The organism is Agromyces sp. Y558 (genome assembly GCF_059445415.1).
This window is the reverse complement of the sequence record NZ_JCAIUH010000001.1, coordinates 1,204,583-1,260,984: the sequence shown is the minus strand read 5'-3', so window position 1 is coordinate 1,260,984 and position 56,402 is coordinate 1,204,583. Positions and strand designations below refer to the sequence as shown.

Below are 56,402 nucleotides of genomic sequence, written 5' to 3'. Positions count from 1 at the left end.
TCCGCATGGCTGGCCGCTGCCGTCGACTACGGCTGGAACGCGCCGCCACCTACTCTGCGCGACCGCATCGCCGTCAATGCGACGGTGCCGGCCGTCGATCCCGACAGCGTCGCCGCGGTGCTCGCACGATTCCCCGGATGCCGTACGGCGAAGGTCAAGGTCGCAGGCACCGACCAGACGCTCGAACAGGATGTCGCACGGGTTCGCGCCGTTCGCGAGGCGCTCGGCCCCGAAGGCCGCATCCGCGTCGATGCCAACGGCGGCTGGAACGTCGACGAGGCCGAGCACGCGATCCACGCCCTCGCACCGTTCGACCTCGAGTACGTCGAGCAGCCGTGCGAGAGCGTCGAGGAGCTTGTCGAGATCCGCCGCCGCACGAAGTACATGGGGGTGCCGATCGCGGCCGACGAGAGCGTGAGACGGGCCGACGACCCGCTCGCCGTCGCCGAGGCGGGCGCCGCAGACCTGCTCGTCATCAAGGCGCAACCGCTCGGCGGCATCCACCGCGCACTCGAGCTCATCGGGCGCACGGGCCTGCCCATCGTCGTCTCGAGCGCCCTCGACACGAGCGTGGGCCTTGCGATGGGCGCGCAGCTCGCAGCATCCGTGCCCGTGCTCGACTTCGACTGCGGACTCGGCACCGCCTCATTGCTGGCGGCGGATGTCACGCGGGCGCCGTTGATTCCCGAGAACGGGTCGATCCCGGTGGGCCGCGTGCTGCCCGACCCGGCGTTGCTCGAGCGATACTCCGCGTCGCCCGAGCGCACGGAGTGGTGGCTCGAGCGCATCGTCCGGTGTCACGCGGTGCTCGCCGACGCCGGGGCCGGGGCCGGCACACCGTCCACCGCCTGAGCCGGCGGGCTCAGCCGCCGACCGACCGCACGGGTTCGCGAACCGTCACGCCGAGCGGACGTCGCGCGTCAGGCCGCCAAGCGAAGTAGAGACCCGCAGCCAACAGGCACGTGATCAGCAGCTGCACCACGGCGACCGGCACGGATGCATCGGGGAAGAAGCTGCCGATCGCATTGCCCGAGAAATGGATCAGGATCGCCGCCCACACCCGGCCGCCGAGACGTTCGCTGACGAACAGGTAGATCAGCGAGAGCGGGATGAAGGAGAGGCCGAAGAGCAGCCCGTCGACGGTGAAGAGGCCCATGGCGGCCTGCCCGGTTCCCGGCAGGAAGAACAAGGGGATGTGCCAGATCGCCCACGCGAGTCCGAGCACGACGGAAGTGGCGATGAGGCCGAGCGAGCGGCGGAGGCGCGGCTGGGCGTAGCCGCGCCACCCGAACTCCTCGGCGATGGGGCCCGTGATCATGAACAGCAGGATGAAGAGCAGCGGGCCTCCGAAGTCGGCAACGACGGCGGGTGCTTCCGCGAGGCGCGCACTGAACTCCTGCGGTGCGAGCAACAGGTTCGCGATCACGGTCGGGGCGGCGCCGAGTACCAGTGCGGCAGGCAGCCACAGCCACGGGGGCGCGACCCGAGAGCTGCCGCCGCGATCCGGCGCGCGACGGGTGCGGGTCAGGTAGAGGATCAGCGCCGCGAGCGACGGACCCGACGTCGCGATGCCGAAGATCCAGAGCGCGCCGCCCTCGCGCACATTCCCGCCCTGCCAGGCCAGGAGAAGCCACAGCGACCCGCTGATGAGCACGGTGATGAGGGCGAACAGGAGCAGGTCGGTGCGAACCCGGGTGTGCGGCGTCGTTGTGGTGGTCACGCGTTCACCCTGCCAAACGGTTCGCATCGCCGCCATCGGGCTAACCCCCGCACCGGATCTCGATACGCCTCCTTCGTCGGCTACTCGATCAACAGGGTCACCAGAGGATCAGCGGCACCGGGAACGAGCGCGAGTCGGCGAACCCTTCGCCGCCGTCGAACTCGGCCCGCACCAGGTGCAGGCCGCGCGTCAGCTTCGGCAGCTTGACGTCGATGCGGCCTCGATCGGCGACCGTGAGCTCGACCTCGGCGATGACCCTGCCGCCGTCGAGCACCCGTACGGTGCCGACCGCAGCACTGCCGTCGAGGGCGAACACCTTGCCCTGCAGCTTCACGGCCGAGCCGGCCTTCGCGAGCAGCTTGTTCGGTGCCGCGATGGTGAACGTCGCGACGGCGGGCGGCGCCTGCTCGTCGACGAGCACGGCGACGCTGCGGGCCGGCACGGTGACCGCGCCGGTCGCTGCATCCCAGGTGGTCGTCTTCACGACGGCGTCGGCACCGTTCGCCTGCGCCTCGGCGAGCGCGAAGTCGCGCCCGGCGAGTCCGCCGATCGTCTCCGTGACCGGCTCGGTTGACGCATTGAAGATGACGAGCGCCCCGTCGAGCTCTGGGTCGGCGTCGTCGCCCACGAGGTCGTCGATCTGCATCGCGATGACGCCGGGCGTGGCATCCGGTCCACTGTTCGGGAACGACACCTTCTCATCGATGAGCTCGGCCGACCCGAGCTGCAGCAGGTCGACCTGACCCCGCACCCGCAGCAGGTCGAGGGCGGATGCCTCGGCCACCGCGATGTCCGCCGCAGCAGGCTTCAGCGCGGGGTCCGCGAGCAGCGGCGCCATGATCGGCCACTTGTCCTCGTTGTCGGCCGCGGGCGGCAGGCCGGAGCCGAACGTCGACTCCTGGCCGGTCCAGTCGATGCGGTTGAACCAGTCGCCCGAGTTGTAGCTGTTCCGGTCGAGCGACTTCGACCGCAGCAGCTCCGTACCGGCGTGCCAGAACGAGGGCGACTGCGAGAGGGTCACGGTCGCGAGCGACAGCGTGTTCATGCGCACGCGGTCGGCCATCGCGGTGCCGGCCGGGAGCTTGAACACCGAGAGGTCGTAGAGCGTCTCGTTGTCGTGAGCGTCGACGTAGTTGATGACCTCGTCGGGCTGGTCGGCGTAGCCGGCCGGCGACCCGTTGTAGTCGAACTGGTCGCCGCGCTTCACGACGCCGTCGGACCCGGTGAACTCGAATTCGCGCAGGTTGCCCGCGAGTCCGAGCTTGACGAGGTCGGTCTGCTGCCCGAGGGTGCGGTCCGCCGGGTCGACGGCCGATCCGTTCGGGTCGGTGCCGAGGCCGGTGCCGAAGCCCTGCTCGAACGTCGACGCCCCGTCGACCGGGCTGCCGCCGTGCACGCCGTCACGCAGCCGGTCGTTGAACGTTCCGATGCCCGTGCCGCCGAGCTGGCCCTGCGTGGCCTGCTCGAAGAGGGCGTTGTTCGCGACCTCGCCGAAGTTCCAGCCCTCGCCGTAGAGGTACACCGCCGAGCCGTCGACGCCGTCCTCCTCCAGGGTGAGCTCGTCGAGGGCGGCGCGCACCGCCAGCATGTTCGCCTTCGAGTGGTGACCCATGAGGTCGAAGCGGAAGCCGTCGACCTTGTACTCCTCGGCCCACAGCACCACTGAGTCGACCATGAGCTTCTGGGCGACGTCGTGCTCGGTGGCGATGTTCTGGCAGCACGTCGAGGTCTCGACGTTGCCGACGGCGTTCAGACGCTGGTAATAGCCGGGCACGATCCGATCGAGCACCGACTTCTCCCCCTGTCCGGATGCCGCGGTGTGGTTGTACACCTCGTCGAGCACGACCTGCAGGCCCGTCGCGTGCAGCGCGCCGACCATCTCGCGGAACTCGCTCACGCGTGCGCCGCCGTCGGGGTCGACCGCGTAGGAGCCCTCTGGCGCCTGGAAGTGGAACGGGTCGTACCCCCAGTTGAAGCCGTCGAGGTCGCGGATCGACTCGAGGCACGCCTGCTGCTCGGCGGATGCCGGGCCGAAGCTCGTCAGGTCGCACGCGGGAGTCGCCTGTGCGGCGCGGTTCTCCTCGATCGTGGCGATGTCGAATGTCGGCAGCAGGTGCACGGTGTTGATGCCCGCCTCGGCGAGCTGCTTCAGCTGTGCTGTGCCGGCCGAGTCGCGAGTGAAGGCGCGGTACGTGCCGCGCTCTTCGGCCGGGACCGTCTCGTCGCCGATCGAGAAGTCGCGCACGTGCAACTCGTAGATGGCACGGTCGACCGGGCGCTCGACGACGGGAGCGGCCGTCTGCTCCCACTGCGACGGGCGAAGCGACTCGTCGTCGAGGTCGACGACGACCGAGCGCACCGAGTTCGTCGTGAGGGCCACGGAGTACGGGTCGGTGACCGAGTTCGTCTCGATCGCGCCCGTCGTCGGGGCGTACACCTCGACCGACCAGCGGTACTCGTCGCCCGACGCGACGTCGCCCGAGACCGCCCACGTGCCGTCGGCGTCGTCGAATTCGGCGGCGATCACCTCGGCATCACCGGATGCCCCGGCATCCCACCGCTCGAGCGAGACCGATCGCGCGGTCGGCGCCCAGAGGGAGAGCGTCGCCTGGCCTGCCTGCCAGCTGGCACCGAGCGGCACGGATGCCACGGCGTCGCCGTAGAGCTCGTCGAGCACGCCGGGCAGCTGCACGCCGGTGAAGGCGCTCAGCTCCTGTTCGTTCGTTGAGCCTGTCGAAACGCGCTGCGCGACCGTGAGCTGCTCGGTGAGGAGCCCTTGCACATCGTCGCGGTCGAGCCCGACCGGACGCAGGGCGAGGTAGCCCTCGAGCGCCGGGAACGCAGCGAGCTGCTCGTCCGAGAGGCCGGCCGGGTCGAGCTCGAGCTCGACCGGGTCGCCGCCGCCCGTGACGCCGCCGTCAGCCACCGCGAGCGACGCGTCGGGCGAGTGCTCGAGCGTCCACGCGGCATCCGTCGCCTCTGCGCCGCCGAGCAGTTCGGCCGGCCAGGCGAGCGTGTCTTCGCTCACCCAGTGCGCGCGCGACTCGCCAGTGCCCGCGAGCGGCGGGTCGGTCACGATGATCTCGAGCACGTGGGTCGCGAGCGTGTAGCGGAACTCGACGAGCTTGCCCGTGGTCGCGGTGAACGTGTAGTTCGCACCGCCCGGTGCCCCACCGACGCCGTAGTTCTCGTCCCAGCCTTGCCCGTGCGCGACCTTCGTCTCGTGTGCACCCTCGGGGATGGACGAGGTCGACCACGTGTAGACGCCGTCCTTGTCGCCGTCCTGCATGAGCGAGGCGAGGCATTCGGGCTGCCAGTCGCCGGGGCATCCCACCTCCGACTGGAAGCTGCCGGGCAACGTCACGACGGGGCCCTCCGCGGTCGATGAGACGACCTTCGTGTTCGGGTTCCAGAAGAACGTGATCGGCCCGCCCGCGTGCGAGTAGGTGACGTTGCCGCCGTTCAGCTCGCCGTTGGCGCCGTAGTTGACGTCCCAGCTGCCGTTGATCGCGACCTTGTACTCGTAGTCGCCAGCTGGCACATCGAAGGTACCGGCGTAGATGCCGTCGGCGCGCAGCGTGAGCTTCGCGGCCTCGCAGCCGGGCGCCCAGTCGCCGGCGCAACCCATCGCGGCGTTGTGCGAGCCGGGCACTGTGACGAGGTCGATCGGCTGCTCTGGCTCCTCCTCCTCGACGAGGTTCACGGCGTTGCCGACGCTCGCGTAGGTGCTCGCCGCCGAGCGGTGCCCAGCGGCATCCGTCGACACCGCGCGGTACTCGAGGAGCGTGCCACCGGCGAGGCCGGCCGTGTCGTGGAAGACCCGGGGGCTCGTGTCTTCGGCAGTGCCGAGCTCGTGCCAGGCATCGTCGCCCGTCGCGCCGGCAACCCGCCAGGCGAAGCTCGTCTCCTGCCAGGTGGCGTCGTCGACGTCGGCCGCGACCGGGGTGATTCCGGTGACGCCGGCGCCCGCGGCGGGCGTCGAGACGCTGATGGCGGATGCCGCGTCGGGCGCGCTCACCGCACGGTCGGCCTGGAGCACTACGGTGCCGAGCGCCGGCACGGTGACGGATGCCACGCCTTCGGCGTTCGCCACGATCGGCGCGCCGTCGGTGCCGTAGAGCGGCGAGAACACGCCGCCTTTCGTGAGCGTGGGCACTTCGACGGTCTTCGGCGCGTTCGAGTTGTTCGCGGCAACGAGGTACTCGGTCTTCTCCGCCCGATCGACGCGTGAGAATGCGTAGACGCCGGCGCCGTTGTCGACGTAGCGCTCGATCTGGGCGCCGGTCGAAAGGGCGGGGTGCCCAGCGCGCAGCGCCGAGAGCGCGGCGATGTGCTCGTAGAGCGGGGCATCCGTGCCGAAGTGCTCACCGGTGCCGAACGTCTCGCCCGTGACGAGCGGTTGGTTCTGGAACTCGGCCACCTGGCTCGGGAACAGGGTCTGCCGGGCGCTCTGGTCACCGCCCGTGCCCGCGAAGCCCTGCTCGTCGCCGTAGTAGACGACGGGCTGGCCTCGGGTGAGGAACAGCAGCTCGTGGGCGAGCTCGTCACGCTCGAGCGGAGCCTCCGTCGACTGCAGGAAGTAGCCGACGCGACCCATGTCGTGGTTGCCGAGGAAGGTCGGCAACGCAGTGGCCGACGAGTCGGGCGTCGTGTAGTAGTCGTCGCCCGCGAAGAGGGCCTGCAGGTTCTTCGCCGAATTGCCGGCCGAGAATGCCACGGCCTGCGACTGGAACGTGAAGTCGAGCACCGAGTTCATGTCGGTCTTGCGCACGTAGGGCGAGAGCTTCACGGGGTCGGCGTCGTAGACCTCGCCGAACATGAAGAAGTCGGGCTTGCCGGCGGCGTGCGCGTAGTCGAGCACCTGCGTCGACCACTGCTCCCAGAACTCGAAGTTCACGTGCTTGGCGGTATCGATTCGGAAGCCGTCGATGCCGAGGTCGATCCAGTCCTCGTAGACGTCGACGAAGCCGTTGACGACAGTGGGGTGCTCGGTCATGAGGTCGTCGAGGCCGACGAAATCGCCGAAGTTGACCGACTCGCCCTCCCACGTCGAGTCGCCGCGGTTGTGGTACAGCGTCGAATCGTTGAGCCAGGCGGGCACCTTGAGCTCTGCATCTTCGGGCGTGAGGGTCGGTGTGTAGGGGAAGCTCGTCGCCGCGTCGAGGACCGGGAAGTCGGCGCCCGTGTCGGCATCGGCGAAGTCGGCCGGGTCGAAAGCGGTGCCGCCTGCGTCGAGGTACGGCGCAGTCGCCTGGTCGATGTAGGCGTGCTCGCCCTCGGCGTAGTCGATGACGTCGGCCGTGTGGTTGGTGATGATGTCGAAGTAGACCTTGATGCCCTTGGCGTGCGCCTCGCCGATGAGCGCCTCGAGCTCGGCGTTGGTGCCGAGGTGCGGGTCGATCTGGGTGAAGTCGGTGATCCAGTAGCCGTGGTAGCCGGCGCTCGCATCAGCGCCCTCGCCCTGCACTGCGCGGTTCTTGAAGCTCGGAGTGAGCCAGATCGCCGTCGTACCGAGCCCATCGATGTAGTCGAGCTGGTCGCGCAGGCCCGCGAGGTCGCCGCCGTTGTAGAAGCCCTTGTGGGTCGGGTCGTAACCGGTCGTGAGCGCGTCGCCCGTGAGCCCGCCCTCGTCGTTCGAGGTGTCGCCGTTCTCGAAGCGGTCGGTCATGACGAAGTAGAAGGTCTCGTCGCTGCCCGGCTGGCGCACGGGGTCGGCGACGAGGTCGGCATCGGATGTCTCGTCGTAGGCGCCGCGCAGCGTGGCCTCTGTCGCCTCGAGGCCCACGCGCTTCAGGGTGTCGTCGAACACCATGCGCACTGGGGTGTCGCCGGCGACCGTGAGCGGAATGTTGTCGCCGCCGCCGTTCAGGCCGTACGCCTCGTCCCACGTGTCGTTGACGGCGACCTTGTACTCCCAGGTGCCGGCGGGGATCGTGAACTCTGCCGCGAAGACGCCGGGCGTGCCGGTCGCGGTGAGCTCGGTCTCGGCGCACTCGGGCGCCCAGTCGGCGGGACATCCGAGCTCGTCTTGCAGAGAGCCGACGAGCGCGAAGGTGCGCGGCTCGTCTGCGGCCGCGGCGGCGAGGCCCGGAATCACCGAGAGAGCGGATGCCGCGAGGCCCCCCGCAACCACGAGGGCGAACCAGCTGCGTGCGCGAGCGCGTTGCGTCATCCTTGACTCCCGATTTCCGGCACGACTCCGTGCCACCAACACTGCTGGTGACCGTAGCAGCGGGCGGCGCATAAATGCAAGCGCTTGCAGACATGCGGCCCCTCATCGATGTCACACAACGAATGCCGCACGTTCACGGCGTTCACGAGAGCCCGACGTGATGGAAGCGTTCTCACGCGCCGGCCCTCGTTCGTCAGGGCTCGGCGCAGCGGAAGCGCGCCTGGATGGCAACGCGCGCCGCATCACATCAACCGGCCCAGCGTCACCTCGCGAAAGCGCTCCTCGCGGAGCCGCTCGGCTTCCAGACGCCGCTCGTGCAATTCGGCGAGCTCCTCGCGGCTGTGGCGCTGCGGGGCGCCGCGGCTCCACGCGACGAGCGCCGCACCGGCACGGCGGGCCATCCGCTCGATGAAGGTCGAATCCCGGTGATGACGAACCGTCACGCCTCCCGCTGCAGTGAATGCGGTGTTCATGATTACCCCTGTCGATCACAAGACCCGCCGATCGCGGGCTGTGGATCCATCCCATCGCTGGGCGGGCTCCGGGTCATCGGCGACGACTACCGAGATCACCGGCCGCAGCTACCGAGATCACGACGAGAGCAGGCCGAGTTCGCCGGCTGCACGCACCGCTTCCCGTCGCGACGCCACCCCGAGCTTGGCGAGCACCGCGGCGACGTGACTGTCGACCGTGCGCACCGACACCACGAGCCGCTCGGCGATCTCGGCGTTCGTCAGGTCCTCCGCCAGGAGCCGCAGCACATGGACCTGCCGGTCGGTCAGGCCCTCGGGGTTGTGCCGGGTCGGGCTCGACGGCCCGCGCGGAATGCTCCGCACGCCGCGGCCCCGGAGGCCAGCCCTGACTTGCCGGGCGAGCGGTACCGCGCCGATGCGATCGAGGATCGCGAGCGCCGCGAGCAGGTCGGCCGTGTTCGGACTCTCGGCGAGTGCGGATGCCTCGTGGTAGGGGCATCCGATCGCCCGCCAGAGCTCAGCAGCACGCTTCCAATCACCGCGCGCCTGCACGGCGAACGGGTGATCGCCCGCGGGTGCCTCGACCCGCTCTCCGGCCCGGCGGAGCAGCGACGCGAGCTCGGCCTGAAGGTTCGTGTCCTGCCGTCGCACTGCTTCGTCGTACATGGGCCGGGCGATCACGCGAGCCTCGTCGCGGTCACCGCGGAGGAGTGCTGCCTCGGCACGCGCCGCGGCGACCGGTCCCGTGCGCTGCAGCTCGCCGAGGCGTTCGGCCATGCGGCCGGCCTTCTCGAGCGTCGACTCGCCGCCGGGGTCGCCGCGGCGGATTCCGGCCAGGCCGATGACGATGAGTGCGACGCAATACAGCTGCGGCAACGATTCGCTCTGATGTCCGGCTGCCGCCACGGCCTCGTCCCACTGCGCTCGCGCGAGGTGCAGGCGCCCGCGTTCGGCCTGCTGGTAGGACCAGAGCCCGACGACCTCGGTGCGCTCGGAGAGTTCGAGCGCCGGCTCGAGGTAGCGCTCGGCAAGGTCGAGACGGTACTGGTCGAGCAGGCTCCAGACCAGGTTCACGTGGGCGCGGGCCGCGTCGTCCATGAGGTTGGCGGCGACCGCGATGTCCGCCGCCTCGAGGAGCTCTGCGATGCCCTCGTCGCGGTTCTGCAGCAAGTGCGCGGTGCCGAGGTTGTTGAGCGCGTGGGAGAGCGCCCTCGGTTCGCCCACCTCCCGTGCGAGCGCGGCGGCGCGTGTCGCGAGATCGATCGTCCGCGGCAGTTCGTGGGCGAGCATCGCGAGCTGCGCCTCATTGCTCAGCGCGAGCGCGAGGAGTCCGCGGTCATCCGATTCGGCGAGCACTGCGGATGCCTCGCGGGCCGCCGTCTCGGCGGCGGATCGGTTCCCTGCGAGCCACTGGAAGCGCGAGAGCCAGCGCAGGCTCGCACCGAGCGCGGTGATGTGGGGTTGCTCACGACGCAGGCGCACGACCTCCGTCTGGGCCTCGACCGACTCGGGCCCCTGCCCGACCGTGTACGCCTCGATCGCGTACCCCTCGAGCAGCTCGGCGCGCTCCGCCGCCTCGTACCGGTCCATGTGGGCGAGCGCCGCCCGGAAATGCGCCGCCGACTGTCGATGGGCACCGGATGCCGCGGCGTCACGGGCAGCACGCGGGGCCCACGCGACGACCGCGTCGATGTCACCGGCGGCAAGCGCGTGGTGCACGAGCGTCGACGGGTCGACGGCGCCCGATGCGAGCAACTCGGCGAGCACACGGCGCTCGAGCTCGATGCGGCGGGAGGCGGGCAGCGCGTCAACGATCGCCCGGCGCGTCAGTTCGTGACGGAACCGCACGCCCTCGGGGCCGACCTCCAGCAGTCCCGCCTCCTCCGCTGCGCGCAACGCACCGGCTGCCCCCGGAACCAACCTCGCGAGCAGGGCGGCGTCGACCGCCGACGGCACGACGGCGAGCTGTTCGACGTGAACCTGCGTCGCTTCGTCGAGGCGCCGCAGTCGACCGGTCACCGCGTCGACGACCGTCGGAGGAACTCCGGCGTCGTCCGCCGAGGCGATGAGCTCGCTGACGAAGTAGGGATTCCCGTCGGTCGTCGCATAGACGCGGCCGGCGTCGAGACCGGTCGCGGCGGTCAGCTCACCGACCGCCGCCGACGAGAGTCGATGCGGTGCGATGCGATCGACCCGATCGCCGTGACCGAGGTCCCCGAGCAGGCGGCTCAGCGGATGGTCGCGATCGAGTTCGTCGCGGTAGGTGAGGATGAGCAGGGCTGGGAGCTCATCGATACGGCGCACGAGGAACCGCAACGCATCGAGTGTGGCCTCGTCGGCCCAGTGCACATCCTCGATGATGAGCACCGTTCCCGAGGCATCCGAGAGCTCATCTCTGAGCGCAGCGAACACCTCCTCGCGGTCGCCCGCGCGCAGGGCCTCACCGAGCCGCGGCTCGACCGCCGCCGCGAGGTCGCGCAACGGCCCGAGCGGCCGCGGCGTCGACATGGCATCGCACGATCCGACGAGCACCCGTACGCCGCCGGGTGGTTCCGCCCGCAGGGCGTTCACGAGGCTCGTCTTGCCGATGCCCGCCTCGCCGTGGAGCAGCACGACGCGACCGCGACCGCCCGATGCCTCCCGCACCGCGGCGTGGAGCTCGTCGAGTTCGGAATCGCGCTCGAGCAGGGCCCTGCTCATAGACCGATGGTGCCCGCGGCGAGTCCGCGCCGCAACCGGGCGGACCCTGAGTCAGCGGCCGATCAGAGCCCGGAGTACGAGTGCAGTCCCTTGAAGAAGAGGTTCACGATGGTGAAGTTGAACAGCACCGTCGAGAAGCCGATGATCGCGAGCCACGCCGAGCGCGAGCCCCGCCATCCGCGCGTCGCGCGAGCATGGATGTAGCCGGCGAAGACCACCCAGACGATGAAGGTCCACACCTCTTTGGTGTCCCAGCCCCAGTACCGACCCCAGGCCTTCTCGGCCCAGACCGCACCGGCCATGAGCGTGAACGTCCAGAGGATGAAGCCGATGATGTTGATGCGGTACGCGAGATTCTCGAGGGTGACGGAATCAGGCAGCGTCGCGAGGAACGTGAGTTTCGCGGCCTTCGCCGTCGCGAGGAGCGACTCGCGACGCGACTGCATGAGCTGCACGACCGAGAGCGCGAAGCCGAGCGCGAAGAGGCCGACCGACGCACTCGCCACGAACACGTGGATGACGAGCCACACCGACTGCAGCGGCGGCGGCAGCGGAATCGGGCTCACGTAGAAATTCAGCGCCGCGACGCCGAGCAGCACGAGCACCAGCCCGGTGACGAAGGTGCCGAGGAACCGTAGGTCGTGCTTGGAGACCACGAGCACGATGAGGAAGACCGTGGTGATGATGAGTGTGCCGGTGAGCGCGAACTCGTACATGTTGGCCCACGGCACGCGGCCCGCGGCGAGGCCGCGCAGCACATCGGCCGTGAGGTGCAGCAGCCAGGCGAGCACGGTCATCGCCACGCCGACGCGAAGCGCGGGCGAGCGGCCATAGGCGACTCGGCTCGAGCTCGCTGAGCTTGTCGAAGCGCCCGCACGCCCCGGCGCACCGACGGCGACGGTCTCCTTCAGCTCGACTCGAGCCGAGGCATCCGCCGCAGCCGTGGCGGCGGCAGAGCGCTTGGCGAGGTCGATCGAGAACGCGATGAACGCGATCGCGTACACGACCATGGCCGAGTACACGCAGAGGATGGAGATCTCGTCGAACGTCAACTGCACTGTTCTACCTTACGTCGAAGTGTGTTGCGTGGGTTGAGGAGGGAGCGAAGCGACCGTCTCGATACCCACTGGCGCGAGGGGGTTTCGAGACGGCCTTGGCGGGCCTACTCGACCGGCGATGGTCGCGGCCCAGCGTGCTTGTCGGCGAAGGCCGTGACGGCCTCCTCGAGACCCGGATCCTCACCGCGGGCGAGGGCGGCGTACTCGAGCACGACCCGGCCGTCGGGCTTCGTAACGGCCTTGACCCACATGCGGCGCCTCGGCACGAACAGCGAGACGAGGAGTCCGCCGAGGATGAGCGACGCGAAGATGAGCACCCAGATCTGCGTCGGGTCGTGGTGGATGTCGAAGCTCGCGAAGCGCGGCACGCTCTGCGAATAGTCGCCTTCCGCGCCATCCGCAGTCTCGGCATCGGGCGACGAGTCCTCGAAGGTGACCGTGCCGAGGCCGTTCGGCAGCTCAGCGGTCTCGCCCGGCTTCAGTTCGATGGAGTCGACGCCGGTCTTGCCGCCGGTCAGCTGCTCCATGGTCGATGGGTCGAGCGTGTACACCGAGGTCGGCGTGCCGCCGTCGATGCCGAGGTCGCCCTCGTACACGTTGAGCGTGAGCACCGGCAGGATCAGGTCGGGGTAGTTCGACGTGTAGGCGCCCGAGTCGAGCCGCTCCTGCGTCGGGTAGAAGAAGCCGACCATGCCGAGCTGCTCGGGCATGCCGTCGGGCACCTTGACGACGCCGATCGAGGTGAGGTTCGCATCTTGCGGCAGGAACGGCACGGAGTCGGTGAAGACTACCTCGCCGTCGGCGTTCTTCACCGTGATCGTCGGGGCGTAGCCGTTGCCGAGCAGGTACACGTCGGTGCCGTGCGTGTAGAGCGGCTCGTTGACCTTGACGATCCGTTCCTCGGCCTCGCCGCCCTGCCCCTGCACGGTGACGTTCGCGGTGAAGTCGATGGGCTGGCCGATCGCATTCTGGTTCTGCGTCTCGTACACGGCATCGAGATCGTCGAGCGAGAGCCGGTAGGGCGTGAGCCGGGTGTCGTTGAAGAAGCGTCCGGGGTTGAACGAGTCGAACGCCGCGAGGGTGTTGACGAAGGTCTGCCCTTCGACGATCACGCGCTGGCCCGAGAATCCGAACCCGCCGCCGAACCCGACGGCGACGAGCACGCCGAGCAGGGCCGTGTGGAAGATGAGGTTGCCGGTCTCGCGCAGGTACCCGCGCTCGGCCGAGACCGAGGGCTCGCCGCGCAGCTCGTAGCGCTCGACGCGGTACCCGGCTTGGCGCAGTTGCTTCGCGGCGGCGTCGATCGCGGCATCCGCTGCCTCGTTGGTTGAGCTCGCCGAAACCGAGCTCGCCGAAACCGGGTCTGTCGCGATTTCGACAGGTTCAACCCGCAGCAAGGCGGCGTCGATCGCCTCCCTGCTGGTTGAGTTCGTCGAAACCGAGCTCGCCGAGGTTTCGGCAGGCTCAACCCGCAGCTCGCGCTCGGTGTACCCCGCGAGCCGCGACAACCGCACGGGCGTGCGCGGCGGTCGCGCCCGCAGCGCCTCGAGGTGATGCTTCGTGCGCGGGATGACGCACCCGATGAGGGAGACGAACAGCAGCAGGTAGATCGCGGAGAACCACGCCGAGGTGTACACGTCGAACATCTGCACGCTGTCGAGGATCGGCGCGAGCCTCGGGTTGTCGCTGAAGTACTGGGTGACGCCGTTCGGGTCGCTCGAGCGCTGCGGCACGAGCGAGCCGGGCACCGCGGCGATTGCGAGTAGCAGCAGGAGCAGGAGCGCGGTGCGCATGCTCGTGAGCTGCCGCCACGCGAAGCGCATCCAGCCGACGAAGCCGAGCTTCGGCTGGGTGACGGCGCCGTCCTGAGCCTGTCGAAGGGATGCGTCGGCGGCATCCTGCTCGACCGAGTCGATGTGGTCGGCGGGCCGCGAGGGCGCGCCGGGGTCAGATTGCGGGGACAAAACCCGTGATCACCGCCTGCAGTTCGTACATCCAGATGGACCAGATTCCCGACACCATGAGCACGCCGATGAGGATCAGCAGCGCACCGCCCGCGATATTGATCGTGCGGATGTGGCGGCGGAGGAAGGTGAGCGAACCCGTGACCCACCCGAAGCCCGCGGCGACGAGCAGGAACGGGATGCCGAGGCCGACGCAATACGCGAGGCCGAGCAGCACGCCGCGGCCGGCCGACGCGGAGTCGGCGCTGAGCGCGAGCACGACGGCGAGGGTCGGGCCGATGCACGGCGTCCAGCCGAGGCCGAAGACGATGCCGAGCAAAGGTGCTCCCGCGAGCCCGGTCGCCGGGCGCCACGACGGTTTGATTGTGCGCTGCAAGAACGTGAACTGGCCGATGAAGACGAGGCCCATGACGATGAGCAGCACGCCGGCGATGCGCACGATCACGTCGGAATACTGCAACAGCCACGCGCCTGCGACACCGGCCACGAGGTTGAACGACACGAAGACCACGGTGAAGCCCGCGATGAAGAGCAGCACCCCGAGCAGCAGGCGGCGACGGTTCTTGCGCTCGGTGGCGGCATCGGCCGAGGCATCCGTGAACCCGCCCAGATAGCCAAGGTATCCCGGCACGAGCGGCAGAACGCACGGCGAGAGGAACGAGACGAGACCCGCGGCGAGTGCGATCGGCATGGCTGCGAGCAACTGCCCGTTCAGCACGATCTCGCCCGCGCCCATGCGCTAGGCCTGCTCGGCGAGGAGGTCGTCGATAATCGTCTCGAGGATCGACGCGTCTTTCAGCTGGCCGAGCACGCGCGCGGCGACCTTGCCGTCTTGGTCGAGCACGATCGTGGTTGGCACTGCGGCCGGGGGCACGCGGCCGGCGAAGGCGAGCTGTGCCTCGCCGCTCTCAACGTCGAGCACCGACGGGTAGGTGATGCCGTAGTCCTTCTCGAACGCTGTCGCGTTCGCGGCCTGGTCGCGCACGTTCACGCCGGCGAAGCTCACGGAATCGGCGTCGATGCCCTCGTAGACCTCCTGCAGGATCGGCGCCTCGACGCGGCACGGCGCACAGCCCGCGTACCAGAAGTTGACGACCTGCACCTTGCCCGCGGCATCCGCCGAGTCGAAGCTCTCGCCCTCGACGGTCTCGCCGGTGAACTCGATGGGCTCGCCGCGACCGTCGGCGTCGTACACGGTGATCGTGCCGTCGCCCGCGATGTAGTTCTTGCCGCTGCCCTCGCGGAACTGGTCGGCGAGCGGGTCGCTCGTGCACCCGGTCAGCAGCAGGGCGGATGCCACGACCACCGCCGTCATCGACCAACGCTTGCGCATCACACTGCTCCTACATCCGTGGCCTCGGCGGAGAGCCCCGCCGCGGGGTCTGCGTATCCGACCTCGACGAACCGGTCGCCGCGGCGTTCGAGCGTCGTGATGCTCGAGAGCGCACAGCGTCGGCGACGGGGGTCGTGCGAGAGCGAGAGTCCGGCGAGCCGTCGGTGCACCATCCAGATCGGCAGCTGGTGGCTGACGATCACGACGTCTCCGTCGTCGGTCGCCTGCCAGGCGTCGCCGATCGCGGCGAGCATGCGGTCGGCGATCGAACGGAACGGCTCGCCCCAGCTGGGCTCCCATGGGTTCACGAGCAGCGGCCAGTTGCGGATGTCGCGGAGCGCGCCGTCTGGGCCGCGCATGCGCTTGCCCTCGAAGCGGTTCTCGGGTTCGATCACCCGCTCGTCGAGCGTCGGTTCGAGTCCGAACGCTGCGGCGACGGGTTCGGCCGACTGCTGCGTACGCTGCAGCGGGGAGGAGACGAGGGTGCTGACCGGGCGATCGCGTGCGAGGAGGTCGTCGGCGGCGGCCTGCGCCATGCGGCGACCGAGATCGGAGAGTCCGTAGCCGGGAAGTCGACCGTAGAGCACGCCCTGCGGGTTGAACACCTCGCCATGGCGCACGAGATGGATCTGCTCGGCCGGCACGGCTTCCAGTCTAGAGAGGCGTTCCCTTTGAATCCGCCGAGCGTCCTGCAGGTATCGACAAGCCGGGCACCCCGCGGGTTGAGCCTGCCGAAACCCAAACCCCCAAGACAAGCCGGGCACCCTGCGGGTTGAGCCTGCCGAAACCCAAACCCCCGAAGACAAGCCGGGCACCCCGCGGGTTGAGCCTGCCGAAACCCAAACCCCCGAAGCAGGTTTCGACAAGCTCAACCCGCAGAAGCCCCACAGGTAGGATGGTCGATCGTGAACACCCGCACCCTCGTCAAGAATCTCGCCGCCCTCCCCGACGGCCCTGTCACCGTGTCCGGATGGGTCGAGACCGTGCGAGATCAGAAGAAGGTGCAGTTCGTCATCCTTCGCGACGAATCGGGTGCGGTGCAGCTCGTGAACCCCGCGACGCGGGAGCTCGACCCCTCGCTCACTGAGCCTGTCGAAGTGTCCGCGGCATCCGCTCGCCTCGCGACGACCGAGGCCATCTCGGCGCTCTCACACGGCTCGTTCATCAGCGTGACGGGCGAGCTGAAGCACGACGAGCGCGTCAAACTCGGCGGCCTCGAGGTGAAGATCGCCGCGCTCGAGGTCATCACCGAAGCCAACCCCGAGACGCCGATCGCGCCCGATTCGAGCCTCGACAAGCGCATGGACTGGCGCTTCCTCGACCTGCGTCACCCGAAGCAGGCGCTCATCTTCCGCATCCAGACGACGTTCCTGCACGCGCTTCGCGGCGTCTGGGTCGAGAAGGGTCTCATCGAGATCCACACGCCGAAGCTCATGGCCTCGGCGTCGGAGTCACGTGCAGAGCTCTTCGAGGTCGAGTACTTCGAGACCAAGGCGTACCTCGCGCAGAGCCCCCAGTTCTTCAAGCAGATGGCGCAGGCGGCCGGCTTCGGCGGCGTCTTCGAGGTCGGGCCCGCGTTCCGCGCCGACCCGTCGTTCACCTCGCGGCACGCGACCGAGTTCACCTCGATCGACACCGAGATCAGCTGGATCGACTCGCACGAAGACGTCATGGCGCTGCATGAGGAGCTCATGGTCGCGGGCTTCGAGGCCGTCGTCGCCAAGCACGGCGCCGAGATCGCCGAGCTCTTCGGCATCGAGCTGCAGGTGCCGTCACGTCCGTTCCCGCGCATCCCGCTCGCAGAGGCGAAGCAGATCGTGGCCGACCGCGGCTACGTGATCCCCCGCGCCGACGACGACATGGACCCCGAGGGCGAACGCCAGATCTCGGCCTACGTGAAAGAGACGTTCGGGCACGACTTCGTCTTCCTCACCGACTACGCGTCGAGCATCCGGCCGTTCTACCACATGCGGCGCGTTGGCGAACCGAGCCTCACCAACTCGTACGACCTCATCTACAACGGCGTCGAGATCTCGACGGGTGCCCAGCGCGAGCACCGCATCGACGTGCTCACCGCCCAGGCCGTCGACAAGGGCATGGACCCTGAAGAGCTCGAGTTCTACCTCGACTTCTTCCGCTACGGCGTACCACCGCACGGCGGGTTCGGCATGGGCCTCGCGCGCGTGCTGATGCTCATGCTCGGCGAGCAGTCGATCCGCGAGACGACGTACCTCTTCCGCGGCCCGACGCGCCTGCTCCCCTGACCCGCGCCGTGCGCCCGCGGATGTTTCCGTTGGCGCGTCGTGTTTCCACTCGAGCGGGAACATCGAGCGCAAACGGAAACACCGGGCGAGCACTCGCCCGCAATCGCGAGTCGTAGGCTCGGAGGGTGACCGAGACGACTGCCATGATCCGCATCGAGGGCGGCACGTTCCGCATGGGCTCCGATGAGTTCTACGCCGACGAGACGCCCGTGCACGAGCGCGCGGTCGAGTCGTTCGAGATCGAGTTGCACCCTGTCACGAACGAGCAGTTCGCCGAGTTCGTCGAGGCGACGGGCTACGTCACCGTCGCCGAGCGGCCGCTCGACCCGGCCGACTTCCCGGGTGCCGACCCCGCCGACCTCGTGCCCGGCGGGCTCGTGTTCACGCCGACCGAGGGGCCGGTCGACCTGCGCGAATGGCGGCAGTGGTGGCGGTGGGGTGAGGGCGCGAGCTGGCGGCACCCGTTCGGCCCCGAGTCATCCCCTCGACAGGCTCAGGACGGCGCCCTTCGACAAGCTCAGAACAACGCCCTTCGACAAGCTCAGAACAACGCCGTCAACGACCGGCCCACCCACCCGGTCGTGCAGGTGAGTTTCGCGGATGCCTCGGCGTACGCGGAATGGGCCGGCAAGCGACTGCCCACCGAGGCCGAGTTCGAGTTCGCCGCCCGCGGCGGGCTCGAGGGTGCGCGCTTCGCGTGGGGCGACGAGGAGTTCCCCGACGGCAAGCTCATGGTCAACCGCTGGCAGGGCTCCTTCCCCTACCGCAACACCGGCGCCGAGGGCTGGGTGGGCACCTCTCCCGTGATGACGTTCCCGGCGAACGGGTATGGCCTCTTCGACGTGACCGGCAACGTGTGGGAGTGGACCACCGATTTCTACACCGCCCGCCACAACCCGCCCGGCGTCGAGGCGGTCGACGCCGAACGGCGGCCGAACCTGCTCGCCGCGGCATCCGCCGAATCGGGCTCGCGCATCCCGCGCCGGGTGCTGAAGGGCGGCTCGCACCTGTGTTCGCCCGACTACTGCCTGCGCTATCGCCCGTCGGCGCGGTCGCCGCAGGCAGACGACACGGCGACGACCCACATCGGGTTCCGCTGCGCGCGCGACGCGGTCTGAGCCGACTTGCACCGCGACCGCGCCGGATCGCACCAGCGCGCGCGACGCGATCTGAGCCGACTTGCACCGCGACCGCGCCGGATCGCACCAGCGAACGGGCGGGCACGGATTGGACGAACAGGCGCGCGCGGTCCCTGCGCTCAACCGATCTGGTGCCTCCCGGCGACTGCGTCGTCGAGCGTCGGGTAGGCGCGGCCCTCGCGCTCGAGGTTCGCGAACCAATCCCCGCGCCGCGCGAGGTCGGCCGCGGCCTCAGGCACGGCCGCGACCCTGAGCTCCACCCCTTGGTCGGCGAGCTCACGCTCGAGGTCGGCGAGGGTGTCGAGCACCGTGATCGAGACGATCACGAGCCGTGCGAGTTCGAGGGCGACGACGCGGATCCCTTCGCGATCGGCCACCGCGGCGAGCACCGCGTTCTCGTTCGCGAGCACGTTCGCCGTGTACAGAGGGCCCATGAGTCGCACGGGCAGCACCCCATCGACCGGCTCCTCGACGTCGACGCGCAGCCTGTTGAGTTCGCGCAGCACCACCGTGAGGGTCGCGACGACGCCGACCGCGACCGCGATGAGCAGCCCGGCGGTGATCCCGACGACGGCGGTCGACACCGCGATCCAGAAGTCGGATCGACTGATGCGCCAGAAGCGCACGAGCGAGCGGATGTCGATGAGCCCGGCCACGGCGACGAACACGATCGCCGCGAGCGTCGCCTGCGGTAAGAGGCTCAACACGGGTGCAAGGAACAGGGCGACGAGCAGCGCGAGCAGCACCGTCACGATCGAGGAGAGCTGGCTCTTCGCCCCCGCGCCCTGGTTGACCGCGCTCTGCGAGAAGCCGCCGGCGGCGGGCAGCACCTGGAAGAAGGAGCCGATGGCGTTGGCCGCGCCGGTTGCGAAGAGCTCCTGGTTGCTGTCGACCTGCGCTTCGCCGGGCTTGCGGATGGTTCGGGCGACCGCCGCGGACTCGAGGAACGCCATGACGGCGATGCCCAATGCACCCGGCAGCAGCGCACCGAGGTTCGCGAACGATGGCAACTCTGGTGCCGGAAACCCCTGTGGGACCGTCGCGATGCGTTCGACCCCGGCGTCGTGAAGACCGGTGAACGCCATGAGGAGGATGCCCGCCGCAACCACAATCAGCGGCCCCGGCACCCGCGGTGCGAAACGCTTCAACAGCAGCAGGGTCGCGATCGACCCGAGCGACAATGCGATCGTCGGCCCGTTCGCCGCGCCGACCGATTCGCCGACGGCGATGAGCGATGGGATGAACCCGTGCGCCGAGACATCCGTCGTCTCACCGAGCAGTTTCGGCAATTGCCCTGCGGCGACGGTCGCCCCGACGCCGATCTGGATGCCGACGATCGTCGCCTTCGAGATGTTCTCGACGAGGGAGCCGAGCTTGAAGAGCCGAGCGATCAGGAGGATGACGCCGACGAGCAGCGTCAGCGCCATGAGGTCGGGCACGGGGTCGCTAGAGCCCGCGGCCACGCCGGCCGAGACGAGCGTCGTGGCCGACAGCGTCGCAATCGTCGACGTCGTCGACACGCTCATCGCCCGTGAACCGCCGAGCATCGCGTAGACGAACAGTGGCACCATGCATGAGTAGAGCCCGATTTGCACGGGCAGGTTCGCGATCGTCGCGTACGCCATCGCCTGCGGGATGACGACGGCTCCGGCGGAGAGCCCCGCGAGAACGTCGGCCCCGAGCCATCCTCGCTGATAGCCCTGCAGCGTGGGGAACCACCATCGCCGACGGGCCGCGGTCGCGGTCGCGCGGGTCATCCGCCGGCCGGCTCGGGGAAGACCGTCGACCAGTCGCGCTTCACACTCACGACCGTGAAGCCATGATCGGATGCCGCGGCGAGCAGCGGACGTCGCCCGATGCGGGTCCAGATGCGCACGGGCTCGACCGGACCGTCGTAGGCCAGGTCGGGAGTCGGCAGTGACGAACGCTGCACATCGGACTTCTTGCTCACGGACAGCCCCTCCGTCTGGTCGGGCGACGGCGAGCAGCGGATGCCCCCTCGATCACCCTTCCCGCTCAGAAGCCGTCGCCCCCGGCGGCTTCGCCTCCACCGTGTCACAGCGGGCGCTACAAGACAATGGCGAGACAGTGAACCATCGGCGCCACGCGGATGACACGACGGTCAGAGCTGGCCGTCGGGCCGCACGGTCGAACGCAGGTCCCGAGTGGCTGGACCCTCGATGAGCCGGCCGGATGCTTCGAAGCGCGAGCCGTGCAAGGGGCAGTCCCACGTGTGCTCGGCGTCGTTCCACCGCACGACGCCGCCGAGGTGCGTGCAGATGGCCCGCACCGCGCACGTCTGCCCATCGACCGTCGACACCCCGACGGGCACCCCGCCGCGCGAGGCCACGACCCCCGCGCCTTCGGGCGGCCGCCGCACCGGTGACGCGTGCGCCTCCGCATGCGCCCATCCGGCGGCGAGTTCGCGCGCGACCTTCGCGTTCTCCGAGATCCCCCGTCCGAGATCGGCGGGCATGGTCGGCCGGCTGCCGAGCGTGCGAATCCACGGCCGATGCTCGTGCCACGGCTCGCCGAGGATCTCGGCGGAGATGCGCAGCGCAGCCGCCACTCCGTTCGTCAGCCCCCACTTCGCGTAGCCCGTCGCGAGCCAGACGCGACCGCGACCGCGAGGCATCCACCCGGCGAAGGGAATGAGATTCAGCGATTCGTAGTCCTGCGCCGACCAGCGGTGGGTGAGCTCGGCACCGGGAAAGTGGCGCTGCGTCCACTGCACCAGATCGTCGACGCGTGCGGCCGCCGACTCGACGCGCCCGACCGGGTGCTCGTTGCCGCTGACGATGAGCTGCAGCCCCGCGGCGCCGGACTCCGGATGCGTCGGCGCTGTTCGCACCGAGCGTGTCGGCGCATCGACGGAGAGGAAGAGCCCGGGCGGCGGCGGATCCCCGACGCGGAACGAGGCGATGTACGAGCGCGAGTGCCGCGTCTTCGCGAAGTAGAGTCCTCGGTCGAGGATGGGCGTCGCGGTGGCGACGACGACGTCGCGAGCCCGCAGCGCGCCGTCGTCGGTCTCGAGTACGACGGGATCCGACGCGTGCACGTCACGCACCCGCACACCGGTCATGAGCACGCCTCCGGCCTCGACGAACGCGCGAGCCAGCTCGAGCACGAGCCGGTACGGGTCCAAGGCGAGCTGCCCCTCGAGGGCGACCGCCCCGGCGAACGGGAACTGCACCGGCATCCGTTCGATCATCTCGACCGGCAGCCCGGCTTCGCGCGCCGCATCGAACTCGGCGAGCACCGTCTTCAGACCACGCTCCGACTGCGCATAGCTGTAAGCCGGTTCGGTGGCGAACGGCAGGTCACGTTCTCCGACGAATTCGGCGATCCAAGCCTGCCCATCGAGGTTCGCCTGGACGTACGCCCGCGTGACCTTCGCCGAGTGCGAACGGCGGATGCGCTGCAGCCTCGCGCCCTGCAGCACGCTGGCCTTGCCCGTGTTGGCACCCGACGCGAGCGCCGCGACCTCCGTCGCCTCGACGACCACCACGGTTCGGCCGGTGCGCTGGAGCATGAGCGCGGTCGAGAGGCCCGTGATGCCGGCGCCGACGACCGCCACGTCGACGGTCCCGGCTGGAATCGACCGGCCGGATGTGAGCGCCGTCGGCTCGGCGTCTGCGCCTGCGTGCGCCGCGGCCTTCCAGTAGGAGGTCATGCTGCCAGTCAAGTCCCGGTGGGGTGGCCCCGCAACGGGCTTGACTGATCCCCGAATGACGGTAGGGGCTGTTCAGTCCGCGAGCAGCGCCGTCTTCAGTCGCACCGGGTCGATGTGCCAGTAGTTGTGCACGACGCCGTCGATGAGCAGCACCGGGATGTCCTCGGCGTACCGGGCCCGCAACCCCTCGTCGTCGAGAATGGAAAGCTCATCGAGGTTGATGCGGGACGCGGCATCCATTGGCTCGATCTCGGCCATCACGCCCTGCACGACCACTCGTGCGTCGTCGCACAGGTGGCAGCCGGGCTTGCCGATGAGCGTGAGTTGGATGTCGCGAGCCATGCTTCGATCGTATGGCCACCCGACTCTGTTCCCTGAGCTTGTCGAAGGGAGCGTGCGCTTCGACAAGCTCAGCGAACGACAAGCTCAGCGAGCTCCCTCCGGGTACAGCGAAAAGCGCCAGGCCTCGGGCCTGACGCTCAGCCTGTATTGCGAAGGACTACTTCTTGTTGCGACGCTGGTGACGCGTCTTGCGAAGCAGTTTGCGGTGCTTCTTCTTCGCCATGCGCTTGCGGCGCTTCTTGATGACGGAACCCATCAGAACCTCACAGAAAAGATCAATTCGGTCGCGCGTGCCGCGGCCGGTGGCCAGAAAGCCTCGGGGGTAGTCTACCGGATCCGCGCGGCCGCCCTCGCCCGATGAGTTAGCGTCGAGGGATGCCGCACCACGACATCGTCATTCGCACCACCCGGGAATCCGACTGGCAGGCCGTGCGAGCGCTGCGTCTCGAGATGCTGCGCGACTACCCGTTGGCCTACGGCGAGACGCTCGCGTCGGCCCTCGACGTCGAGGAGTCGGTCTGGCGGCTTCGCGGTGCCCGGGGCACGACGGCGGGCCAGACTTCGATCGTCGCGATCGACGGCGAGCGCTGGATCGGGCACATGGGCGGCTACATTCCGGATGCCACATCGGGTCCGTTGCTCGTCGGCGTGTACGTCGCTCCCGACCACCGGGGCGACGCCGCTGGCGTCTCACGCCAGCTCCTCGACGCGGTCGAGGACTGGGCGCGCGGCTTCAGCGACACCCTTCGGCTCGAGGTGCACGAAGACAACCCCAGGGCGATCCGGTTCTACGAGAAGCTCGGGTTCACTCGTACCGGCCGCAGCCGCGAATACGATCTGGAGCCCGGCGGTCTCGAGCTCGAGATGATCAAGCCGCTGCGATGACGCCCGCCTGCAGGTTGAGCCTGCCGAAATCCACTACGGCAGACTGACGACATGGAATTCGTCGACATCTTGCTCATCATCGCGATCGTCGGCACCGGCCTCGTCGCCGGCGTCTTCTTCGCGTTCTCGGGGTTCGTCACGCAGGGTATCGGCCGCTTGCCAGCTGCAGATGCCGCGAGGGCCATGCGCGAGATCAACGTGACCGCGGTGCGGGCCCCGCTCATGCTCGCGATCTTCGGCACAGCCCTCGTCGCGGCGGTGCTCGCCGTGCTCGCCTTCCTCAGTGAGCCCGAGGGCACCGCGTGGTGGTCGATCGCCGGCGCTGCCCTCTACCTCGTCGGCGTCGTGGGCGTCACGGGCGGCGCGAACGTGCCCCGCAACAACCGGCTTGCTGCGCCATCCCACACGGATGCCGCGGCGCTCGCGGCGGCATGGCAGGCGTTCCGCCCCGGGTGGCTCGCGTGGAATCACGTGCGCACGTTCACCGCGACGGCCGCATGCCTCGCGTTCGTGCTGGCCCTCACCCCCGCAGGATGAGCTTCTGCGGGTCGAGCTTCTGCGGGTCGAGCTTGTGCGGGTCGAGCTTCTGCGGGTCGAGCTTCTGCGGGTTGAGCTTCTGCGGGTTGAGCTTGTCGAAACCCACTCAGCAGGCGGGTTTCGACGAGCTCAACCCGCGTGCGCCTCAGCGGCGCTTCTTCGGGCCGACGACCGCGGTGACCTGGTGAGCGGTCTCGGCGAACGCCTTGCCGATGGCGGCCGCGAACGCGAACTGCTCGGTGTTCAGCGGCTCGTCGTCGTGCGCCCCGACGCCCGCGAGTGTGGCAGCGTCAGCCGCGGCATCCGTCGACACGAATGGAATCAGCCAGTCTTCGAGTGCCTCCAGCGGCGTGCGGTCGAGCTTGTAGTACCGGTGCTGGCCCTCTTCGCGCACCGCCACGAGACCCGACTCGCGCAGCACCTTCAGGTGCTTGGAAACCGTCGGCTGACTCGCGCCGAGCGCGGTCACGATCTCGGACACACTGATCTCGCCGCCCGAAGATGGCACCGCGCCTTCGCGCTCGAGGAGAACGGCGAGGATGTCGCGCCGCGTCGAGTCCGCCACCACGTCGAAGATGTCCGCCATGCCCCAAGGCTAGTCACTCACGGCGGGGAGTACCATGACTCACGCGTTCGGTGACGGCACAGAGGGGGCTTGATGCGCGCACAGCCGATAGGCCGTCTTGGTCGTGTCGACCGCCGGTCTGCTCTCGGCAAGGTACGCGACGCGGTCGACGGGCTCATGAAGCACTCCCCGTCGCGATTCGCGATTCTCATCTTCGCGGCCCTCATCGTCGTGTTCACCGTGTTGTTCTCGCTCCCGATCGCGAGCGCCGACCGCCAGATCACGCCGTTGCACGATGCCGTGTTCACCGCGGTGTCGGTCATCTGCGTCACGGGCCTCACGACCGTCGACATGGCCACGCACTGGTCGCCGTTCGGCAACGCACTCGTGTTCATCGGCGTCAACATCGGCGGCGTCGGCGTGCTGACCCTCGCGTCGATCCTCGGCCTCGTCATCTCTCGGCGGCTGGGCCTCCGGGCCAAGCTCATCGCCGCGAGCGACTCGAACCCGTCGCGCATCCACGTCGGCCCGGTCTCCGAACGGCAGGCCGTGCGCCTCGGCGAGGTCGGCGGGCTGCTCGCGACGGTCGCCATCAGCGCCTTCGTCATCGAAGTGATGATCGCAATCGGCATGATCCCGAGCATGCTCGCTGCGGGATACGACGCCTGGCACTCGTTCTGGTACAGCTTCTACTACTCGGCCATGGCGTTCACGAACACGGGGTTCAACCCGAACCCCGGCGGTCTCGATCCGCTCATCGGCGACTACTGGTTCCAATCGCTCCTGATGCTGGGCGTCTTCCTCGGCAGCCTCGGGTTCCCCGTGATCTTCGCGCTGGCCCGGGCCTGGCGGCATCCGCATCGTTGGAGCGTGCACGTCAAGCTCACGCTCACGACGACCACGATCCTCTTCGTGCTGGGCGCAGCGATGTTCCTACTGCTCGAATACGGCAATCCCAAGACCTACGGGCAGCTCGACGCCGGACCGACGGTCTTCCAATCGTTCTTCATGTCGATGATGACGAGATCGGGCGGATTCTCGACGATCAACATGCACGACCTCAACGGGTCGAGCCTGCTCGTCTCCGACATGCTCATGTTCATCGGTGGCGGATCGGCATCGACCGCCGGCGGCATCAAGGTCACGACGCTCGCCGTGCTCTTCCTCGCCGCATTCGCCGAGGCGAGGGGCGCGCCCTCGATGGAGGCGTTCGGCCGGCGCATCCCGCGCGACATGCTGCGATTGTCGGTCAGCGTCGTGCTCTGGGGTGCGACGATCGTGGCCGTCTCCTCGATCGCGATCCTGCAGATCACGAAGCAGCCGTTCGACTACGTACTGTTCGACGTCATCTCGGCGTTCGCCACGTGCGGCCTGTCGACCGGGCTCACGGCCGAGCTGCCGCCAGAGGGCGTTTACGTCATGGCGGCCACGATGTTCATGGGGCGGGTTGGTACAGTGACACTCGCCGCAGCCCTGGCGGCGAGCCAGCGCCGGCAGTTGTTCAAGCGTCCGGAAGAGAGGCCCATCGTTGGTTGATCGAATCAGGCACGACGCCCCAGTGCTCGTGATCGGCCTCGGCCGGTTCGGAGCCGCCACCGCGGGCCAGCTCGACCGGCTCGGCCGCGAGGTGCTCGCCGTCGACGAGAGCGAAGCGCTCGTGCAGAAGTGGTCGGAGCGGGTGACGCACGCCGTCGTCGCCGATGCGAGGTCGATCGATGCGCTGAAGCAGATCGGCGCGCAGGACTTCTCGATCGCGGTGTGCGCGGTCGGGTCGTCGATCGAGGCATCCGTGCTCATCACGGCGAACCTCGTCGACCTGAAGATCCCGCAGATCTGGGCGAAGGCGATCTCGGCCTCGCACGGCAAGATCCTGCAGCGCATCGGCGCGAGCCATGTGATCTATCCCGAGCGCGAAGCGGGCGAACGCACGGCGCATCTCGTGAGCGGGCGCATGCTCGACTTCATCGAGTTCGACGACGACTTCGCGCTCGTGAAGATGTACCCGCCGAAACCGATCCGCGGCAAGAACCTCACCGAGTCGGGTGTGCGTTCGAAGCACCGGGTGACGGTCGTCGGCGTGAAGAGTCCCGGAAAGCCGTTCACGTACGCGACCGAGAACACCGTGGTCTCCAACCACGACCTCATCATCGTGTCGGGTACCGAAGGCGACATCGAGCGGTTCGCAGCGCTGGAATAGCTCGAGGCGACGACCGGGATGCCCCGCCTCGGGCCGCTCGTCAGCCGACGAACATCAGCACGAGGCCGATGACCGCGGCGAGCGCGGCGATGCCGATGAGCACGATTCCGACGATGCGGAGCACCCGGCGACCCGTCGGCGGCTCGTGGAGTCGCAGCCGATACGGCTCCCGCTCCTTGTAGTAGGCCGGCTCCTCGTCTGGGCGGGTCACGTGCGCCCGCTCCTCGGCGCTGAGCGTCCGCGACTGGAAGCCGTCGTCGGTGAACCACCGTACGACACTGCCCTCATCGCCGTCGACGACGACCGCCTCGGTGCGCAGCCAGCGCCCATCGGCGAGGCGGATGAGCAGGGCGAGCAGCAAGAAGACCAGCCCCCCGGCGAGCGCGAACCATCCGATCACCTCGACGATGAGCGAGACGACTTCTGCAGCACTCATGAGGCAACGCTACTGCTCCGGAGCAGGCTGATCCCGCAGCTCGGTTCTGCGGGTTGAGCCTGCCGAAACCCACACTCTGCGGGTTGACCCTGCCGAAACCCATGTTCTGCGGGTTGAGCCTGTCGAAACCCATGTTCTGCGGGTTGAGCCTGCCGAAACCACACTCTGCGGGTTGAGCCTGCCGAAACCACAGTCTGCGGGTTGAGCCCGCCGAAACCACAGTCTGCGGGTTGAGCCTGCCGAAACCACAGTCTGCGGGTTGAGCCCGCCGAAACCCATCACGCCTCAACACCAGTATTCGACGGCGCGTCCCCCACCGGTGCGCACTCGCCGATCGAATCGACTCGCCTCGGATGACACCATCGGGCCATGCCTTTCATGTACATCCTCGAGTGCGCCGACGCCAGCTACTACGTCGGCAGCACTCGTGGTCTCGAGCACCGGCTCGAGCAGCACACCGCCGGCGTAGTGCCGTCGTACACGAGCACGCGCCTTCCCGTGCGATTGGCCTACGTCGAAGAATGGGCGCACATGCACGAGGCCTATGCGCGTGAGAAGCAGGTGCAAGGGTGGAGCCGGGCGAAGCGACGTGCGCTCATCGACGGACGGATGGACGATCTGCCTGGGTTGAGTCGTCGGCGAGAGGGCTGAGGGTCTGGGTTTCGACAGGCTCAACCCGCAGAACACAACGTCAGGTTTCGACAGGCTCAACCCACAGAACATGGGTTTCGACAGGCTCAACCCACAGAACATGGGTTTCGACAGGCTCAGCCCACACGACGTGGGTTTCGACAGGCTCAACCCGCAGAACATGGGCTTCGACAGGCTCAACCCGCACGACGGGCGTGAGGGGAGTGTAGGGATGCCGCGGGCGGGCGTTAGGGATCCATGAGGATCGGCCCCGCGGCATCCGCTCGGGTGTTGCATCGTCTCTGCCGGTTGAGCTTGTCGAAACCTGCCCGCACGCCGCGCCCGCGGCACGCGGAACTCCCGAACCTGGAGTCTTCGTGCTCGACGTCGTCTACCTTCTCGGCATCATCGCCGTGTTCGTACTCGTCGGCCTCATCGCCAGGGGGGTCGAGAAGCTGTGATCTTCTTCGAACTCCTCGCTGCCGCGTTGGGTGTCGCCGCTGTGGTGTACCTCGTGTACGCCCTCGTGAAACCTGAGCGGTTCTGATGGCCGTGCTGTTCGCCGTGCTGCAGGCGGCCACCCTCGCCCTGATCCTCGCTCTCATCTACCGCCCACTCGGCGACTACATGGCGCGCCTCTACTCGAGCGACCGCGACTGGAAGGTCGAACGAGGCCTCTACCGCCTCATCGGCATCGACCCGCGTGCCGAGCAGTCGTGGCCCGCATACCTCCGCGGCGTGCTCGCGTTCTCGGTCATCGGACTGTTGTTCGTCTACATGCTGCAGCGCGCCCAGGCCGTGCTGCCGTACTCGCTCGGCCTGCCAGCCGTTCCCGAGGGCCTGTCGTTCAACACCGCGGCGTCGTTCGTCGCGAACACGAACTGGCAGTCGTACTCTCCCGAGCTCACGATGGGCTACACCGTGCAGCTCGCCGGCCTCGCGGTGCAGAACTTCGTTTCGGCCGCCGTCGGCATCGCCGTGGCGATCGCCCTCGTACGGGGCTTCGCCCGTCGCGGCTCGGGCACGATCGGCAACTTCTGGGTCGATCTGTTCCGTGGCTCGTTCCGCCTGCTGCTGCCGCTCTCGGTGGTCGGCGCGATCGTGCTCGTCATCGGCGGCGTCGCGGCGAACTTCAACGGCTTCACCGAGATCACGACACTCGCCGGCAACCCGCAGAACCTGCCCGGTGGCCCGGTCGCCTCGCAAGAGGTCATCAAGCTGCTCGGCACCAACGGCGGCGGCTTCTTCAACGTGAACTCCGCCCACCCGTTCGAGAACCCGACCGCCTGGACGAGCCTCTTCCAGAACGTGCTCATGCTCGCGATCCCATTCGCGCTGCCGCGCACCTTCGGCAGGATGGTCGGCTCGAACAAGCAGGGCTACGCGATCCTCGCGGTCATGGCGACGCTCTTCGTGGTCTCGCTCACCGCACTCAGCGCGCTCGAGGCGGCCGGTAACGGCACTGCCCCCGAACTCGCCGGCGGCGCACTCGAGGGTAAGGAAGCACGCTTCGGCATCTTCGGTTCCACGCTGTTCGGTTCGACCTCGACACTCACCTCGACGGGCGCCGTCAACTCGATGCACGACTCGTTCACCGCGATCGGCGGCATGATGCCGATGCTCAACATGATGCTCGGCGAGGTCGCCCCCGGCGGCGTCGGTTCGGGTCTCTACGGCATGCTCATGCTCGCGGTCATCACCGTGTTCATCGCGGGCTTGCTCGTCGGCCGCACACCCGAGTATCTCGGCAAGAAGATCGGCCCGCGCGAGATCAAGCTCGCGAGTCTCTACATCCTCGTCACGCCGACGCTCGTGCTCGTGGGCACCGCACTCTCGTTCGCGATCCCCGCGATCCGGGCCGACGTCGAAGCGACGTCGATCTGGAACCCGGGCATCCACGGCATGAGCGAAGTGCTCTACGCCTTCACGAGCGCCTCGAACAACAACGGCTCGGCCTTCGCCGGACTCACGGCGAACACGCCCTGGTTCAACACGGCGCTCGGTGTCGCGATGCTGCTCGGCCGGTTCATCCCGATCGTATTCGTGCTCGCCCTCGCCGGATCCCTCGCGGCACAGGACAGGGTGCCCGCGACCGCCGGCACCCTCCCCACCCACCGGCCGCAGTTCGTCGGCCTCCTGGTCGGTGTGACGGTCATCGTGACCGCCCTCACCTTCTTCCCCGTTCTCACGCTGGGTCCCCTGGCGGAAGGGCTGAACTGACATGTCCACCATCACCTCCCCGACGTTCCCTGAGCCCGTCGAAGGGCCTGAGCCCGTCGATGGAACCGCTTCGGCAAGCTCAACGAGCTCAGCGAGCGACAAGCCGAAGGGCGCGTTCAGTGCGGCCCAGTTGCTCGCCGCCGTGCCCGGCGCGTTCCGCAAGCTGGACCCTCGTCAGATGTGGCGGAACCCCGTCATGTTCATCGTCGAGGTGGGCGCCGCCCTCACCACGGTGCTCGCGATCGCCGAGCCGCTGCTCGGCGGGCCGGGATCTTCGGGCGGCACCGCCGTGCCGCTCACCTTCACCTGGGGCATCGCCGTCTGGCTCTGGCTCACCGTGCTCTTCGCGAATCTCGCGGAGTCGGTCGCCGAGGGCCGCGGCAAGGCGCAGGCCGACACACTGCGGCAGACCCGCACGTCGACGACCGCGCGACTCATCTCGAACTACGACGCGGCGACGGATGCCTCGGCAGAGCGCGCCTCGATCAGCGACGTCTCCTCGGCCGACCTCACGCTCGGCGACACGGTCGTCGTGACGGCGGGCGAGCTGATCCCGGGCGACGGCGACATCGTCTGGGGCATCGCCTCCGTCGACGAGTCCGCCATCACGGGTGAGTCGGCGCCGGTCGTGCGTGAATCAGGAGGGGACCGCTCGGCTGTCACGGGTGGCACCCGGGTGCTCTCAGACCGCATCGTCGTGCGCATCACCTCGAAGCCGGGCGAAACCTTCGTCGACCGCATGATCGCGCTCGTCGAGGGCGCCTCACGCCAGAAGACGCCGAACGAGATCGCGCTGAACATCCTGCTCGCGAGCCTGTCGATCATCTTCGTGGTCGTCACGCTCACGCTCAACCCGATCGCCTCGTACGCGGCGACCACGGCCTCGATCCCGGTGCTCGTCGCCCTGCTCGTCTGCCTGATCCCGACGACGATCGGCGCACTGCTCTCGGCGATCGGCATCGCCGGCATGGACCGGCTCGTGCAGCGCAACGTGCTCGCGATGTCGGGCCGTGCCGTCGAAGCGGCCGGCGACGTGACGACGCTCCTGCTCGACAAGACCGGCACGATCACGTACGGCAACCGTCGTGCCAGCGAGTTCGTGCCGATGCCGGGCGTGCCGATCTCCGAACTGGAGCGTTCGGCGGCGCTGTCGTCGCTCGCCGACCCGACCCCCGAGGGTTCGTCGATCGTCGAGCTCGCGGCGGAGCGCGGCATCCGCTTCGACCCTTCGACAGGCGCAGGGAACACAGCAGGCGAGGTCGTGCCGTTCACGGCGCAGACCCGCATGTCGGGGCTCGACCTGCCCGACGGGTCGAGCATCCGCAAAGGCGCCGGCTCCGCGGTGATCGCCTGGGTCGAGGCATCCGGTCGCATTCCCTTGACAACCCTCGATGAGCTGGAGCAGCGCGTCGAGGCGATCTCGAACAGTGGCGGTACCCCGCTCGTCGTCGCCCTTCGACAGGCTCAGGGACCGAACGGAGAAGACGGCGAGGCGCGCATCCTGGGCGTCGTGCACCTCAAGGACATCGTCAAGGACGGGCTCACCGAACGGTTCGCCGAGCTCCGTGCGATGGGCATCCGCACCGTGATGATCACGGGTGACAACCCGCTCACCGCGAAGGCCATCGCGGCCGAGGCCGGCGTCGACGACTACCTCGCAGAAGCCACCCCCGAAGACAAGATGGCGCTCATCAAGCGGGAGCAAGCGGGCGGCAACCTCGTCGCGATGACCGGCGACGGCACGAACGACGCCCCTGCGCTCGCGCAGGCCGACGTCGGTGTGGCGATGAACACGGGCACGTCGGCCGCGAAAGAGGCCGGCAACATGGTCGACCTCGACTCCGACCCGACGAAGCTCATCGAGATCGTGCGCATCGGCAAGCAATTGCTCATCACCCGCGGCGCACTCACGACGTTCTCGATCGCCAACGACCTCGCGAAGTACTTCGCGATCATCCCGGCGATGTTCGCCGGGATCTTCCCGGGGCTCGCGGTGCTGAACATCATGCAACTGCACTCCCCCGCCTCGGCCATCCTGTCGGCGATCATCTTCAACGCCCTCGTGATCGTGGTGCTCATCCCACTCGCGCTGCGCGGCGTGAAGTACAAGCCGGGCGGAGCCTCCGCGATCCTGAGCCGCAACCTGCTGATCTACGGCCTCGGCGGCATCATCGCCCCCTTCATCGGCATCAAGCTGATCGACCTCGTCGTCAGCCTCATTCCCGGGTTCTAGGCCCGGGTTCCAACCCATCCGCTGGTCGAGTAGCGAGCGCAGCGAGCGTATCGAGGCCCGGCACTCGGTCTCGATACGGCCCCGCGGGCCCACTCGACCAGCGAGAACTTCGAAAGGACAACACCATGAGCTCCACTCGCACCACGGTCCGCACCCACTGGGTGGCGGTTCGCGCGATGCTCATCTTCACCGCCGTGCTCGGCGTGGCCTACACGCTCGTCGTCACGGGCATCGGCCAGCTCGTACTGCCGGCACAGGCGAACGGCTCGCAAGTCACAGTCGACGGTGAAGTCGTCGGCTCGAGCCTGATCGGCCAGTCCTTCGCGGATGCCGACGGCGAGCCTCTGCCCGAATGGTTCCAGTCGCGTCCGTCGGCCGCCGGTGACGGCTACGACGGTGGCGCCTCGAGCGGCAGCAACTGGGGACCCGAGAACGCCGACCTGATCGCCGCGATCGGCGACCGAAAGGCCCAGATCGCCGCGTTCAACGGAGTCTCCGAAGCGGATGTCCCTGCCGACGCGGTGACCGCCTCGGCCTCGGGTCTCGACCCGCACATCAGCCCGGAGTACGCCCGCCTCCAGGTGGCGCGCGTGGCCGAGGCGCGCGACCTCACCGAAGCCGACGTCGAGGCGCTCGTGGAGTCTAGGATTCAGGCACGGGACCTCGGTTACCTGGGCGAACCGACCGTGAACGTGCTGCAGCTGAACCTCGCGCTAGCCGAGCTCGGCTGAGGAGGGCTGAACGCATGAGACGGGGGCGGTTGCGAGTGCTCCTCGGCGCCGCTCCCGGCGTCGGCAAGACGTACACGATGCTCGAAGAGGGCAAGCGTCTCGCCGCCGAGGGCAACGACGTCGTCGTGGCGTTCGTGGAGACCCACGGGCGCCGCGCGACGGCTTCGATGGTCGAGGGACTCGAGGTCGTCCCCCGCCACACCGTGACGCACCGCGGCATGGCACTCACCGAGATGGACCTCGACGCCGTGCTCGCGCGCAAGCCCGGGATCGCGCTCGTCGACGAGTTCGCCCACACCAACGCCCCCGGCTCGCGCCACGCGAAACGCTGGCAAGACGTCGATGAGCTGCTCGACGCCGGCATCGACGTCATCTCGACCGTCAACACGCAGCACATCGAATCGCTCGGCGACGTCGTGCTGCAGATCACCGGCGTACCGCAGCGCGAGACGATCCCCGACCAGGTGCTGCGCGGCGCCGACCAGATCGAAGTCGTCGACCTCGCTCCGCAAGCGCTTCGCGACCGCCTCTCGAGCGGACTCGTCTACCCAGCCGAGCGCATCGATGCGGCACTCTCCAACTACTTCCGGCTCGGCAATCTGACCGCGCTGCGGGAGCTCGCGCTGCTTTGGCTCGCCGACGAGGTCGACTCCGCGCTGAAGGCCTACCGCGCCGAGCACGGCATCGACCGCAAGTGGGAGGCGCGCGAGCGCGTCGTCGTCGCCCTCACCGGCGGCCCCGAGGGCGAGACGCTCCTGCGGCGCGGTGCCCGCATCGCCTCGCGCTCATCGGGCGGGGTGCTCATCGCCGTGCACGTCACGAATCCCGACGGCATGCGGGCGCGGCATCCGGGCGCCCTCGATGCGCAGCGCACGCTCGTCGAACAGCTCGGCGGCACCTTCCATCAGGTCGTCGGCGAAGATGTGCCGCAAGCGCTCGTCGAGTTCGCGAGATCAGCGGATGCCACGCAGCTGGTGATCGGCGTCAGCCGCAGGTCTCGGCTCGCCGCCGCCTTCTCGAGTCCGGGCATCGGTGCGACGGTCATCCGAGAGTCGGGTGACATCGATGTGCACATCGTCACCCACGCGGCTGCCGGCTCCGGCATCTCGCTGCCGAAGCTCGGCGGCGCGCTCAGCCGCAAGCGGCTCGTCGTCGGCTTCGTCGTGGCGCTCGTCGCCGGCCCGCTGCTCAGCTGGCTGCTCGCGACCTTCCACACCGAGACGTCCATCACGAGCGACGTGCTCGCCTTCCAACTGCTCGTCATCGTCGTCGCCCTCATCGGTGGCATCTGGCCGGGGCTGTTCGCGGCGGTGCTGTCGGGAATCACCCTGAACGCGCTGTTCGTCGAGCCGCGGTTCACCCTGACGATCCACGACCCGCGGCAGTTGCTCGCCCTACTCTTCTACGTCGCGAACGCCCTGCTGGTGAGCTACGTCGTCGACCAGGCTGCGAGACGCACGCGCATCGCCCGGCGCGCAGCCGCCGAGTCGCAGCTGCTCGCCTCCATCGCCGGCAGCGTGCTGCGCGGTGAAGACGCCCTGCAGGCCATGGTCACTCGCACCCGCGAGGCGTTCGGCCTCACCGGAGTGCGCCTGCTCGTCGACGGTGAGACGAGGGTCGCCGATGGCGAGCCGGCCCGCGACGACCGGGTCACGAACGTGCCGGTCGGCACACGCGGCGTGCTCGAACTGCATGGCCAGGACCTCGAGGCATCCGAACGCCGCCTGCTGCAGGTCATCGCCTCGCAGATCGACGCCGCGATCGAGCACGGCGCGCTGTCTACCGCGGCGTCGGCGGCAACGGCGCTCGCCGAGACCGACAGGGTGCGCTCGGCGCTCCTCGCCGCGGTCGGCCACGACCTGCGGCGACCGCTCACCTCGGCGTCGGCCGCGGTGAGCGCCCTGCAGTCGAGGGAGGTCGATCTGCCGGCCGCCGAGCGCGACGAGCTGCTCGCGACCGCGTCCGAGAGCCTCGATGCCCTCGCCGAACTCGTCACGAACCTGCTCGACGTGAGCCGCGTGCAGGCCGGCGCGCTCGCCGTCATGCTCGCCCCGACCGAGGTCGCCGACGTCGTCTTCCCGGCGCTCGATGAGCTCGCACTCGGCCCCGGCGAGGTCGAACTCGATCTCGCCGACGGGCTCGAACCGGTGCTCGCCGACGGCGTGTTGCTGCAGCGGGTCGTCGTGAACCTGCTCGCGAACGCCGTGCGGCACAGTCCGCCCGGCGAGCGTGTGCGCGTCGCGGCGAGCTCGTTCCAGGGCCGCACCGAACTGCGGGTCGTCGACCGCGGACCGGGCATCCCGACCGAACGCCGCGACGAGGTGTTCACGCCGTTCCAACGGCTCGGCGACACCGACAACGACTCTGGCCTCGGCCTCGGCCTCGCCCTGTCGAAGGGGTTCGTCGAGGGAATGGACGGCACACTGGAAGTCGACGACACCCCCGGCGGCGGCCTCACCATGGTCGTCACCCTGCCGTCGGCCCCGACCACCGAGGAGGCGCGATGAGGATCCTCCTCGCCGACGACGACGCCCAGCTGCAACGCGCCCTCCGCATCACGCTCGCCGCGCGCGGCTACGACGTCATCGCCGCACGTGACGGTGCCGAGGCGATCGATCTCGCGGCGAACGCCCACCCTGATCTCATCCTTCTCGATCTCGGCATGCCGAAGGTCGACGGCATCGACGTGATCCGCGCCGTGCGCGCGTGGTCGAAGGTGCCGATTCTCGTGCTCTCGGGCCGCACCGACTCGGCCGAGAAGGTCGACGCGCTCGACGCCGGCGCCGACGACTATGTGACGAAGCCCTTCGCCATGGACGAGCTGCTCGCCCGCATCCGCGCCCGTGCACGGTCGACCACCGGCGAGGCGGATGCCGCGGCGTTCACCATCGGGGCGCTCACCGTCGACCTCGCCGCGAAGACCATCAGGTCGACGGATGCGTCGGGGCGCGCGACATCCGTACGCCTCACGCCGACGGAGTGGCGCCTGCTCGAGCTGTTCCTCATGAACCCGGGCAAACTGCTCACCAGACAGATGCTGCTGAGCGAGGTGTGGGGGCCGTTCCACGCGAACGACGCCGGCTACCTGCGCCTCTACGTCGCCCAACTGCGACGCAAGCTGGAGCCGACACCGTCGGAGCCGCGCTTCTTCTTCACGGAGCCCGGCATGGGCTATCGCTTCGAGCCGGGCGCCGCTGGTTGAGCCTGCCGCAGGCCGCCTGCTGAGCCTGGCGAATCAGCGCCAGGTTTCGGCACGCTCAACCGACAGCCCTCGACATCCACCGGTTCGGCACGCTCAACCGACAGACCTCGACATCCACCGGCTTCGGCACGCTCAATCCATAGCTTTCGACCCGCGCAACCGGCCACCTGCCGCTCGCTCTGACCGCGCGTTCAGGCTGCAGCGACCCGAGGGGCTGGCGAGGCATCGGCCCAGTCAACCGGCAACCGTCGATTGCCGGGGCGTGGTCGCTGCTGCGGGTCGATGTACACCGGAGGCGTGAACCACGTCTGCGCGTCGCGGATGGTGATGATCCAGCCGTCGTCATGGACGCGGTGGTGGTGATGCGAGCACAGCATGATGCCGTTCTCGATGTCGGTGCGGCCTCGATGCCGCTTCCACCACCGGATGTGGTGCGCCTGCGCGTGCGAGGGCGGCCGCTCGCACGCGGGCCAAGCACAGCCGCCGTCACGTTCGACGAGTGCGATCTTCTGCGCCGAGGTAAAGAGGCGGGCGGCACGGCCGAGCTCGAGTGGATCGCTGCGGTTGCCGAGCAACAGGGGGCTGACTCCCGCTGAAAGCGCCAGTTCACGCGCGGTCGCGACCGATACCGGTTGGTCGATGCCGTCAATGGTGGCGTGCCCTCGCCCCGACCCCAACGCCTGAGCTGAGACGCGGGCGACGACCGTGACCTGGCGAAGCGCCGCGGGCGCGTTCTTCGCCCCGAGCGACAGGCGAGCGATGTCGGCCAATGCGTCGGCATTCATCTGGGCGATCGTCCGTTGCTCATCGAAGATCGGGTCGACACCGTCGACACCGTCGACACCGTCGGCATCTGTCGTCTCATCGGCAGCAGTCGCATCGCCGGCAGCCGTCGTATCGTCGGCATTCTTTGCACGGTCGAAATGGTCGCGCTCACCGGGGCCGGCAACGAACCCGCGTTTCGCATCGCGGGCCCGGCGGAGCTCGGCACCGACGAGCGCTTCGATGGCGAGTTTGACTGGCGCGCCGTTGGCCGGATCGAATGCGCCCTGCAGTTGGATCATGCCGGCGCGATCCTCCCAGATGCGAAGCCCACGGTTCGCACGCAACTCGTCTTCTCTCGGCTTCACGCCGTCGGGGTCGAGTCGTGCCTGCAGCTGCTTGATGAGTCGCACGAGACCGTCGACGCCGACGAGCGGGGCCCGCTCCACGAGAAACCGCTCGGCCTCGTCGAGTTCGGCTCGATCGGTACGAAGTGCGACGCCATCGAGGAATCGACGAATCGTCTCTGCGGCATCGACGCACACTTCGCCGGCATTTAGCCCCACGGCCAGATGCGGATGCCGAGCCGGGAGGGTCTCACCCGTGAACGATGCTCGCGATGCGGTGGCCTCACCGACAGCCACGAGCTTCGCGGCGTCGCTGTAGCGGCCGCCGGTGACCGTCGCGATCAGCCGCGCGGGAGATGAGTACCCGTGCCGGCGAGCAACGTCGTCGTCACCGCCACTGCGCGACCGAGCGGCGAGTTCGGCAGCGCACTTGGCCTGCAGCGCTTGTACACGGCGTGCCAGCTCGGCCAGCGATTCGGTCACGCGCACCAGGCCGTCGCCACTCATGACCCGAACATCGACCCCGGATTCGGTCGACTCGCCCAGCAACGCGCCGGCCCAGATGCCATCGGCCTCAGCGCACGCCGACCGCAACTCGGTGAGTGCGGCGGTCGTTGCTGGCATGCCTCATTCTATCGCAGATTCAGACAGGAATGGAAGATGTATTCGATTGAATTCACGCTTGAATCTCATCCTTTCGGATCTATATTCGAATGAAGCGTTTGCTCCGATTTGGAGATACGGAGATCCCGGCGACGCGGGCGATCCCGGCTGCCGGGGAGCGCGGCAATTCGAGCGATCCTGCGATCCTGCGATCCTGCGATCCGAGCGATCCGAGCGATCCGAGCGATCCGAGCGATCCGAGCGATCCTGCGATCCGCCATTCCACGATCCTGCGATCCGCCACTCCGCCACTCCGCCAATCCGCCAATCCGCCAATCCGCCAATCCGCCAATCCGCCAATCCGCCAATCCAGCAATCCGCCATTCCTGCGATCCTGCGATCCTGCGATCCTGCGATCCTGCGATCCTGCGATCCTGCGATCCTGCGATCCTGCGATCCATATTCCATGATCCTGCATTCCGAACGATCCACAGATCGAGCGATCCACAGATCCGCAGATCCAGGCGACCGGGAGGTCAACCGAATCACACGAGCCGCTCAAGCCGCTCGAGCCACGCTGCGGCAGTCGCCCCGTCGAACGGCGGCTCGCGTCGCTGCACCGCCTCCAGCACAGCGTCGGCGTCGGCTCGCACCCGCACCAGCAGTTCGGACGGGTACCCGAATTCCACCGCGTGCTCCGCGAACTCGTCTTCGTCGTCGATGAACGCTGGCTCCCCCGCACGCTCGACGACGTCGAGATCGAGATCGACGTACGACACCGTCCAGACCGTCGAGCCCGAGGCATCCGCTCGCCACTCGGAAATCGTGGCGAGGTCGACGTAGATACCGAGCCCGCGCGGATGGCCCGCGTTGAACCCGGCCGCCCAGCCGGCGCGCGGGAAGAGCGAAACCGATTCCCAGGTCGCGGTGAACGCGTCTCCAGGCCGCGCGAACCGCGTGCCCGCCGGAAAACCGACCCAGTCGCCGTGCGCGTCGGCACCGAGCCAGAGTCCGTCGAACTCCCAGTGCGGCCGGCCGTCCCACTTGGACGCGCGAACGCGAACACGCGCGGGTGCGCCGGGTGCGCCGGGTGCGCCGGGGCGGACGTCAGCTGTACTCACGCGACCACCGTATCCGCGTCCTCACGCGCCGTCGCTCGAGACGGTCGACACCCGCAGGTTTCGACAAGCTCAACCCACAGCGGCCACCCGCCTACGCTGGAACCCGTGGACTGCTCCTACTTCGACGCCGGGCGTTGCACCTCGTGCTCGCTCATGGGGCAGCCCTACGAACGGCAGCTCGCCGACAAGCAGCGGCACGCCGAAGACCTCCTGAAGACGCACGCCGAGTTCGACTGGCTGCCACCTGTCGCGAGTCGCGAGGGCGGCTACCGCAACAAGGCGAAGATGGTGATCGCAGGCACGACGGATGCCCCGACGATCGGCATCCTCGATACCGACGGCCACGGCATCGACCTCGAAGCCTGCGGCATCTGCTCCCCCGGGCATCGCGCCGCGTTCCCCGTGATCTCGGCATTCATCACGCGAGCGAGGCTCACTCCCTACGACGTGCCGACCCGCACGGGCGAGCTGAAGCACCTGATCCTCACCGAGTCGCCCGACGGTGAGCTCATGATCCGCTTCGTCGTGCGCTCGACCGAACCGGTGGGCCGCATCCGCAAGCACCTGCCGTGGCTCCTCGCCGAGCTGCCGAACGCCCGCGTCGTGACGGCGAACGTGCTGCCCGAGCACAAGGCCGTGCTCGAGGGCGACCACGAGATCGTCTTCACCGAGGCCTCCACGCTGCCGATGCGCCTGAACGACGTGACGATGCACCTGCGCCCGCAGAGCTTCTTCCAGACGAACACCGAGATCGCCGAAGCGCTCTACGTCGAGGCGCGCGACTGGGTGCGCGGGCTCGCCCCTGACTCGGCCTGGGACCTCTACTCGGGCGTCGGCGGCTTCGCGCTGCACATCGCGGATGCCGCGACATCCGTCACCGGCATCGAGACGAGTGTCGAGGCGGTCGCGAGCGCCGAGCTCAGCCGAACGGATGCCGCGCTCTCACGAGTGCGGTTCGAAGCCGGCGACGCCACGGCCTTCGCACTCGGCTCCGAGATGCCACCCGATCTCGTGATCGTGAACCCGCCCCGGCGGGGCATCGGCCGTGAGCTGAGCGGATGGCTCGAGGCATCCGATGTTCGTCATGTGCTGTATTCGAGCTGCAACGCCGCCTCGCTCGCGCGCGATCTCGAGGCGATGCCGTCGCTGCGACCGGTACGCGGTCGCGTCTTCGACATGTTCCCGCAGACGACGCACTTCGAGGTGATGGTGCTGCTCGAGCGCGCTTGAGCGGCTGTCTCGGGGCTCCTCATCGACGATGCGGTGCGACTCGTTCCGGAGCGCTCGGCCGGGCTGCAGTATCTGACGCCTTCGAGCCTCATCGACACCGGGTCGATGCCGCTGCACCCAGCGGCCGAGCGGCGCTACTTCGAGCGCTACGGGTGACGGCGCGGCGGCTGGATGTCAGCGCTTGCGCGTCTTGATGAATCCCTCGTCGGTCTTCTCGCGCTTCTGCGCTCGCTTCTCTTTCAACGAGAGTTGGGCCTGCTTCTTCGTGGCGTTCCCACGTGTGTTCTTTTCAGACATTCGAGCTCGCTTCCCTTCGTCAGCTGGCGGGCTTCCCCTGACCATAGCCCACCCCGCGACAGAAGTCATGTCCGCTCGGAGCGAACCGCGTTGCCGCTCGGAATTCGGCCATGTTCAGGTATTTTTCCGCAGCATGGGCTAAGCTGAAAGGTCATCTGAAGGAGAGTGACATGCGGAGGGTAAACCCCATCGCCGGGGCCGTCGTCGTCGCGTTCTGGCTGTTCATGATCGGCTTCGCCGCCGGTTTCGAGGGCGAAATCGCATCCGACCCGACGCTCACCCGTGAGCACCCCGACGCGGCACTCGCGGGGCTCGTCGGAGGAGCCACGACCGTCGGCGTCGTACTGCTGGTGGGCGCGTGCGTGCTGCTGGCGAGGGCCGTGCTCGGTGCGCACCGCTCGCGCACGGCGCGCACCGCGGCGCGCACCGCGGCGTAACGACCGAGCGGCTGAGCGCCGGCGCGAGAGCCGAGCCATCGAATGCAGGATGAGCGCACCGACGACCGTCGATAACGGCTGCCTTCGAGCGCTCATCCTGCGGACGGGGCAGGCGCAGTGCTATTCGAGCAGGTCGGCCGTGAGCGCGGCGAGTTCAGCCTGCCGGTCGGCCTTGTCGCGAGGCGCGCCGGGGACACCGGGCCGCCTCTGCCACGGGTGCGGACCGTCGAGCGGGCGGTACGCGACCCCGACGGCGTCGTAGATCGCGAGCTGCAGGGGCAGGCGCGCCGCGAAGTCCTCCCAGTGCTTGCCCGCACCGCTCCACGCGACCTCGGCGAACGCCGCGAGCCGCGGGAACACCATGTAGTCGAGCCGCGAGACGGTGTCCATGTGCTCGCTCCAGGCGTTGGCCTGCACGCCGAGCACATGGCGCCGCGTCGCCTCCGAAGCATCCGCCGGCAGGGGTTCGAAGTCGTACACGTCGCGGAGGCTCTGCACGGTGCCGACGGGAATCGGCTCGTCCGCGGCATCCGACTGCCGGTAGTCGAGGTAGGCGAAGTCGTCGGGGCAGAGCACGACGTCGTGACCTCGGGCCACGGCGACCTGGGCACCACGGATGCCCCGCCACGATGCGATCGTCGCGCCCGGGTCAAGCGGGCCCTCGAGCACCTCATCCCAGCCGTAGAGCCGCCGGCCGGCCGCGGTGATGTGAGCGTCGAGTCGGCGGATGAACCACGCCTGCAACTCGTTCGGCGTCGCGAGATCACGTTCGGCCATGAGCTGCCGCGTGCGCGCATCGACCGCCCACTGCGTCTTGCGCGCCTCGTCACCGCCCACCGCGATGTACCGCGACGGGAAGACCTCCATGACCTCGTCGAGCACGTTGCGAAAGAAGTCGACCGTCGATTCCTCGGTGTTCAGAACGTCGTCGTTGATGCCGTAGCGCGTCCACACCTCGTACGGCCCGGCGGTGACGCCGAGCTCCGGATACGCGGCGAGCGCTGCCCGCACGTGGCCGGGCGTCTCGATCTCGGGCACGACCTCGATATTCCGTTCAGCGGCGTACGCGACGATCTCGCGCAGATCGTCGTGCGTGTAGAAGCCGCCGACCGGGCGCCCGTCGAGCGTCGATTCGGGCCCGTGCCCCAGCTGCGACTCGGGCCGCCATGCGCCGACCTCGGTGAGCCGAGGGTAGCGGCGGATCTCTATGCGCCAGCCCTGGTCGTCGGTGAGGTGCAGTTGCAGCACGTTGATCCGGTGCAGGGCGAGCAAGTCGATGAGACGCAGTACCTCGTGCTTCGGCCGGAAGCTGCGGGCGACGTCGAGCATGAAGCCGCGCCACGCGAAGCGCGGGGCGTCGACCGTGACGGATGCCGCGGCGCGCCACTGCCGCCCCGGCAACGCCGACCGCCGGAACGCGTCGGGCCCGAGCAGCTGCCGGAACGCGAGCCCCCCGTAGAAGAGGCCCACCTCGGAGCCGCCCGTGATGCGCACGCCGCCCGGCGCGACCTCGAGCCGGAACCCCTCGCGCGGCAGCTCGGAGTCGACGTCGAGCGCGATCCCGCCCGCGACGCCCCGCTGGTCGAGGAGCGACGAAGGAGCGTCTCGAGACCCCTCATCGGGGAGCGCGTCGCCCGCCGGTCGGGTTTCGAGACGGCGCTGGGGCGCCTCCTCAACCCACGGGACGAGCGGCAGCTCGGGATCGATGTCGAGCGCGATCCCGCCCGCGACGCCCCGCTGGTCGAGGAGCGACGAAGGAGCGTCTCGAGACCCCTCATCGGGGAGCGCGTCGCCCGCCGGTCGGGTTTCGAGACGGCGCTGGGGCGCCTCCTCAACCCACCGGACGAGCGGCAGCTCGGGGTCGATGTCGAGCGCGATCGCGCCCGCGACGCCCCGCTGGTCGAGGAGCGACGAAGGAGCGTCTCGAGACCCCTCATCGGGGAGCGCGCTGGCCGCCGATCGGGTTTCGAGACGGCGCTGGCGCGCCTCCTCAACCCCCAGGACGAGCGGCAGCTCGGGGTCGATGTCGAGCGCGATCGCGCCCGCGACGCCCCGCTGGTCGAGGAGCGACGAAGGAGCGTCTCGAGACCCCTCATCGGGGAGCGCGTCGCCCGCCGGTCGGGTTTCGAGACGGCGCTGGAGCGCCCCCTCAACCCACAGGACGAGCGGCAGCGCGAAGCCCGTTGCCGCGCGAAGTTCGGCCTGCAGGCGGCGGGCGACGGATGCCGCGGCATCCGTCGCCTGGATGACCGTGCCTGCGTCGAGCCTGAACTCGCCGTCGCGTGCCTCGAACGAGACCGGCTTCGGGATCAGCCCGCTCACGCCCCGGCCGCCAGCTCGCGGGCACGGGCGAGCGCGGCATCGGTGGCGCGGTCGAACGTCTCTTTGAGCGAAGCCTCCTCGAGCACCGCGACCGCGCGCTCGGTGGTGCCCATCGGGCTCGTCACCCGGCGGCGCAGCTCGGCAGGGCCGGCATCGGATGCCGCGAGCAGCTCGCTCGCGCCGCGGAACGTGCCCTCGACCATGACTGCCGCCTGTTCGGGCGTGAAGCCCTTGTCGATCGCCGTCGCCGTGATCTGCTCGATCAAGTAGAAGACGTAGGCCGGCCCGGAGCCCGAGATCGTGGAAAGGGCGTCGATCTGTTCCTCAGGCACGACGAGCACCTCGCCGACGGTCTCGAAGAGCGACACGGCGAGCGCAAGGTCGGCGTCGCTGGAGCGAGTGCCGGCCGAGATGCCGGTGACCGCGCGGCCGACGACCGCCGGGGTGTTCGGCATCGAGCGGATCACCGCGACCGACTCGGGCAGCAGCGACTCGAACGTCGCCACGGTGACCCCGGCGGCAACGCTCACGATGACTGAGCCGGGCTCGAGCGCGTCCGCGATCTCCTCGAGGAGCGCCGGTACCATGGCGGGCTTCACAGCGACGACCACGAGCTTCGCGCCCGCGACCGCGGTGCGGTTCGCTGCGGCATCCGTCTCAGTGGCGTACGCGGTGACGCCGGCGAGGCTCGCGAGCTCGGCAGCCTTCTCCGCACTGCGGTTCGTCGCGCGGATGCCGCCGGCGACCTCGACGCCCGGTTGCAACAGGCCCGTGAGCACGGCGCGGGCCATCGACCCGGCCCCCAGGAACGCGATCGCGGGCAGTCTGACGGGGGCGTCGGCACTCATAGCGACCATCCTAGGTTCGGGGTCGGATGCTGTGCCCGGAGCGCACATTTCCGCTCCGCCGCCACTTTTAGGATTGCTCCATGAGCGCATCGGGCTCTGATCAACGCAGCCCATCTCAGCCCCTTTAGGATTGCTCCATGAGCGCATCGGGCTCTGATCAACGCAGCCCATCGCAGCCCCTTTAGGATTGCTCCATGAGCGCATCGGGCGGCAACAAAGCCATCATCGCGGCATTCCTCGCCAACACGGGAATCGCGATCACGAAGTTCATCGCCTGGTTCTTCTCGGGCTCGTCCTCGATGCTCGCCGAGGCGGTGCACTCGGTGGCCGACGCCGGCAACCAGCTGCTCCTCATCTTCGGCGGCCGTCAGGCGAAGCGTGCGGCCGACAAGGAGCATCCGTTCGGCTACGGCCGCGAGCGGTACGTCTACGCGTTCGTCGTCTCGATCATCCTGTTCTCGGTCGGCGGGCTCTTCTCGATCTACGAGGGCATCGACAAGCTGCAGCATCCGCATGCGCTCGACGTGCCGTGGCTGCCGATCCTCGTACTCTCGATCGCGATCGTGCTGGAGTCTTTCTCACTGCGCACCGCCGTGAAGGAGTCGAACCACGTGCGCGGCAAGCTGAGCTGGGTGCAGTTCGTTCGGCGCGCCAAGGCTCCCGAGCTGCCCGTCGTGCTGCTCGAAGACGTCGCTGCGCTCCTCGGCCTCGTCTTCGCGTTCATCGGCGTCGGGCTCACGATCATCACCGACAACCCGCTCTTCGATGCCATCGGCACTCTCTTCATCGGCACGCTGCTGATCGTCGTCGCCGTCGTGCTCGGCATGGAGACGAAGTCGCTCCTCGTGGGCGAGGGCGCCAACGACGACGACGTCGTGCGCATCGAGCAGGCGATCCTCGCCGGCCCAGAGGTGGAGCGCATCATCCACATGAAGACCCTTTACCTCGGCCCCGACGAGCTGCTCGTCGGCGCGAAGATCGGATTCGCCGCCGACCAGCGCCTGCTCGAGGTCGCGGCGGCGACCAACGCGATCGAGCAGCGCATCCGCGATGCCGTGCCGTCCGCTCGAGTCATCTACATCGAGCCCGACGTCTACGTCGAGCCGAACCTCGCGGCACCGCCCACCGACGCCATCGTCATCAAGGGTCTCGAGTGACGACGAGGCAGCCGCTTGTCGAGTAGCGACGCAGGAGCGTATCGAGACCCCCGGGTGGGCAGGTCTCGATACTCCCCGCCGGTCGAGTAGCGACGCAGGAGCGTACCGAGACCCGCCCGGCCGAGAGGTCTCGATACGGCGCTGGCGCGCCCACTCGACCAGCGTGAGGGCTGCCCCGCTGGCGCGCCTACTCGACCAGCGTGAGGGCCGCCCCGCTGGCGCGCCTACTCGACCGGCGTGAGGCGGGCTACGGGCGACGCAGGGGGTCGTCGAAGAAGTCGAGCAGCAGCTGCGCCGCGGCATCCGCTTCGACACCCGAGAACACCTCGACGCGGTGGTTGAGCCGCCGATCGCGAAGCACGTCGTAGAGGGAGCCCGCTGCGCCGGCCTTCTCATCCCATGCGCCGAACACGACGGTCGGGATGCGGGCCGCGAGAATCGCCCCCGCGCACATGACGCACGGCTCGAGCGTGACCACGAGCGTGCAGTCGGTCAGGCGCCAATCGCCGGTGACCTCTGCGGCTGAACGGAGCGCGAGGATCTCGGCGTGAGCGGTGGGATCGCCGAGCAATTCGCGTTCGTTGCGACGCGCAGCGATGACCTCCCCGGCGGCATTCACGACCACAGCACCTACGGGCACGTCTCGCGTGGCCGGCGCCTGCCCGGCTTCGGCGAGCGCGAGGCGCATCCACTCGTGATGGCGGCCGGACTCAATCATGTTCGCGCTCGGCCATGACCTCGGGCGCTGCATCGAGGATGCGATCTCGCGTCGACATGGGCCTCCTGTACACCTGACTTCCGGTATCGTATCATCGTGGTGAGTGAATGCTTACTCACCACTCGATCCCGCCCATCGGAGGCAACCTTGGAACCCCTCGAACTCACCCGCCTGCTCCTGCTCGTCGTGCATTTCGTCGGCCTCGCCGCGATCATCGGCGCCTACATCCTGCAGATGCCCAGGCGATCGGGCTTCGACTTCTCGCCGGTGCTGGTCGGCTCGATCGTGCAGCTCACCTCGGGCATCGCGCTGATCGCCGTCAACGAGATCGGCGGCACCGAGATCGATCGCGCGAAGGCGTTCGTGAAGCTCGGCATCGCGCTCGTCGTGCTCGTGCTGGCCATCGTCGGCGTGATTCGCGGCCGCGCGCTGAAGCGGGCGGAGCAGACGGATGCCTCGCTGCGCCCGGTGCTCTGGAGCGCTGGCATCGCCGCCATCGCCAACGTCGCCGTGGCGGTGTTCTGGCACTGACGAGGAGGCCGCGCTCAGTAGACTCGAGCCCATGCGAGTCCACGTTGCCGATCACCCGCTCATCACCCACAAGTTGACGGTGCTCCGCGACGTGAAGACCCCCTCGCCGGTCTTCCGTTCACTCGTCGAAGAGCTCATGACGCTGCTCGCCTACGAGGGCACCCGCGGCGTGCGCGTCGAGCCGGTCGACATCGTGACCCCGGTGGCACCCACGACGGGCGTGCGCATCGCCGACCCGAAGCCGCTCATCGTGCCGATCCTGCGCGCGGGTCTCGGCATGCTCGAGGGCATGGTGAAGCTCCTGCCGACGGCCGAGGTCGGCTTCCTCGGCATGGCTCGCAATGAAGAGACCTTCGAGCCGGCGACGTACGCCGAGCGACTGCCCGACGACCTCAGCGACCGCCAGTGCTTCGTGCTCGACCCGATGCTCGCCACGGGCGGCTCGCTCACGGCGGCCATCGAGTTCCTGCTGAAGCGCGGGGCGACGGATGTCACGGCGATCTGCATTCTCGCCGCACCCGAGGGCCTCGCAGCGGTCGAGCAGGCCCTGCACGGCCGTGAGGTCACGATCGTGCTCGGCGCCGTCGACGAGCGCCTCAACGAGCTGGGGTACATCGTGCCGGGTCTCGGCGACGCCGGCGATCGCCTCTACGGCACGGTATAGGCGCGGCCGGCGACTTCCGGCGCCGATGGATCTTCGATGCTCGACACACCGTGGCGGAGATCGTGCGCGGAAGATTTCTCAAACTCATCGTTCATCGCAGAATCTTGCAAACGTAGCGCCGGGTTCACTGATCCTCCCGTATGTCCCGCCGCAACGCGCACCGCGTGCGACATACACCGCGTCACGTGACGGTCATGAGTTGACACACGCTCGGCCATCGGTTTGACTCTGCTCATGACTGACACCGCACGCAACCTGACCGCCTCCGGCGCTCTCAGGACGACCGGCACGATGATGCCGGCACGTGCACCCATGTGTTGTCGAATGTGCCGCTGACCGCGACCCGACCGCCGAGTCCCGCAGCCGATCCGCATCCAGATCGACGCCGACTCCTCTGAACCCACCGTCTCTCGGGGGTTCGCCCGGCCGTACGGCCATTCGTTCCGACCCCGATTCCAGGCTCGGTCGCTGCACCCTTGACACAAGGATTCTCGTCATGTCTCTCGCACCCGCACTCGCACCCGCTTCCGTCCGCACGGTCCAGGCCCGCACGGCACCGTCACTGCCGACCGCCCCGACGATTCCGTCGCACACCCCCGCCACTCCGCTTCGCTCGGTCACCTCGGCTCCTCGCGTCGCCACTCCGGTGACGGATGCCTCGGCCGACGCGGCCCGCGCACCGCGGGTTCGAGCCGTGCCAGAGGGCACCGAGGCGCGCGGCTTCGTGCTCTACGTCGGCATCGACGAAGCCAAGGCGCTCGCCGACGGCACGACCCTGCACCGCATCGTCGAGGCGCTGCGCACGCTCACCGCCGAGGTCGCACCCTCGGCCGAGACGTACGCCGCCGTCGCACTCGCCCCCGAGGCCGCGGGCGGCCGCGACGTCGACGTCGTGCGGCTCGCCCTGCAAGACCCAGCCGCGCTCGCCAAGCAGCGGGAGGGTCAGGACACCCGCGACGACACCGACCGCCACCCCAACGGCGTCATCATCGACATCTCCCGCAAGCGCGTACTGCTCGACGGCGAGGCCGCCGGCCTCACCTACAAGGAGTTCGAGCTGCTGCAGTACCTCGTGCTGCGCGAGGGCCGCACGATCGACCGCCACGAGCTCATCGACAACCTGTGGGATGCCGACGACGAAGCGCCGAGCGAGCGCACGATCGACGTGCACGTGCGCCGCCTGCGCTCGAAGCTCGCGCACTATCAAGACATCGTGCGCACTGTGCGCGGCGTCGGGTACCGCTTCGACCGTCACGCCGACGTTTCGATCCGCCAGGCGTCGACGCCCTCGCCCGACCTGTACTGAGCCGGTCAGCCGACGCGCACGAGCATCTTCCCGACGTTCGTACCGTTCGATGAAACATCGGCCAGAGCGATGTTCGCACTCTTTGAACGCGGTTTCCTTCGTGACTGACCCGTTAGCTTCGTGACTGACCCGTTCGCACGGGCGCCTTCGAGTACGGAGCGCTGACCCGGCTCGATGATCCGGCCCTGGCGATCAGCGGCGACGAAGCGAAAGTCGACCCCGACGGCGCGCCACAAGCAGGAGCAGCACTGTCGCCACCGAGCACACCAGGACGGCGATGATGCTGGCTTCCGGTCCAAAGCTTCCCCCCGAGAGCCATGTCGGCCCGCTTGTCACGGCGGTAACTAGGGAGTCGCGCGCCTCGGAGCCGGACGTCACGGTGCCGAAGATGCCCACCGTCGCAACGTTCCAGCCGAAGTGCAGGCCGATCGCCAGCCACAGCGACCCGGTGGCGAGGTACGCAGCGCCCAACATGAGTCCGGCCTCGATCGCAATCGCAACAGCGCCCCAAAGCGAGCCGCCCGGATTGAGCATATGCACGAGTCCGAAGATGATCGCCGAGGCGCCGAGCGCCATGCCTGCGCCCCATCGACTCTGGATGAGGCGGAACACGACTCCCCGGAAGAATACTTCTTCCGAAACGGCGACCGCGCACATCGTTCCGGCGACGGCCAGCGCACCGGCGATCGACCCCCAGCCGGTGATCGTGTACGCACCGAAAAGGGCGAGGATGCCGACGGTCACCGCCGACAGTACCAACCCGCCCCCCGTCCCGATCAGCAGGTGACGGGTAGCGCCTTTCGACGCGAGATCTGTCACCTCGCGACGTTCGACGCGCCGGCCTGTCCAGAGGTACAGAGATGCCATCGCAATCGCCAGGACGGGACCGATGATGAGCGCAGCCACAGGATTGCGAAGCTCGGAGGCGATGGAGTTCGTGACGAGCATCGCCACGGCGAAGCCGACGACGACAATGGTCGTTCTGATCCAGGATCGAGTTCGGGGTTTCTCGATCCCACGCTTGGCTGATGGCTGGAGATCCTGCGTGGACTTCGTCATTCTTGCTCCTTGTCCCCTACTCGATTTCGGGGTCTGAGCATGACGATACGTCGCTCGCGAACACGGCGAATCCCACGAGGGTGGACACTTGGGATCCCTCGCTCGGGGGACCCAAGCGCCATGGAGATCAGCGATCCGCGCGGAGGGTCAGGACCAGGTAGCGAGTCCCGCTCTGTGCGCGAGTACTACAGCCTGCACTCGATCACGCACGTCGAGCTTCGTCAGGATGCGTGATACGTAGGTCTTCACCGTCTCGTGGCTGATGACGAGCTGTGCAGCGATCTCCGCGTTCGATTGTCCATCGGCGATGAGAGTCAGGACTTCGCGTTCGCGTACGGTGAGTGCTGCAAAGGTCGAACGGTCCTGCGCCGAGGGCCGCAGCCGGTCACCGTAGCGTCCGATCAACGATCGGGTCACTGCCGGCGCGATCAGGGAGTTGCCCGCGGCAACGGTTCGAATGCCCGCCGTCAGCTCAGCTGGCCTGGCGTCTTTCAGCAGGAAGCCGCTCGCGCCCGCGCGCAGGGCGTCGTAGACGAGTGAGTCCAGCGAGAACGTCGTGACCACGAGCACGCGCGCCGCGTCCGGGACCTGCGGCCCCGCTATTCGTCTCGTCGCTTCGATCCCGTCGAGAAGGGGCATACGGATGTCCATCACAACGACGTCCGGGTGCTCGCGACGGGTGACCCGTACGGCTTCTTCGCCGTCTGCCGCCTCGCCGACGACCACGAGATCGGGCTGAGCATTGATGATCGTGACGAATCCGGTGCGCAGGAGCTCGTGGTCGTCGCAGACGAGGACACGGATGGGCATGCTCGCCGGGTCCGCGCTCATATGGGAAGCCGCACGCGCACCACGAATCGATCGCCGACTGGTTCGGTCTGCAGGTCGCCACCCACGAGTTCCACGCGCTCACGCATCCCGATGATCCCCCGGCCCCCCGATATCGAAGCCGTACTCTTGCGGCTGCGGCCGGAACTGACCACTTCAACCAGGATCTCACGCTCGCCGTAGTCGATCGCCACCATTGCGGCTCCGTCACGCGCGTGCTTCATCGCATTCGTGAGGCTCTCCTGCACGACGCGAACGACCACGAGTCCTGTGGCCCCTGCCAATGGTCGAGGCTCACCACGCTCCACGAGCTGGATCAGCTGACCGGCCGAGCGGGCCCGGGCGACAAGGTCACCGACCTGCTGGTCGGCGGGCGCACGCGTGGTCTCAGCTTCCCCTTCGAGAGCCCCGAGCAGACTGCGGAGGTCGACGAGCGTCGTTCTGCCCCCGTCAGCGATGGAGGCAAGGAGGTCCAGCGTCCCCTGATCGATCTCCTGACGAAACTGTCCGGCCTCGGCCTGCACGACCATGGCCGTCACATGATGAGTGACCACGTCGTGCAGCTCGTGGGCGATGCGCGCGCGTTCGGCTGTGATCGTCTCCTGTTCAGCGCTCTGAGTACGGCTGCGACGCAAAGCGGCCTGCGATCGGAGCCACGAGCCGAAGACCCACAGCGCCGCCAGAAGCACTCCGAAGACCAGCGCGTCGAGCACGGTGAGTACGGCGTCGAGCGCGATCAGCGCCGCGACGAGAGCGACGTAACCGCCCAGGGCGAGCATCGCGGTCAGCATCCGGTGCCGCTCGACCAGTGCCCCTGCGCCCACCAGGGCAACAAGCAGACCGAGGGCAGCGAACGTCGTGGGGAATCCGAGCAATTGGTACGCCGAGAACGCCGAGACGGTCAGAGCCAAGGACCAGTGCGGCCATCGGCGCAATAGTGCGACTCCGCCTCCCTGGATCACGATGAGCGATGCGCCGAGCAGATCGAGCGGTCGATCGGGCGACCCGGCCAGCTCAAGCCCCTGCTGCGCCACACCCGGCACGAACGACAAGCCGACGAGAACGACAGCGGTCTGTACGTCCCATTTGACATGAGTCAGGAGAAAGCGAACGACCCACATCCTTGCATCGTACGCGGATGCCCGGAGGAGTCTTGGCAGCTCTCGGCGGCTGATCGCGACGAAATCGAAAAATAACAGAACGATAACTAGCGCCTGTTACCGATCCGTTATATATTCGGAAGTGCGCCGACTGTTTGCTGTGGCAGGCGGCGTGGAATGTGATTGCAGGACACTCTTGGTGCAAGGGTGAGGGCCGGTCGTCAGCCTCTACGACCGGCCCTCAACCGCGCCACGGCCACAACAGCCGAGGGACTGCACCCCGAACCGTCAGCCTCTACGACCGGCCCTCAACCGCGCCACGGCCACAACAGCCGAGGGACGGCGCCCCGAACCGTCAGCCGCTACGACCGGCCCTCAACCGTTTCCTCCTGCGGTTCCCTATTGTGGGATGAACCCACAAACCTGAAGGGAACGGGCATGGCAGATCGCGCGATCACCGTCGCCGCATGGGAGTCGCTGTTCCGTGCGCAAGTCACGATCATGCGTGCACTCGCGGCCGACTTCCCGAGCGAGATCATCTCGCTCAACGAATACGACGTGCTGTTCAACATCACGCGCGCACCCGGTCGTCGGCTGCGACTGAAGAACTTGAACAGCAACGTGCTCATCACGCAGCCGAGCGTGAGCCGGCTCGTCGACCGGCTCGCGTCACGCGGACTCGTGGCGAAACTCCACGACCCGAGCGACGGCCGCGGCACGATCGTCACCATCACCGAGGAAGGATTCGCCCTCTTCCGCCGGGTCGCGATCGCGCACATGGAGTCGATCAATCGGCTGTTCGGCGAGACCCTCACGGAAACCGAACTGCACGTGCTCACCGAGCTCTGCAACCGGCTCCGCATCGAAATCGACCAGGAGCAGCCCGCCGAAGCCGTGGGATGACAACCTGGCGTCACGGCCGAGCCGGCTGGCGTCGCAGCTCGACTGTTGAGTCACAGGATGACGGCTGAGCCACAGGTTGACGGCGGGGCGGGAACCCTACCTCCCGCCCCACCGCGGTCTCCTAGGGAGACCCTCCCACCGAGCGACCCGAACCAGGCCCGGCGAGATTCTCCCCGGGCGATCGGGCAGTCGCTCGATCACGCGACTCGCCGGTGCAGCGCGAGAAGGTCGGTCGGGTCCGACTCGGGTCTGCTCGAATCGTAGCCGCCCGAAGAGAGCACGGATACTGCCCCGATTGGGGGGGATCGATGCCGCGTCGCAGCCGCGTCAGGGCCAGATCAGGGCCAGATCAGGGCCAATCGACTGATGCCTCGTAGCCGTCGTGTCGTCGAAGGTACGCGGCGATGAATGGACACTCGGGCACGATGCGCTCACCCCGCTCGATTGCGTCGTCGAGCGCGAACCTCGCGAGCTTGCTGCCGAGGCCGCGCCCCTCGAACTCGGGCAGCACCACGGTGTGGGTGAAGACGATCGCCCCGTCTTGGAGTCGGTACTGCGCGAACCCGGCCCGTTCCCCGCCGAACGTGAGCTCGTACCGGTGGCGGTCATCGTTGCGGACGATTTCGATGATGTCGGTAGCCATGGCGCGACTCTACTCGACCCGCCCGGCCGGTCTGGCCGGTCTGGCCGGTCCACCAGTCCGACATGTATGACCGCTTCGACCGCTCCGATGGTTGCGCCTGCTTCGCCGCAACCCACGACGCCGACGCGCAGGGGCCGTCGGCGGCCGCAGTTGTCGCCCGGGCGACGGCCGGGGAGACCGCGACGCGCGGCGAGGGCGATGACCGTCGCCCCATCTGATCCGCAACGGCGCGGAAGCCCGCCGCGGCGTGCTCGAGACCCGAAGCGCCGACTGGCGTCCGGCGCGAGGAACGGAGCCCGGTCGAGAGCGCCCGCCCGGCCACCCGGATCGCGGGTGACGGTGACGGATGCCTCGGGCGGGAGCCGCGCCATCCGCTGATCGCTGACCTCGCTCGTGCACGGTCGTGGTCGCAACGACGAGCGCGATGAGCCACGCGAACACGAGTGTGAAGGCCACGAGCTCGAAGACGGTGAGGTTGAAGATGCCGAGCTGGTCGTACGCCACCATCGCGGCGGCTTCGATCGCGAGCGAGACGTAGGAGAAGCACACGAACACCGGCGGCATGCGCGACGCGAAGATCTGCACCCCGACGCACAGCACCGCGAATGAGGCGGCGGCCCCGAGTGCGAGGGCGTTGTGCAGATCGGTGGCACCGTTGATCGGCACCAGGCCGACGCCCATGAGCCCCACTCCGACGAGCGCGATGAGCGTCTGCATCACGACGCGAGCACCCGCCCGCAGACCGAACGGGCCGTGCGCGAGCGCGCGGGTGAGCGAAGCCGACAGCCCCGCCATGCCGAGCCCCGACACGATGATGGCCACGTTGAAGCAGGCGGCCGCGAGGTCGTTCGACGTGCCGAGGGTGCTGAAATTGCGCGTCCACCAATCGCCCGTCGGCGTGATGCTCATGCTCGCGAGGCTTCCGGCGGCGAGCAGCATGGCGACGAGGTTGAAGGTGCGGTACGCCTCGTGCTCGATGGCATGGCGGTGCAGATGGAACGTCCCGACGCCGAAGACGACGCCGAGCACCACTCCGGCCAGCCGGTGGCCACCGGGAAGCCCGTCGAACGCCGCGGCGGTGAAGTGCACGCCGAGCAGGGCGATCGCCGCCCAGGTGAGCCCGTTGGAGAGCGAACGACTCTGCGGCGTCAATGCAGGCATGCCCAGGTGAGCGATGCCCGCAAGCCCTGCGCGCGAGGCCGAAGCGACGACCAGCGCCGCGCCGACGACGGCTCCCCCGGCGAGCGCAGGCATCATCCAGAGCATGTCGACCGCGTGCTCGGTGTTCGTCGGCGAGAACTGCGGGTCGAGCGCCCGGTACAGCACGATCGACACGGCCATCGCGATGAGCAGGGCGTAGACGCGCCGCGTGAGCGATGCGACGCGACGCGAACGCAGGCTTCTGAGCCGAACGTGCCCCTCACGGTCGGCGGAGCCGGGATTCATCGTGCGCTGGCGCTTCAGCATCACCCGGTAGAACGAAGCCGAGTCGAACTCGACGCGCACACCCCTCATATCCGAACTCTCGATTACGGGACCCAGATGTGCCGAGCCTAACCGCCGCGCCGCGACGCCGTCACCCGATCGACGAGCCGCACACGCCGATACTCAGCGAATTCCCAGTAAACGGCAGCGTTTCGCTGAGGGCATCCATAGCTCGGAGACACGAGGGGAAACAAGAACGGCCCGCTTTCGCGAGCCGTTCTCTTACTGTCTCAACCAGTGTGCGCCCGGAGGGATTCGAACCCCCAACCTTCTGATCCGTAGTCAGATCTGGGGTGTCCGCGGTCGTCCGTCGAGTGACCTCGTCCCAGTCGATTCGGGCGGCGCGACTTCGACGGACTCCCCCGAACGCCCGTGCGTTGCTGTCACGGTTGCTGTCGCGGTGACCCCAGGTGCGACGGTGGTGCCCGCATGACTCCTGCGCGTGGAGACCCAGCGGGCCTGTCGGAGTGGGACCAACTAGTCGGACCGTTCCTTAGTACAAGCGCCGTGCGGGCATGGGGAAAGTACCCGTCTTTGGAGACAGTCCGACGTGCAGCGCAGCGCGGCGAACTCCTCTCACTCAAGATCAGCGGGCGGCTGTTCTTTCCTCGATTTCAGTTCTCTGATGACGGTCATCCGTCGCCGCACATGGCCGAGCTCACGCGTGTACTGCAGGAAGAGATGAAGAACGCGTGGACCCGAGCGCTCTGGCTGAACACGCCACTGGAGGAGTGGGGCGGACTCACCGCTGCGCAAATGCTGAGAGGCTCGCCCGATGAAATCGCGGCCGTGATGAGGATGGCGGAGATCGATGTCGCAAGCCGGCGCAACTAAAACAGATAGGAAGATCCAATGCTCATCAACGGAATGCACGCCTACGGCGACATGATCGGCATCTCAATTGAGAGCCTTCAACGCCGACCGGATCACGAGAACATCGCAAAGTGGTCACCACATCGTGTGTACATCATCCAGATCACGGATGAAGACCTGTACAAAGCGGGAGTGACGCGGTCTACTACAGGGCGCCTGTCCCGCCTAGCGACACGATCGAGGCCGATCGTCGAAGTGATCGACGTCGCGAACCGCCCGGTCGCACAGTTGATCGAAGCGACGGTTCTCGTACTTCGCGGAACGAAGCGGCGACGGTCCGAGACGATCCGGCACATGCGGGGAACGTCGGAGTGCTGGCGAGAAGACAAGGTCGTGCCTTCGCTGGCGGCGCTTGAAAGTCAGCTCTTCGAATTCTGGGAGCAACCGGACAACTGGACCTACTCAGTCGCACCTCCCAATCCAGAAGGTCGAGCGAGCGGCGGTGCTTAGCGAACTCTCGGTAGGCAACGAATCGGCTGGCGATCTGCTGGCCGATTCGTCGTATATCGATCTATCAGCCCGTATATGAAAATTGATAGATCCTTATACGCCGGTCGATGCGTCGAGCCGACGGGTGAGGAGCGCCCGGACCGCAGCGAAGCGAGGACCGGACGCACCGCAACCCGTCGGGCCCGGCGGGTGGTTTTGGGCGGGGGGTGGATGGGGGAAGAAAAGTTTCCCCAGGGGTACCAAG

At 68.3% G+C, this 56,402-nt stretch carries 52 protein-coding genes and 1 tRNA gene (1 of these 53 cut by a window edge); 24 read left to right on the top strand and 29 right to left on the bottom strand.

The features are described from left to right. On the top strand, positions 1-852 hold the 3' portion of the coding sequence (locus AC1C2T_RS05895; RefSeq protein WP_495361179.1) for an o-succinylbenzoate synthase. Its footprint begins 162 nt before the window's first position; only the last 852 of its 1,014 coding nucleotides appear in the window; its start codon lies off the left edge, out of view; it ends in the stop codon at positions 850-852. Positions 853-862: 10 nt separating this feature from the next. Here AC1C2T_RS05895 and AC1C2T_RS05890 read toward each other — a convergent pair whose 3' ends face one another. From AC1C2T_RS05890 to AC1C2T_RS05850, 9 genes are all read right to left on the bottom strand, one after another. After that, on the bottom strand, positions 863-1,720 hold the full coding sequence (locus tag AC1C2T_RS05890; protein WP_495361180.1) for a CPBP family intramembrane glutamic endopeptidase: 858 nt from the start codon (positions 1,718-1,720) through the stop codon (positions 863-865). A 97-nt stretch (positions 1,721-1,817) separates the two neighbouring features. Next, positions 1,818-7,892: a pullulanase-type alpha-1,6-glucosidase gene (gene pulA / locus AC1C2T_RS05885; RefSeq protein ID WP_495384582.1), complete on the bottom strand. Its 6,075-nt coding sequence runs from the start codon at positions 7,890-7,892 to the stop codon at positions 1,818-1,820. 242 nt (positions 7,893-8,134) lie between these two features. Next, positions 8,135-8,365 (bottom strand): hypothetical protein, encoded by a 231-nt coding sequence (locus AC1C2T_RS05880; protein ID WP_495361183.1) that lies wholly within the window; start codon positions 8,363-8,365, stop codon positions 8,135-8,137. Positions 8,366-8,482: 117 nt separating this feature from the next. Continuing rightward, complete coding sequence (locus AC1C2T_RS05875) at positions 8,483-11,065, bottom strand: ATP-binding protein (protein ID WP_495384581.1); 2,583 nt, start codon at positions 11,063-11,065, stop codon at positions 8,483-8,485. Positions 11,066-11,127: 62 nt separating this feature from the next. Beyond that, a complete protein-coding gene (ccsB, locus tag AC1C2T_RS05870; RefSeq protein ID WP_495385398.1) occupies positions 11,128-12,075 on the bottom strand; it encodes a c-type cytochrome biogenesis protein CcsB in 948 nt (315 codons plus the stop codon). A gap of 152 nt (positions 12,076-12,227) precedes the next feature. Further along, positions 12,228-14,087: a cytochrome c biogenesis protein ResB gene (gene resB, locus AC1C2T_RS05865; protein WP_495384580.1), complete on the bottom strand. Its 1,860-nt coding sequence runs from the start codon at positions 14,085-14,087 to the stop codon at positions 12,228-12,230. After that, positions 14,071-14,823, bottom strand: a complete 753-nt coding sequence (locus AC1C2T_RS05860; RefSeq protein WP_495361188.1) for a cytochrome c biogenesis CcdA family protein — start codon at positions 14,821-14,823, stop codon at positions 14,071-14,073. Before AC1C2T_RS05860 ends, resB begins: the two co-directional genes overlap by 17 nt. A gap of 3 nt (positions 14,824-14,826) precedes the next feature. Beyond that, positions 14,827-15,420: a TlpA family protein disulfide reductase gene (locus AC1C2T_RS05855; RefSeq protein WP_495384579.1), complete on the bottom strand. Its 594-nt coding sequence runs from the start codon at positions 15,418-15,420 to the stop codon at positions 14,827-14,829. Next, complete coding sequence (locus tag AC1C2T_RS05850; protein ID WP_495384578.1) at positions 15,420-16,064, bottom strand: histidine phosphatase family protein; 645 nt, start codon at positions 16,062-16,064, stop codon at positions 15,420-15,422. Before AC1C2T_RS05850 ends, AC1C2T_RS05855 begins: the two co-directional genes overlap by 1 nt. 261 nt (positions 16,065-16,325) lie before the next feature. On the opposite strand from AC1C2T_RS05850, the gene aspS reads away from it, so the two are divergent. Beyond that, entirely contained in the window at positions 16,326-17,684 is a 1,359-nt protein-coding gene (gene aspS, locus AC1C2T_RS05845; protein WP_495361191.1) for an aspartate--tRNA(Asn) ligase, read from the top strand. Positions 17,685-17,809: 125 nt separating this feature from the next. Continuing rightward, positions 17,810-18,802 (top strand): formylglycine-generating enzyme family protein, encoded by a 993-nt coding sequence (locus AC1C2T_RS05840; RefSeq protein WP_495384577.1) that lies wholly within the window; start codon positions 17,810-17,812, stop codon positions 18,800-18,802. 140 nt (positions 18,803-18,942) lie between these two features. On the opposite strand, the gene AC1C2T_RS05835 is transcribed toward AC1C2T_RS05840, so the two are convergent. The 5 genes from AC1C2T_RS05835 to AC1C2T_RS05815 all read right to left on the bottom strand — a co-directional run bounded on the left by AC1C2T_RS05835 (position 18,943) and on the right by AC1C2T_RS05815 (position 23,094). Beyond that, positions 18,943-20,580 carry a SulP family inorganic anion transporter gene (locus AC1C2T_RS05835; protein WP_495384576.1) on the bottom strand — a complete coding sequence of 546 codons (1,638 nt, stop codon included), beginning with the start codon at positions 20,578-20,580 and terminating at the stop codon, positions 18,943-18,945. Next, positions 20,577-20,774 carry a hypothetical protein gene (locus AC1C2T_RS05830; RefSeq protein ID WP_495384575.1) on the bottom strand — a complete coding sequence of 66 codons (198 nt, stop codon included), beginning with the start codon at positions 20,772-20,774 and terminating at the stop codon, positions 20,577-20,579. Before AC1C2T_RS05830 ends, AC1C2T_RS05835 begins: the two co-directional genes overlap by 4 nt. A gap of 171 nt (positions 20,775-20,945) precedes the next feature. Further along, entirely contained in the window at positions 20,946-22,496 is a 1,551-nt protein-coding gene (locus AC1C2T_RS05825; protein WP_495384574.1) for an FAD-dependent oxidoreductase, read from the bottom strand. Between the two features lie 72 nt (positions 22,497-22,568). Next, positions 22,569-22,838 carry a glutaredoxin family protein gene (locus AC1C2T_RS05820; RefSeq protein ID WP_495361196.1) on the bottom strand — a complete coding sequence of 90 codons (270 nt, stop codon included), beginning with the start codon at positions 22,836-22,838 and terminating at the stop codon, positions 22,569-22,571. A gap of 157 nt (positions 22,839-22,995) precedes the next feature. Further along, positions 22,996-23,094: a 30S ribosomal protein bS22 gene (locus tag AC1C2T_RS05815; protein WP_003792170.1), complete on the bottom strand. Its 99-nt coding sequence runs from the start codon at positions 23,092-23,094 to the stop codon at positions 22,996-22,998. Positions 23,095-23,213: 119 nt separating this feature from the next. Between AC1C2T_RS05815 and AC1C2T_RS05810 the strand changes: the two genes are divergently transcribed. Both AC1C2T_RS05810 and AC1C2T_RS05805 read left to right on the top strand, forming a co-directional pair. Continuing rightward, positions 23,214-23,723: a GNAT family N-acetyltransferase gene (locus AC1C2T_RS05810; RefSeq protein WP_495384573.1), complete on the top strand. Its 510-nt coding sequence runs from the start codon at positions 23,214-23,216 to the stop codon at positions 23,721-23,723. A gap of 51 nt (positions 23,724-23,774) precedes the next feature. Beyond that, a complete protein-coding gene (locus AC1C2T_RS05805; protein WP_495384572.1) occupies positions 23,775-24,260 on the top strand; it encodes an anthrone oxygenase family protein in 486 nt (161 codons plus the stop codon). Here the strand turns inward: AC1C2T_RS05805 and AC1C2T_RS05800 are convergent. Together AC1C2T_RS05800 and AC1C2T_RS05795 are read right to left on the bottom strand one after the other, a co-directional pair. Then, positions 24,244-24,366 (bottom strand): hypothetical protein, encoded by a 123-nt coding sequence (locus tag AC1C2T_RS05800; protein WP_495384571.1) that lies wholly within the window; start codon positions 24,364-24,366, stop codon positions 24,244-24,246. The two genes, AC1C2T_RS05805 and AC1C2T_RS05800, sit on opposite strands and share 17 nt — an antisense overlap. A 39-nt stretch (positions 24,367-24,405) precedes the next feature. Further along, positions 24,406-24,846 carry an ArsR/SmtB family transcription factor gene (locus tag AC1C2T_RS05795; protein WP_495361200.1) on the bottom strand — a complete coding sequence of 147 codons (441 nt, stop codon included), beginning with the start codon at positions 24,844-24,846 and terminating at the stop codon, positions 24,406-24,408. 72 nt (positions 24,847-24,918) lie between these two features. On the opposite strand from AC1C2T_RS05795, the gene AC1C2T_RS05790 reads away from it, so the two are divergent. Next, positions 24,919-26,361, top strand: a complete 1,443-nt coding sequence (locus tag AC1C2T_RS05790) for a TrkH family potassium uptake protein (RefSeq protein WP_495384570.1) — start codon at positions 24,919-24,921, stop codon at positions 26,359-26,361. Next, positions 26,354-27,022, top strand: a complete 669-nt coding sequence (locus AC1C2T_RS05785; RefSeq protein ID WP_495384569.1) for a potassium channel family protein — start codon at positions 26,354-26,356, stop codon at positions 27,020-27,022. The genes AC1C2T_RS05790 and AC1C2T_RS05785 overlap by 8 nt, the downstream gene beginning before the upstream one ends. Before the next feature lie 40 nt (positions 27,023-27,062). Here AC1C2T_RS05785 and AC1C2T_RS05780 read toward each other — a convergent pair whose 3' ends face one another. Further along, a complete protein-coding gene (locus AC1C2T_RS05780) occupies positions 27,063-27,458 on the bottom strand; it encodes a hypothetical protein (protein WP_495384568.1) in 396 nt (131 codons plus the stop codon). Between the two features lie 369 nt (positions 27,459-27,827). On the opposite strand from AC1C2T_RS05780, the gene AC1C2T_RS05775 reads away from it, so the two are divergent. From AC1C2T_RS05775 to AC1C2T_RS05745, 7 genes are all read left to right on the top strand, one after another. Then, entirely contained in the window at positions 27,828-28,109 is a 282-nt protein-coding gene (locus AC1C2T_RS05775) for a GIY-YIG nuclease family protein (RefSeq protein WP_495361204.1), read from the top strand. Positions 28,110-28,545: 436 nt separating this feature from the next. Beyond that, positions 28,546-28,635 (top strand): potassium-transporting ATPase subunit F, encoded by a 90-nt coding sequence (locus AC1C2T_RS05770; protein ID WP_022891167.1) that lies wholly within the window; start codon positions 28,546-28,548, stop codon positions 28,633-28,635. Then, complete coding sequence (kdpA, locus tag AC1C2T_RS05765) at positions 28,635-30,308, top strand: potassium-transporting ATPase subunit KdpA (protein WP_495384567.1); 1,674 nt, start codon at positions 28,635-28,637, stop codon at positions 30,306-30,308. The genes AC1C2T_RS05770 and kdpA overlap by 1 nt, the downstream gene beginning before the upstream one ends. Before the next feature lies 1 nt (position 30,309). After that, complete coding sequence (gene kdpB / locus AC1C2T_RS05760) at positions 30,310-32,541, top strand: potassium-transporting ATPase subunit KdpB (RefSeq protein WP_495384566.1); 2,232 nt, start codon at positions 30,310-30,312, stop codon at positions 32,539-32,541. A gap of 125 nt (positions 32,542-32,666) precedes the next feature. Continuing rightward, positions 32,667-33,272 carry a potassium-transporting ATPase subunit KdpC gene (gene kdpC, locus AC1C2T_RS05755; protein WP_495361207.1) on the top strand — a complete coding sequence of 202 codons (606 nt, stop codon included), beginning with the start codon at positions 32,667-32,669 and terminating at the stop codon, positions 33,270-33,272. A gap of 14 nt (positions 33,273-33,286) precedes the next feature. Continuing rightward, complete coding sequence (locus AC1C2T_RS05750) at positions 33,287-35,779, top strand: ATP-binding protein (protein ID WP_495384565.1); 2,493 nt, start codon at positions 33,287-33,289, stop codon at positions 35,777-35,779. Continuing rightward, positions 35,776-36,474: a response regulator gene (locus AC1C2T_RS05745; protein ID WP_495361209.1), complete on the top strand. Its 699-nt coding sequence runs from the start codon at positions 35,776-35,778 to the stop codon at positions 36,472-36,474. Before AC1C2T_RS05750 ends, AC1C2T_RS05745 begins: the two co-directional genes overlap by 4 nt. A 191-nt stretch (positions 36,475-36,665) precedes the next feature. On the opposite strand, the gene AC1C2T_RS05740 is transcribed toward AC1C2T_RS05745, so the two are convergent. Continuing rightward, positions 36,666-38,207, bottom strand: coding sequence for a DUF222 domain-containing protein (locus tag AC1C2T_RS05740; RefSeq protein WP_495384564.1), 1,542 nt, complete (start codon positions 38,205-38,207; stop codon positions 36,666-36,668). Between the two features lie 524 nt (positions 38,208-38,731). Next, entirely contained in the window at positions 38,732-39,307 is a 576-nt protein-coding gene (locus AC1C2T_RS05735; protein WP_495384563.1) for a DUF402 domain-containing protein, read from the bottom strand. Between the two features lie 105 nt (positions 39,308-39,412). On the opposite strand from AC1C2T_RS05735, the gene rlmC reads away from it, so the two are divergent. Further along, positions 39,413-40,537 carry a 23S rRNA (uracil(747)-C(5))-methyltransferase RlmC gene (gene rlmC, locus AC1C2T_RS05730; RefSeq protein WP_495384562.1) on the top strand — a complete coding sequence of 375 codons (1,125 nt, stop codon included), beginning with the start codon at positions 39,413-39,415 and terminating at the stop codon, positions 40,535-40,537. A gap of 33 nt (positions 40,538-40,570) precedes the next feature. Beyond that, positions 40,571-40,693 (top strand): hypothetical protein, encoded by a 123-nt coding sequence (locus AC1C2T_RS05725; protein ID WP_495384561.1) that lies wholly within the window; start codon positions 40,571-40,573, stop codon positions 40,691-40,693. Between the two features lie 18 nt (positions 40,694-40,711). Here AC1C2T_RS05725 and AC1C2T_RS05720 read toward each other — a convergent pair whose 3' ends face one another. After that, a complete protein-coding gene (locus AC1C2T_RS05720) occupies positions 40,712-40,834 on the bottom strand; it encodes a hypothetical protein (RefSeq protein WP_495361219.1) in 123 nt (40 codons plus the stop codon). A gap of 170 nt (positions 40,835-41,004) precedes the next feature. On the opposite strand from AC1C2T_RS05720, the gene AC1C2T_RS05715 reads away from it, so the two are divergent. Beyond that, entirely contained in the window at positions 41,005-41,271 is a 267-nt protein-coding gene (locus AC1C2T_RS05715; RefSeq protein ID WP_495361220.1) for a hypothetical protein, read from the top strand. A gap of 120 nt (positions 41,272-41,391) precedes the next feature. Here the strand turns inward: AC1C2T_RS05715 and AC1C2T_RS05710 are convergent, their stop codons facing one another. Both AC1C2T_RS05710 and proC read right to left on the bottom strand, forming a co-directional pair. Next, on the bottom strand, positions 41,392-43,593 hold the full coding sequence (locus AC1C2T_RS05710) for a family 20 glycosylhydrolase (RefSeq protein ID WP_495384560.1): 2,202 nt from the start codon (positions 43,591-43,593) through the stop codon (positions 41,392-41,394). Continuing rightward, the gene (gene proC, locus AC1C2T_RS05705; protein WP_495384559.1) at positions 43,590-44,441 is read right to left on the bottom strand and encodes a pyrroline-5-carboxylate reductase; all 852 of its coding nucleotides are present in this window, start codon (positions 44,439-44,441) and stop codon (positions 43,590-43,592) included. The genes AC1C2T_RS05710 and proC overlap by 4 nt, the downstream gene beginning before the upstream one ends. 194 nt (positions 44,442-44,635) lie before the next feature. On the opposite strand from proC, the gene AC1C2T_RS05700 reads away from it, so the two are divergent. After that, positions 44,636-45,598, top strand: coding sequence for a cation diffusion facilitator family transporter (locus AC1C2T_RS05700; RefSeq protein ID WP_495384558.1), 963 nt, complete (start codon positions 44,636-44,638; stop codon positions 45,596-45,598). Between the two features lie 247 nt (positions 45,599-45,845). Here AC1C2T_RS05700 and tadA read toward each other — a convergent pair whose 3' ends face one another. After that, complete coding sequence (gene tadA / locus AC1C2T_RS05695) at positions 45,846-46,316, bottom strand: tRNA adenosine(34) deaminase TadA (RefSeq protein WP_495384557.1); 471 nt, start codon at positions 46,314-46,316, stop codon at positions 45,846-45,848. A 147-nt stretch (positions 46,317-46,463) separates the two neighbouring features. Here tadA and AC1C2T_RS05690 point away from each other — a divergent pair, with 147 nt between their 5' ends. The 3 genes from AC1C2T_RS05690 (at position 46,464) to AC1C2T_RS05680 (ending at position 48,817) form a co-directional block, all read left to right on the top strand. Continuing rightward, positions 46,464-46,847, top strand: a complete 384-nt coding sequence (locus AC1C2T_RS05690) for a hypothetical protein (RefSeq protein WP_495384556.1) — start codon at positions 46,464-46,466, stop codon at positions 46,845-46,847. 31 nt (positions 46,848-46,878) lie between these two features. Then, positions 46,879-47,511: a uracil phosphoribosyltransferase gene (gene upp, locus AC1C2T_RS05685; protein WP_495384555.1), complete on the top strand. Its 633-nt coding sequence runs from the start codon at positions 46,879-46,881 to the stop codon at positions 47,509-47,511. Positions 47,512-48,007: 496 nt separating this feature from the next. Further along, positions 48,008-48,817, top strand: a complete 810-nt coding sequence (locus AC1C2T_RS05680; RefSeq protein WP_495361227.1) for a winged helix-turn-helix domain-containing protein — start codon at positions 48,008-48,010, stop codon at positions 48,815-48,817. A gap of 192 nt (positions 48,818-49,009) precedes the next feature. Here AC1C2T_RS05680 and AC1C2T_RS05675 read toward each other — a convergent pair whose 3' ends face one another. The 3 genes from AC1C2T_RS05675 to AC1C2T_RS05665 form a co-directional block, all read right to left on the bottom strand. Beyond that, positions 49,010-49,765: a CPBP family intramembrane glutamic endopeptidase gene (locus AC1C2T_RS05675; protein ID WP_495385397.1), complete on the bottom strand. Its 756-nt coding sequence runs from the start codon at positions 49,763-49,765 to the stop codon at positions 49,010-49,012. Between the two features lie 258 nt (positions 49,766-50,023). Further along, positions 50,024-50,686, bottom strand: coding sequence for a response regulator (locus tag AC1C2T_RS05670; RefSeq protein ID WP_495361229.1), 663 nt, complete (start codon positions 50,684-50,686; stop codon positions 50,024-50,026). 17 nt (positions 50,687-50,703) lie between these two features. Beyond that, positions 50,704-51,825: a sensor histidine kinase gene (locus AC1C2T_RS05665; RefSeq protein WP_495384554.1), complete on the bottom strand. Its 1,122-nt coding sequence runs from the start codon at positions 51,823-51,825 to the stop codon at positions 50,704-50,706. Positions 51,826-52,242: 417 nt separating this feature from the next. Between AC1C2T_RS05665 and AC1C2T_RS05660 the strand changes: the two genes are divergently transcribed. Beyond that, a complete protein-coding gene (locus AC1C2T_RS05660) occupies positions 52,243-52,707 on the top strand; it encodes a MarR family winged helix-turn-helix transcriptional regulator (RefSeq protein ID WP_495361231.1) in 465 nt (154 codons plus the stop codon). Positions 52,708-53,056: 349 nt separating this feature from the next. On the opposite strand, the gene AC1C2T_RS05655 is transcribed toward AC1C2T_RS05660, so the two are convergent. The 3 genes from AC1C2T_RS05655 to AC1C2T_RS05645 form a co-directional block, all read right to left on the bottom strand. Beyond that, the gene (locus tag AC1C2T_RS05655; protein ID WP_495384553.1) at positions 53,057-53,350 is read right to left on the bottom strand and encodes a GNAT family N-acetyltransferase; all 294 of its coding nucleotides are present in this window, start codon (positions 53,348-53,350) and stop codon (positions 53,057-53,059) included. 9 nt (positions 53,351-53,359) lie between these two features. Next, positions 53,360-54,865 (bottom strand): hypothetical protein, encoded by a 1,506-nt coding sequence (locus tag AC1C2T_RS05650; protein WP_495384552.1) that lies wholly within the window; start codon positions 54,863-54,865, stop codon positions 53,360-53,362. 210 nt (positions 54,866-55,075) lie between these two features. After that, positions 55,076-55,178, bottom strand: a tRNA-OTHER gene (locus AC1C2T_RS05645). 164 nt (positions 55,179-55,342) lie between these two features. Here AC1C2T_RS05645 and AC1C2T_RS05640 point away from each other — a divergent pair. Together AC1C2T_RS05640 and AC1C2T_RS05635 are read left to right on the top strand one after the other, a co-directional pair. After that, positions 55,343-55,669 carry a hypothetical protein gene (locus tag AC1C2T_RS05640; protein WP_495384551.1) on the top strand — a complete coding sequence of 109 codons (327 nt, stop codon included), beginning with the start codon at positions 55,343-55,345 and terminating at the stop codon, positions 55,667-55,669. A gap of 18 nt (positions 55,670-55,687) precedes the next feature. Next, positions 55,688-56,158: a hypothetical protein gene (locus AC1C2T_RS05635; protein WP_495384550.1), complete on the top strand. Its 471-nt coding sequence runs from the start codon at positions 55,688-55,690 to the stop codon at positions 56,156-56,158. The last annotated feature ends 244 nt before the right edge of the window (positions 56,159-56,402 follow it).

Bases quoted from the DNA above. Each gene is read 5' to 3' on its own strand.
- AC1C2T_RS05780 (WP_495384568.1), bottom strand. From the start codon at position 27,458: ATGAGTGCTGCAGAAGTCGTCTCGCTCATCGTCGAGGTGATCGGATGG.
- AC1C2T_RS05805 (WP_495384572.1), top strand. From the start codon at position 23,775: ATGGAATTCGTCGACATCTTGCTCATCATCGCGATCGTCGGCACCGGC.
- AC1C2T_RS05835 (WP_495384576.1), bottom strand. From the start codon at position 20,580: ATGACCCGCGCGACCGCGACCGCGGCCCGTCGGCGATGGTGGTTCCCC.
- proC (WP_495384559.1), bottom strand. From the start codon at position 44,441: ATGAGTGCCGACGCCCCCGTCAGACTGCCCGCGATCGCGTTCCTGGGG.
- AC1C2T_RS05750 (WP_495384565.1), top strand. From the start codon at position 33,287: ATGAGACGGGGGCGGTTGCGAGTGCTCCTCGGCGCCGCTCCCGGCGTC.
- AC1C2T_RS05665 (WP_495384554.1), bottom strand. From the start codon at position 51,825: ATGTGGGTCGTTCGCTTTCTCCTGACTCATGTCAAATGGGACGTACAG.
- AC1C2T_RS05700 (WP_495384558.1), top strand. From the start codon at position 44,636: ATGAGCGCATCGGGCGGCAACAAAGCCATCATCGCGGCATTCCTCGCC.
- AC1C2T_RS05720 (WP_495361219.1), bottom strand. From the start codon at position 40,834: ATGTCTGAAAAGAACACACGTGGGAACGCCACGAAGAAGCAGGCCCAA.
- AC1C2T_RS05795 (WP_495361200.1), bottom strand. From the start codon at position 24,846: ATGGCGGACATCTTCGACGTGGTGGCGGACTCGACGCGGCGCGACATC.
- AC1C2T_RS05660 (WP_495361231.1), top strand. From the start codon at position 52,243: ATGGCAGATCGCGCGATCACCGTCGCCGCATGGGAGTCGCTGTTCCGT.
- AC1C2T_RS05670 (WP_495361229.1), bottom strand. From the start codon at position 50,686: ATGCCCATCCGTGTCCTCGTCTGCGACGACCACGAGCTCCTGCGCACC.
- AC1C2T_RS05650 (WP_495384552.1), bottom strand. From the start codon at position 54,865: ATGAGGGGTGTGCGCGTCGAGTTCGACTCGGCTTCGTTCTACCGGGTG.
- AC1C2T_RS05740 (WP_495384564.1), bottom strand. From the start codon at position 38,207: ATGCCAGCAACGACCGCCGCACTCACCGAGTTGCGGTCGGCGTGCGCT.
- AC1C2T_RS05745 (WP_495361209.1), top strand. From the start codon at position 35,776: ATGAGGATCCTCCTCGCCGACGACGACGCCCAGCTGCAACGCGCCCTC.
- AC1C2T_RS05810 (WP_495384573.1), top strand. From the start codon at position 23,214: ATGCCGCACCACGACATCGTCATTCGCACCACCCGGGAATCCGACTGG.
- AC1C2T_RS05875 (WP_495384581.1), bottom strand. From the start codon at position 11,065: ATGAGCAGGGCCCTGCTCGAGCGCGATTCCGAACTCGACGAGCTCCAC.
- AC1C2T_RS05675 (WP_495385397.1), bottom strand. From the start codon at position 49,765: ATGCTCGTCACGAACTCCATCGCCTCCGAGCTTCGCAATCCTGTGGCT.
- AC1C2T_RS05790 (WP_495384570.1), top strand. From the start codon at position 24,919: ATGCGCGCACAGCCGATAGGCCGTCTTGGTCGTGTCGACCGCCGGTCT.
- tadA (WP_495384557.1), bottom strand. From the start codon at position 46,316: ATGATTGAGTCCGGCCGCCATCACGAGTGGATGCGCCTCGCGCTCGCC.
- ccsB (WP_495385398.1), bottom strand. From the start codon at position 12,075: ATGGTCGTGTACGCGATCGCGTTCATCGCGTTCTCGATCGACCTCGCC.
- AC1C2T_RS05655 (WP_495384553.1), bottom strand. From the start codon at position 53,350: ATGGCTACCGACATCATCGAAATCGTCCGCAACGATGACCGCCACCGG.
- kdpA (WP_495384567.1), top strand. From the start codon at position 28,635: ATGGCCGTGCTGTTCGCCGTGCTGCAGGCGGCCACCCTCGCCCTGATC.
- AC1C2T_RS05715 (WP_495361220.1), top strand. From the start codon at position 41,005: ATGCGGAGGGTAAACCCCATCGCCGGGGCCGTCGTCGTCGCGTTCTGG.
- AC1C2T_RS05820 (WP_495361196.1), bottom strand. From the start codon at position 22,838: ATGGCTCGCGACATCCAACTCACGCTCATCGGCAAGCCCGGCTGCCAC.
- AC1C2T_RS05680 (WP_495361227.1), top strand. From the start codon at position 48,008: ATGTCTCTCGCACCCGCACTCGCACCCGCTTCCGTCCGCACGGTCCAG.
- AC1C2T_RS05860 (WP_495361188.1), bottom strand. From the start codon at position 14,823: ATGGGCGCGGGCGAGATCGTGCTGAACGGGCAGTTGCTCGCAGCCATG.
- AC1C2T_RS05775 (WP_495361204.1), top strand. From the start codon at position 27,828: ATGCCTTTCATGTACATCCTCGAGTGCGCCGACGCCAGCTACTACGTC.
- kdpB (WP_495384566.1), top strand. From the start codon at position 30,310: ATGTCCACCATCACCTCCCCGACGTTCCCTGAGCCCGTCGAAGGGCCT.
- AC1C2T_RS05880 (WP_495361183.1), bottom strand. From the start codon at position 8,365: ATGAACACCGCATTCACTGCAGCGGGAGGCGTGACGGTTCGTCATCAC.
- AC1C2T_RS05855 (WP_495384579.1), bottom strand. From the start codon at position 15,420: ATGCGCAAGCGTTGGTCGATGACGGCGGTGGTCGTGGCATCCGCCCTG.
- kdpC (WP_495361207.1), top strand. From the start codon at position 32,667: ATGAGCTCCACTCGCACCACGGTCCGCACCCACTGGGTGGCGGTTCGC.
- AC1C2T_RS05635 (WP_495384550.1), top strand. From the start codon at position 55,688: ATGCTCATCAACGGAATGCACGCCTACGGCGACATGATCGGCATCTCA.
- AC1C2T_RS05825 (WP_495384574.1), bottom strand. From the start codon at position 22,496: ATGACCTCCTACTGGAAGGCCGCGGCGCACGCAGGCGCAGACGCCGAG.
- upp (WP_495384555.1), top strand. From the start codon at position 46,879: ATGCGAGTCCACGTTGCCGATCACCCGCTCATCACCCACAAGTTGACG.
- pulA (WP_495384582.1), bottom strand. From the start codon at position 7,892: ATGACGCAACGCGCTCGCGCACGCAGCTGGTTCGCCCTCGTGGTTGCG.
- AC1C2T_RS05815 (WP_003792170.1), bottom strand. From the start codon at position 23,094: ATGGGTTCCGTCATCAAGAAGCGCCGCAAGCGCATGGCGAAGAAGAAG.